Annotated in this window: 41 protein-coding genes; 17 read left to right on the forward strand and 24 right to left on the reverse strand. The window is 66.0% G+C overall.

The window, feature by feature from the left end; translation table 11 throughout:
- The 3 genes from VFC51_16740 to VFC51_16750 all read right to left on the reverse strand — a co-directional run.
- A partial coding sequence (locus VFC51_16740; GenBank protein ID HZT08672.1) for a Rieske 2Fe-2S domain-containing protein occupies positions 1 to 334 on the reverse strand: 334 nt, incomplete at its 3' end.
- 120 nt (positions 335 to 454) lie between these two features.
- On the reverse strand, positions 455 to 1,474 hold the full coding sequence (locus VFC51_16745) for a hypothetical protein (GenBank protein ID HZT08673.1): 1,020 nt from the start codon (positions 1,472 to 1,474) through the stop codon (positions 455 to 457).
- Between the two features lie 8 nt (positions 1,475 to 1,482).
- Positions 1,483 to 3,138 carry an ABC transporter substrate-binding protein gene (locus tag VFC51_16750; protein HZT08674.1) on the reverse strand — a complete coding sequence of 552 codons (1,656 nt, stop codon included), beginning with the start codon at positions 3,136 to 3,138 and terminating at the stop codon, positions 1,483 to 1,485.
- Positions 3,139 to 3,466: 328 nt separating this feature from the next.
- On the opposite strand from VFC51_16750, the gene VFC51_16755 reads away from it, so the two are divergent.
- Positions 3,467 to 4,309 carry a VOC family protein gene (locus VFC51_16755; GenBank protein ID HZT08675.1) on the forward strand — a complete coding sequence of 281 codons (843 nt, stop codon included), beginning with the start codon at positions 3,467 to 3,469 and terminating at the stop codon, positions 4,307 to 4,309.
- A 147-nt stretch (positions 4,310 to 4,456) separates the two neighbouring features.
- Entirely contained in the window at positions 4,457 to 5,515 is a 1,059-nt protein-coding gene (locus VFC51_16760) for an extradiol ring-cleavage dioxygenase (GenBank protein HZT08676.1), read from the forward strand.
- A gap of 75 nt (positions 5,516 to 5,590) precedes the next feature.
- On the opposite strand, the gene VFC51_16765 is transcribed toward VFC51_16760, so the two are convergent.
- Positions 5,591 to 6,352 carry a 3-oxoacyl-ACP reductase family protein gene (locus VFC51_16765; GenBank protein ID HZT08677.1) on the reverse strand — a complete coding sequence of 254 codons (762 nt, stop codon included), beginning with the start codon at positions 6,350 to 6,352 and terminating at the stop codon, positions 5,591 to 5,593.
- Positions 6,353 to 6,499: 147 nt separating this feature from the next.
- Here VFC51_16765 and VFC51_16770 point away from each other — a divergent pair, with 147 nt between their 5' ends.
- The 4 genes from VFC51_16770 (at position 6,500) to VFC51_16785 (ending at position 12,962) form a co-directional block, all read left to right on the forward strand.
- Entirely contained in the window at positions 6,500 to 7,405 is a 906-nt protein-coding gene (locus tag VFC51_16770; protein HZT08678.1) for a hypothetical protein, read from the forward strand.
- Positions 7,406 to 7,410: 5 nt separating this feature from the next.
- Complete coding sequence (locus tag VFC51_16775; protein HZT08679.1) at positions 7,411 to 8,385, forward strand: ABC transporter substrate-binding protein; 975 nt, start codon at positions 7,411 to 7,413, stop codon at positions 8,383 to 8,385.
- A gap of 207 nt (positions 8,386 to 8,592) precedes the next feature.
- Positions 8,593 to 12,633: a beta-propeller fold lactonase family protein gene (locus VFC51_16780; protein HZT08680.1), complete on the forward strand. Its 4,041-nt coding sequence runs from the start codon at positions 8,593 to 8,595 to the stop codon at positions 12,631 to 12,633.
- Positions 12,634 to 12,818: 185 nt separating this feature from the next.
- On the forward strand, positions 12,819 to 12,962 hold the full coding sequence (locus VFC51_16785; protein ID HZT08681.1) for a DUF5679 domain-containing protein: 144 nt from the start codon (positions 12,819 to 12,821) through the stop codon (positions 12,960 to 12,962).
- A gap of 4 nt (positions 12,963 to 12,966) precedes the next feature.
- On the opposite strand, the gene VFC51_16790 is transcribed toward VFC51_16785, so the two are convergent.
- The 6 genes from VFC51_16790 to VFC51_16815 form a co-directional block, all read right to left on the reverse strand.
- Complete coding sequence (locus tag VFC51_16790; GenBank protein ID HZT08682.1) at positions 12,967 to 13,935, reverse strand: amidohydrolase family protein; 969 nt, start codon at positions 13,933 to 13,935, stop codon at positions 12,967 to 12,969.
- 99 nt (positions 13,936 to 14,034) lie between these two features.
- On the reverse strand, positions 14,035 to 15,474 hold the full coding sequence (locus VFC51_16795; protein ID HZT08683.1) for a 4-hydroxyphenylacetate 3-hydroxylase N-terminal domain-containing protein: 1,440 nt from the start codon (positions 15,472 to 15,474) through the stop codon (positions 14,035 to 14,037).
- A 36-nt stretch (positions 15,475 to 15,510) separates the two neighbouring features.
- The gene (locus tag VFC51_16800) at positions 15,511 to 16,665 is read right to left on the reverse strand and encodes a DUF362 domain-containing protein (protein HZT08684.1); all 1,155 of its coding nucleotides are present in this window, start codon (positions 16,663 to 16,665) and stop codon (positions 15,511 to 15,513) included.
- Between the two features lie 196 nt (positions 16,666 to 16,861).
- Positions 16,862 to 17,884, reverse strand: a complete 1,023-nt coding sequence (locus VFC51_16805) for an amidohydrolase family protein (GenBank protein HZT08685.1) — start codon at positions 17,882 to 17,884, stop codon at positions 16,862 to 16,864.
- 341 nt (positions 17,885 to 18,225) lie between these two features.
- The gene (locus VFC51_16810; GenBank protein ID HZT08686.1) at positions 18,226 to 18,507 is read right to left on the reverse strand and encodes an adenylate cyclase; all 282 of its coding nucleotides are present in this window, start codon (positions 18,505 to 18,507) and stop codon (positions 18,226 to 18,228) included.
- Between the two features lie 272 nt (positions 18,508 to 18,779).
- Positions 18,780 to 19,970 (reverse strand): Rieske 2Fe-2S domain-containing protein, encoded by a 1,191-nt coding sequence (locus VFC51_16815; GenBank protein HZT08687.1) that lies wholly within the window; start codon positions 19,968 to 19,970, stop codon positions 18,780 to 18,782.
- 245 nt (positions 19,971 to 20,215) lie between these two features.
- On the opposite strand from VFC51_16815, the gene VFC51_16820 reads away from it, so the two are divergent.
- Positions 20,216 to 21,640 (forward strand): Rieske 2Fe-2S domain-containing protein, encoded by a 1,425-nt coding sequence (locus tag VFC51_16820; protein HZT08688.1) that lies wholly within the window; start codon positions 20,216 to 20,218, stop codon positions 21,638 to 21,640.
- A gap of 28 nt (positions 21,641 to 21,668) precedes the next feature.
- On the opposite strand, the gene VFC51_16825 is transcribed toward VFC51_16820, so the two are convergent.
- A complete protein-coding gene (locus tag VFC51_16825; protein HZT08689.1) occupies positions 21,669 to 23,387 on the reverse strand; it encodes a peptide ABC transporter substrate-binding protein in 1,719 nt (572 codons plus the stop codon).
- A gap of 182 nt (positions 23,388 to 23,569) precedes the next feature.
- Here VFC51_16825 and VFC51_16830 point away from each other — a divergent pair, with 182 nt between their 5' ends.
- Complete coding sequence (locus VFC51_16830; protein HZT08690.1) at positions 23,570 to 24,637, forward strand: amidohydrolase family protein; 1,068 nt, start codon at positions 23,570 to 23,572, stop codon at positions 24,635 to 24,637.
- Here VFC51_16830 and VFC51_16835 read toward each other — a convergent pair.
- The gene (locus tag VFC51_16835) at positions 24,627 to 26,348 is read right to left on the reverse strand and encodes an ABC transporter substrate-binding protein (protein HZT08691.1); all 1,722 of its coding nucleotides are present in this window, start codon (positions 26,346 to 26,348) and stop codon (positions 24,627 to 24,629) included. The two genes, VFC51_16830 and VFC51_16835, sit on opposite strands and share 11 nt — an antisense overlap.
- Positions 26,349 to 26,439: 91 nt before the next feature.
- Here VFC51_16835 and VFC51_16840 point away from each other — a divergent pair, with 91 nt between their 5' ends.
- Positions 26,440 to 27,951, forward strand: a complete 1,512-nt coding sequence (locus tag VFC51_16840) for a GMC family oxidoreductase (protein ID HZT08692.1) — start codon at positions 26,440 to 26,442, stop codon at positions 27,949 to 27,951.
- Between the two features lie 28 nt (positions 27,952 to 27,979).
- On the opposite strand, the gene VFC51_16845 is transcribed toward VFC51_16840, so the two are convergent.
- Positions 27,980 to 28,453 (reverse strand): DUF1003 domain-containing protein, encoded by a 474-nt coding sequence (locus tag VFC51_16845; GenBank protein HZT08693.1) that lies wholly within the window; start codon positions 28,451 to 28,453, stop codon positions 27,980 to 27,982.
- Between the two features lie 207 nt (positions 28,454 to 28,660).
- Between VFC51_16845 and VFC51_16850 the strand changes: the two genes are divergently transcribed.
- Positions 28,661 to 29,791, forward strand: a complete 1,131-nt coding sequence (locus tag VFC51_16850; protein ID HZT08694.1) for a mandelate racemase/muconate lactonizing enzyme family protein — start codon at positions 28,661 to 28,663, stop codon at positions 29,789 to 29,791.
- Here the strand turns inward: VFC51_16850 and VFC51_16855 are convergent.
- The 3 genes from VFC51_16855 to VFC51_16865 all read right to left on the reverse strand — a co-directional run bounded on the left by VFC51_16855 (position 29,759) and on the right by VFC51_16865 (position 33,049).
- The gene (locus VFC51_16855; GenBank protein HZT08695.1) at positions 29,759 to 30,841 is read right to left on the reverse strand and encodes a hypothetical protein; all 1,083 of its coding nucleotides are present in this window, start codon (positions 30,839 to 30,841) and stop codon (positions 29,759 to 29,761) included. The two genes, VFC51_16850 and VFC51_16855, sit on opposite strands and share 33 nt — an antisense overlap.
- A gap of 103 nt (positions 30,842 to 30,944) precedes the next feature.
- The gene (locus tag VFC51_16860; GenBank protein ID HZT08696.1) at positions 30,945 to 32,201 is read right to left on the reverse strand and encodes a Rieske 2Fe-2S domain-containing protein; all 1,257 of its coding nucleotides are present in this window, start codon (positions 32,199 to 32,201) and stop codon (positions 30,945 to 30,947) included.
- 131 nt (positions 32,202 to 32,332) lie between these two features.
- Positions 32,333 to 33,049, reverse strand: coding sequence for a hypothetical protein (locus VFC51_16865; protein ID HZT08697.1), 717 nt, complete (start codon positions 33,047 to 33,049; stop codon positions 32,333 to 32,335).
- A gap of 308 nt (positions 33,050 to 33,357) precedes the next feature.
- On the opposite strand from VFC51_16865, the gene VFC51_16870 reads away from it, so the two are divergent.
- From VFC51_16870 to arsM, 4 genes are all read left to right on the forward strand, one after another.
- The gene (locus tag VFC51_16870; GenBank protein ID HZT08698.1) at positions 33,358 to 34,506 is read left to right on the forward strand and encodes a cupin domain-containing protein; all 1,149 of its coding nucleotides are present in this window, start codon (positions 33,358 to 33,360) and stop codon (positions 34,504 to 34,506) included.
- A gap of 42 nt (positions 34,507 to 34,548) precedes the next feature.
- Positions 34,549 to 35,619: an LLM class flavin-dependent oxidoreductase gene (locus VFC51_16875; GenBank protein ID HZT08699.1), complete on the forward strand. Its 1,071-nt coding sequence runs from the start codon at positions 34,549 to 34,551 to the stop codon at positions 35,617 to 35,619.
- 74 nt (positions 35,620 to 35,693) lie between these two features.
- Positions 35,694 to 36,056 carry a metalloregulator ArsR/SmtB family transcription factor gene (locus VFC51_16880; protein HZT08700.1) on the forward strand — a complete coding sequence of 121 codons (363 nt, stop codon included), beginning with the start codon at positions 35,694 to 35,696 and terminating at the stop codon, positions 36,054 to 36,056.
- 71 nt (positions 36,057 to 36,127) lie between these two features.
- Positions 36,128 to 36,982, forward strand: a complete 855-nt coding sequence (gene arsM / locus VFC51_16885; protein HZT08701.1) for an arsenite methyltransferase — start codon at positions 36,128 to 36,130, stop codon at positions 36,980 to 36,982.
- A 35-nt stretch (positions 36,983 to 37,017) separates the two neighbouring features.
- On the opposite strand, the gene VFC51_16890 is transcribed toward arsM, so the two are convergent.
- Positions 37,018 to 37,464, reverse strand: a complete 447-nt coding sequence (locus VFC51_16890) for a hypothetical protein (protein HZT08702.1) — start codon at positions 37,462 to 37,464, stop codon at positions 37,018 to 37,020.
- A 225-nt stretch (positions 37,465 to 37,689) separates the two neighbouring features.
- Between VFC51_16890 and VFC51_16895 the strand changes: the two genes are divergently transcribed.
- Positions 37,690 to 39,003 (forward strand): aromatic ring-hydroxylating dioxygenase subunit alpha, encoded by a 1,314-nt coding sequence (locus VFC51_16895; GenBank protein ID HZT08703.1) that lies wholly within the window; start codon positions 37,690 to 37,692, stop codon positions 39,001 to 39,003.
- A 78-nt stretch (positions 39,004 to 39,081) separates the two neighbouring features.
- On the opposite strand, the gene VFC51_16900 is transcribed toward VFC51_16895, so the two are convergent.
- Positions 39,082 to 39,618: a cupin domain-containing protein gene (locus tag VFC51_16900; GenBank protein HZT08704.1), complete on the reverse strand. Its 537-nt coding sequence runs from the start codon at positions 39,616 to 39,618 to the stop codon at positions 39,082 to 39,084.
- Between the two features lie 675 nt (positions 39,619 to 40,293).
- Between VFC51_16900 and VFC51_16905 the strand changes: the two genes are divergently transcribed.
- Positions 40,294 to 41,505, forward strand: coding sequence for an aromatic ring-hydroxylating dioxygenase subunit alpha (locus tag VFC51_16905; GenBank protein HZT08705.1), 1,212 nt, complete (start codon positions 40,294 to 40,296; stop codon positions 41,503 to 41,505).
- A 9-nt stretch (positions 41,506 to 41,514) separates the two neighbouring features.
- Here VFC51_16905 and msrB read toward each other — a convergent pair whose 3' ends face one another.
- Positions 41,515 to 41,925: a peptide-methionine (R)-S-oxide reductase MsrB gene (gene msrB / locus VFC51_16910; protein ID HZT08706.1), complete on the reverse strand. Its 411-nt coding sequence runs from the start codon at positions 41,923 to 41,925 to the stop codon at positions 41,515 to 41,517.
- Between the two features lie 103 nt (positions 41,926 to 42,028).
- On the opposite strand from msrB, the gene VFC51_16915 reads away from it, so the two are divergent.
- Positions 42,029 to 43,804 carry a peptide ABC transporter substrate-binding protein gene (locus VFC51_16915; GenBank protein HZT08707.1) on the forward strand — a complete coding sequence of 592 codons (1,776 nt, stop codon included), beginning with the start codon at positions 42,029 to 42,031 and terminating at the stop codon, positions 43,802 to 43,804.
- Positions 43,805 to 43,810: 6 nt separating this feature from the next.
- On the opposite strand, the gene VFC51_16920 is transcribed toward VFC51_16915, so the two are convergent.
- The 5 genes from VFC51_16920 to VFC51_16940 all read right to left on the reverse strand — a co-directional run.
- Positions 43,811 to 44,347 (reverse strand): 3-phenylpropionate/cinnamic acid dioxygenase subunit beta, encoded by a 537-nt coding sequence (locus VFC51_16920; protein ID HZT08708.1) that lies wholly within the window; start codon positions 44,345 to 44,347, stop codon positions 43,811 to 43,813.
- 40 nt (positions 44,348 to 44,387) lie between these two features.
- The gene (locus VFC51_16925) at positions 44,388 to 45,713 is read right to left on the reverse strand and encodes a Rieske 2Fe-2S domain-containing protein (GenBank protein ID HZT08709.1); all 1,326 of its coding nucleotides are present in this window, start codon (positions 45,711 to 45,713) and stop codon (positions 44,388 to 44,390) included.
- 132 nt (positions 45,714 to 45,845) lie between these two features.
- Complete coding sequence (locus VFC51_16930; protein HZT08710.1) at positions 45,846 to 46,367, reverse strand: hypothetical protein; 522 nt, start codon at positions 46,365 to 46,367, stop codon at positions 45,846 to 45,848.
- Positions 46,368 to 46,458: 91 nt separating this feature from the next.
- Positions 46,459 to 47,586, reverse strand: a complete 1,128-nt coding sequence (locus VFC51_16935) for an amidohydrolase family protein (GenBank protein HZT08711.1) — start codon at positions 47,584 to 47,586, stop codon at positions 46,459 to 46,461.
- Between the two features lie 24 nt (positions 47,587 to 47,610).
- Positions 47,611 to 48,494 (reverse strand): amidohydrolase family protein (locus VFC51_16940; protein ID HZT08712.1); only part of this gene is annotated, 884 nt, incomplete at its 5' end.

Raw genomic sequence — 48,494 nt, forward strand, 5'->3', positions numbered from 1 at the left:
AGCCGGGCGGCTCGGCGGGGCACTCCAGGCAAACCCCGGCCGTGTCGTAAAGCCAGCCGTGGTAGGCGCAGGCGATACCCCGCTCCTCCACCCGGCCGTACAGCAGCGATGCTCCTCGGTGAGCGCAGCGGTCCTGGATCAGGCCGTAGCGGCCGCCTTTGTCCTTGAATAGGACGAGATCCTCGCCCAGCACGCGCACGAACCTGGTGGGCGACTCGTCCGTCAGCTCTTGCGCCGCGGCGATGGGAAGCCAGTACCGCCGAAGCAGCTCACCCCCAGGCGTCCCTGGCGCGACCCGGGTCAAGATTTCGTTCTCCTCGCGCGTAAGGACCATCGCTCCTGCTCCTCCGAGACGTCGACGCGCGTCGGCTTCGCGCCGAGTATAAGCTCAAGGGCTGCACCCGGCGCAGGCCCGCCTGCTCCGTTGGCCCACTTGGTGATCCCACCGCTGCCTTTAGAAATCGCGCACAGCGGGCGCGTACAGCGCCTCGACGGAGGGCTTCGTGCGGATGAAGCCCTGCTCAAAGGAGAAGTCGATGCAGGTCTGGATGTAGTCGCGGTTCGCCTTGACGCCGTACGGGTACGGGTCGTCGCCGAAGATCTTGCGGGTCTCTTGCAGATAGTACTGCCCGAAGATCAGGCCCGATGGAATGCTTCGCGGCAGGCGCCGCTGGTAGAGCTCCTTCGCCTCGACGAAGGCCTTGTAGAGGTTGAGCGCGACCCACGGATACTTCTCGTTGATGTCGCCGCGGATCACGTAGCCGTGGTTCGCGGGGTAGAAGCCGTGGGCTCGGTAGAAGCGGATCGCCTCCTCTCGCACATCCGGAAAGACGGGCTTGACCTTCTCCCAGGCGGCGGCGGGCGGTCGAATCTGGCTCGACCGGTCGATGAAGTTGCGCGCCTCCCCTCGGGCGCGTCCCGTGCCCATGGAGACATCGAGCTCGTGGTTCACGAGCATGGTGGCCAGGCTCTTCTCCGGCGGGACGCGGTGGAATTTAATGCCCTTTGGCGGCTGAAAACCGGTCCCATGGCCGTGGCTCAGCTCCTCCGTGCGCTCCATGTACCAGTCCAGGCTATATTGCGATACGCCGAAGTCGTGCTCCAGCACGCCGCGCACCCAGAGGGATGACGTCTGCTGATACTCGGGCACGCCGATGCGCTTACCGGCGATGTCGCTCGGCTCCGTAATGCTGGCGTCGACGTGCATCATCAGCTCGGTGTGGAACCAGCGCCGAGTCGGATACACGGGGATCATCACCATGTCCGCGCCTTGATCCTTTGCGATCAGATACGAGGACATCGACATCTCGGAGATCTCGAACTCCTGGAAATTAAGCTGACGCCAGAACGTCTCCGAGGCGTCCGACTTCGTGTGGATCAACTCGACGCCTTGGACCTCGACCTCACCGTTCAGAAGCGGCGCCACACGCTCGTTGGTACCACAAATGATGCTGAGCTCGAGCTTCTTCACCACGATCTGTCTCACTCCCTGTCAAAATCGAAAAAGAGCCACGTCCACTGGCCATTGCCGCGGTGGTCCTTGATTCCCTTCAGCTTGAGGACGGGGTTCGTCTCCCAGTAGAAGGGCATGAGCACGAGGTTCTCCATAACCTCTTGAACGAGCTGCTGCTGGATCGGGATACGCGCCTTCGGGTCGATGGTCGACGTGAGCTGATCGTAGAGGGCGTCGACCTTCGGATTCTCGTATCCACCCCTGTTGGGCGCAGTGTAGTGGTTCTCGGGTCCGGTCTTCGCCCGGGAATCCAGGCGGTTCACGAGGAACTGCTCGCGATTGATGTTCGTGACGAAGAGTCCGGGATAGCCCGACTCGTACTCGCGATTCCCCGCGAGCGCGGCCGGGATGGGGTCCACCGATGTCCGGACGCCGATTGCCTTCCAGTCGGAAGCGACGACGTTCGCCAGTTTGTCCCAGCCGGCCGGTACGTTGGCCCAGATCTCGACGTTAAAGGGCTCGCCCGACTGGTCGTTCACGAGGACGCCGTCCGGCCCTGGTCGCCAGCCGACGGTCTCCAGCAGCCCCGGGGCGGCGGACCGATCGAGCTTGTACGTGGGAATGTACGGCGCGAGTTCGGCGCGGATCGGGTCGGATGGGTCGTACCAACTATCAGCGAGAGGCCCGAAACCGCCGCTCATCAGATCCGCGAGGGCGACGCGGTCGACGGACTGGTACAGCGCCTTGCGGACCTGCAGCTCCCGCAGGCCATGGGCGGGCCGCGCGATCTCTGGGCGGTACTGCACCTCGAGCTGGATGATCCGCGTGGCGACGTCGGCGCGGACCTCGTTGCCGGTGCCCTCCCAGCGCCGCTTCACGTCGGCTGCCGCGTCGAGCTGGACGCCCGGCGGCAGGACGATGTCGACGTTTCCGGCGAGGATCGCCGAAACCAGCGCGTTCGCGTCTCCGATGACCTTCACGAAGACCTTGTCGAAAGGCGGCCGACCGAGATAGTACCCGTCGAAGCGCTCCATCTCCATGTCGGCGCCGGGCTCCCAGCTCACCAGCCGGTACGGTCCCGTCCCGATGTACTGGGTCGTGAAGTAGGGATTGTTGACGAAGGCGACCGGATCGTGCTGTTCGTAGGCCTCGCCGAGGATGTGGCGCGGCAGGACCTCGCCCAGATTCGTGATGGCGGCGTCGACGAACAGGCCCGACCAGGAGACGACGATGGTGCTCGGGTCGGGAGTCGTCACCTCGCGCATCAGCGCCAGGCCCGTCGTGTTGCGAGTCGTAACGAGGTCCTTGTCTTTGGAGACGGTGAATGAGAAGGCGAGGTCGTCGGTGCTGACCGGCGACCCGTCGTGCCAAAGGATGTTGGGCTTCAGGCGCCAGGTCGTCTCCATGGTTCCGTCGTCGGCGACGCGCCACGTCCCGTCCTCGATAGACGGGATCGCGACGGCCATCAGGGGATGGTGCACGCGCTCGTAGTCCTGGTAGGTGAGCTGATCCTGGACGATGGGGGTCACGTTGGTGGCGGACGTGGCGGTGGAGAGGCCGGTGAACCGTCCGAACTGGGGCAAGCCCCTCTGGAGCCCGATGGTGAGCGTCTTGAGCGCGTGCGGCCGCGACCCGGATTCGGAGCCGCGGCTCGATTCGCCAGTCCCGCACGCGGCGAGCAGCATCGTTGCCGCGCCCGCGCATGAAAGCAGCCGGATGATGGATCGCGGACTTATAGCTCGGGTCCTTCTTGAGGTGTCGACTGGGTGACTCGTCGCCGTCATCGCCAGTCCCTTCGAGCGAGTCGCTGGGGCCTGCCAGCGTTCAATGCGAATTTCGACGCAGTGCTCACCGGCGCCAGCGTATGCAAGGCGCGTGCGGAAATCAAGCACGCGCAGTGAGCGGGGGAGCCGGCGGACGATCGCGCTACGGGAATTTGGGACTTGAGGGACGACGCGCGCACGAGCCGACTGTGCGCGCTAGAATGGCGCAAAAGGTGGAAAGGGGGCTCCCATGACGCAGCTCAATTACCTCGCCATCATGTGTGAGGACCCGGCGCGCATGCGGGAGTGGTACGCGCGCTGGCTCGGCTTCGAGGAATACGACCGCACGGCAGCCGGCTCCATCTACATCACCGACGGCCACTTCTCCGTGGGGCTCCTCAAGGCGGGTGCCGCGCCAGGCGAAGAGACACAGCAACCCGGCCTGCACCATTTTGGGTTTCAGGTCGACGATATCCTGGAGATCGAACGCAACCTTGAGGACTTCGATCCATCGATTCGCATCGAGAAACGGCCACCCGAGGACCCCTATGCCGCCTATCGACTGCGAGATCCCGAGGGTATCATCGTCGACCTTTCCGAAAGGGGGTTCGGCGTCGCCGGCGAACCGCGCCTGCCTGGAATCCGCCATCTTGCCACCTTCAATCGCGACACGGCGCGGAAGTTCGCGTTCTACACTCAGGTCATGGGCATGCGCGACGCAACGCGCACCGATGCGGAGGTCTTCGAGCATCTGCTCATGACCAAGGGTGAGATCCCGCCAGGCTTCCAGCGCAGCCCCAACCCGTTCACCGGTGACGGATTTGTCAACCTCGCCCACCTCGACCGATCGGTGGACAGCCCAACTTCGGTCGGACGGAACCCCCTGGGCTTCAACCACTTCGGGGTGCTGGTGCGCGATCCGCACGAGCTCTACAGCCGGATTCACGCCGCGACGCCGGGCATGCCGGAGGACGTGCGGCCCCCCGAGCGACAGGTGGAATATGGGGTCCGCGACCCAGAGGGCAACTATCTGGACCTGTCCGGCAAGAAAGGTTGGAAAGTCGACGTCAACACGTGGGCCCGGGTGGGCTGAGGCGCGGGCCGGTTGAGGTCGTCGCTGGGATTCACGATTTCCATTGCCCGTCCCGTCCGGTAGGGCCGGGGGGCAGCCCGCCCCGATATTGACCGATCTCCACGGCCAGCATTATGCTGGGCCCAAGATTCGAGAGGAGTCACGGCCATGGGACAGATCTTGGGCCTCGGCATCACGCACTATCCCGGCCTCGCCTTCAAGGGCAATCTTGCCGGCCGAATCAACCTCATGCTGGGCGATCCGGCCCTTCCCGATCGTCTCCGGTCCGTGGAGAACTGGCCCGAGCCGATGCGCCGCCAATGGTCCGACGACGAGGGTCGCGCCCATTCCGATGCGCATCGCCAGGCCATGATCGAGGAGTTTCGCAAGGCGCGCGAGGAGCTAGACGCGTTCCACCCCGATTTTGTCGTGATTTGGGGCGACGACCAGTACGAAAACTTTCGAGAAGACTGCGTCCCGGCATTTTCGGTCCTCGCTTACGACACGGTGGAGCTGCAGCCGTGGCATTCCGAGCGGGTGCGCGGCGCCAACTCCTGGGACGAGCCCGCGGATGCGACGTTCGCGGTTTCGGGCCATCGAGATGGAGGCAAGTATCTCGCGACGTCGCTTCTGCGCGATGGATTCGACATCGCCTATGCCTACAAGCCCCTCCACGCGCGCGCATTCGGGCACGCCATCGCGAACTCGATCCTCTATCTGGACTGGGATCGCCGCGGCTTCGCGTATCCGGTGGTGCCCATCACCGTCAACAGCTACGGCCGCGCCCTCATCGCCCATCACGGTCGTCCGCTGACTCCGACCGAGGCGAAGGCGGCGGAGGGCGACGAGGACCCGCCCGGTCCGCAGCCGTGGCGCTGCTTCCAGCTCGGCGCCTCGGTGGCGCGCGCAGCGGCTCGGAGTCCGTGGCGTGTGGCGCTCATCGCCTCTTCGAGCTGGTCTCACTCGTTTCTCGTGCCGAAACACGCCGGCATGTATCCCGACGTCGAGTCCGACAAGCGGCTCTACGAGGCGTTTGTCGCTGGGGACTGGGACCTCTGGCGGAATACCACTATCGACGAGGCGGAAGACCGCGGCCACCAGGAGTTGCTGAACTGGTACTGCCTGGCCGGCGCCATGGCGGAGCTGGGGCGCAAGCCGGATTACTCTGTCTTTCAGGAGTCGTGGATCACCAACTCCGACAAGGTGTTCGCCGTCTTTCGCCCGTGAGTTCTCCGATACCGCGACGAAGTCTGATGACCACATCTGAATCCGCGGATTTGGCGGGCCGGACCGGGCACTGATTCAATTCAACGACGATCCGCCGTCGACGACGAGCGTCTGACCCGTGATGAAATCGCTGTCCGGCGAGCAGAGAAACGCGACCGCCCCCACGAGGTCCGACGGCTGCTCCAAGCGCTTGATGGCCCTGCTCTGCGCGCGATTCTCGTGGTACTGGATCAACGCGTCGTCATGAAGGTCCATGCTCTCGGTCAGGCCGGGCGCGATCGCGTTCACGGTAATGTTCCACTCCCCCAGCTCCTTCGCCAGCACACGCGTGAGCCCAATCACGCCCGCCTTCGAGGTGACGTAGTGGGCGAAGCGCGGTGTTCCGGAGAAGACCGTGCTGGAGCTGATGTTGACGATCTTGCCGCGCCGCTGCCGCTTCATCGACGGCACGACGGCCCGCGCGCAGAGGAAGACGCCGCGCAGATTCACGGCCATGACGCGATCCCACTCGTCGATGGGGATCTCCTCGAATGGCCCGCGCGTGACGGCCGGTCGCTGGTACATGCCGGCATTGTTGACGAGCGCGTCGATGCGGCCCCAGCGCTCGAGCACCGCGGTCGCCATCTCCTCGGTCGCGCGCGCGTCCGTGACGTCGGTGCGAACGGCGATCGCGTCGGCTTCGGCCCGGCGGAGCCCGTCGGCCACCTCCTCCGCGGCGCCCGCGTCGATGTCCACCACCGCGACGCGTGCGCCCTCCTGGCCGAGGCGCTCCGCATAGGCGCGGCCGATCCCGAGTCCGCCGCCGGTAACGATCACCACCTGATTCTCCAGGCGCATAGGGTACCCCCGCCTCGAAGCTTTTAGATCCGAAGATTCCGCGATGCGACCAGTATCGCAGGAAGGATTCGAGCCTTTCACGGCGCTGGCCGTATTGATGGCGACGTGGGATACTGCTGGGAGCGTTTTACGCTGAGGAGGTTCCCGTTGCTCATCCAGAGTCCTAGTACCGCAATGCGATTCGTGGCTGGCGCGCTCGCGGCGCTGGCCGCCATGGCGCCGGCCGGTCCCGCGCTGGCCCAATCGGCAGCCCAGGCTGCGGCGCAAGGGGTGGTCTACACCGGGACCCCCAGCGCAGGCCAGGGGATCACCAGCGCGACAACCCAGATCTCCCTCGACAGCCCATTGGACGCGTCGCAGGTCGCCATCGGGGCCCACGTCGACATCGGGGGTTGGGCGATCGATACGGAGGGACCGGATACGGGCGTCGACCTCGTGCAGGTCTACCTGGACGGCCCCATGGACGGTGGCGGGACCTTCGTGGGACCAGCCCACTATGGTCATGCACGTCCAGACGTCGCCGTGGCCCTCGGTTCGACCTCTTACACGAATAGCGGTTTCGATTACGTTTGGATTCCGTCGTCCCTCAGCTCGGGCATGCACACGCTGTACGTGTACGCCCACACGAAGGCAAACGGTTGGCAATACGTGACGGTGAGCATAATCGGGCCGAACGCACCCAACAGCGGGCAACCCCAGAACGTCGGGAACGCGCCCGCGCCCAATCAGCAGGGAGCTGGCGCCGGTGGGCAAACAAACGCGGGTTCCAGCGGCCAGACCGGCGGTTCCGCCGCCGCGCCGAACCAGGGCCAGAACGCCGGGCCCTACAGCGGTCCCTATCCGGGCCCCTACGCACCCGGGCCGTATGCGTTCACGCCTTACGGCGGCACGTATCTCAACAACTGGCAGACGTCCGGGCAGGGCTACGGCTCCTGTTTCGGGGTCAACGCCGGGCAGTGCGGCGGCGGATATGGATATGGCCAGATGCCGCCGTTCAGCGGGCCTCCGCCAATGAACCCATTGCAGCCCGGCGCTCCGTTCATGGGGTTCTGACAGAGATGCTGGGGAAGGGACCCATCTCCGGAATGGATCTCTTCCCCAGCAAAGCACGTGCGACGCCTGGCGGCATACATCTCTACTACCTGGATCCGGATCGCACGCCCTTTCTCTACACGGTCCGGGAGATGGCCGCCCGCCACGAGAGCCTGAACGTCACGGTCGATCAGATCGTGGGGATGGAGACGTTCGAGGAGCGCTTCCTCCGGGGCGAGCTGGACGTCATCTGCGAACACTCCCGCTTCCTTTATCCCGCTCGGTTGAAGGGCCATGACGTCCGCTGCCTCGCCGCCTGTCAGCGTCCCGAGAGCAAGCTGCTTGTCGCCCCGGACATTGGCGCCGTGACGGACTTGCGGGGGAAGACCATCGCGATTCGAGCGACCCCCCAGTCGCGGATCAGCGGAACCTATTGGATGCGTCGTCTGGGCCTCGATCGGGACAACCGGCTGCTCTACGTCGAAGACGCCGAGGTCGGGCGCTGGCAGCAGTGGCGGAAGGTCGCATCCGGTGACGCGCACGCGGTTATCGCGACGCCGCTCTACGAAGACGCGGCGTTGGCCGCCGGCCTCCACCAGCTGCACGTACCGCCCCTCCCCGAGGTCGGCCAGATCGTTTTCGCGGTCCTGGCCTCATTCGCCGCGGCCCATGACGACGCGCTCCACCGGCTGGTGCGCGCCGTGTATCGCGCGATCGATCTGATCCGCGGCGACGCCGAAGCCGCATTGGAGATCATGCGCGGGGAGCCCGCGCGCCTCATGCGGACCAAGATCGCGGGCGAGGCGGATCTCCGAACCCAGTACGCGCGGATCCGAGACTCCATCGGCCCGAGCGCGATCCCCACGCCCGAAGCCCTGCAGGTGGAGTTCGAGCTGCTGAACGAGGGCTACGTGCCATTGGACGACCTCAATCCCCTCAGCCTCTGGGACATGCACTACGCCATCGCTGCCGAGGAGGCCCGCCGGGCCCGCGCGCTATAGAGGCTTGTCCGCGGTATTTTGCGGTCAACAACGTTTCGATTCGCCATTGTTGACGCCACCCGTAACGAAACGGTAATCTCCGCGCACCATTTGAGCGGGTCGTGTCAGCGCGATATCGCACGTCCCGCTGGGTTCACCCAACCGGCCCGTGGCCGGGGGCTCGTGGCTCGGTCTACGGCAGGCACCAAGTGGTCCGGAGGTTGGTGGGTGGCGTCTCGTACGCGGTTGCTCATCGCGATCCCCGTTGTCGTCGTGCTTCTCGCCGGCGGCCTCGTCGTTTCCATCTCGCGATTTTCCCGATCGAGCACCGCGTTCGCCCTCGTCGACGAGTCAACCCTGACCGCGCTGCGCGGGCAGGTGGAGCTGATTCGTGCGGATGGCAGCCGCGCGCCCGTCGCCCTGCGAGCCAGCGTTCCCCTGCGTTTGGGCGACCAGGTTCGCACTGGCTCCGACGGCTACGCGGTCATCACGTTCTTTGACGGCTCGACCACCGAGCTGGAGCCTGGCACTTTTATCACTGTGCAGCGGCTCGAGAAGCTGTCCAGCGGCGGGCCCGACATCGCATTCCACCAGGAGGCGGGGCAGACCTGGAACCGGGTGGAGCGCCTGGTCGACGCAAATAGCCGATTTGAGACGAACACAGCTTCCGCCGTCGCCTTCGTACGAGGCACCGAATACAAGGTGTTCATCGACCCCAGTGGCGACACCATTGTTGAGGTGTACGAGGGCACGGTGACCGTTGAAGCGAATGGCGTGGTCGTCGAAGTGACGGCTGGGTTCCGGACCCGGGTCCGGCCGGGCGGCCCGCCCGGTCCGCCTGAACCCATTCCCCCCGCGCCCCTTGGCCTTCAGATCCAGGTCCAAGGCCCGGTCCATCCCTTCATCACCGACAACCTGAACCGGAGCGAGGGCTTCCAGCCCGACGTCGACATCTACGGGTCGCAGATTCCGGGCGCCGTGTACACAAACGACGCCGGTGTCCAGACCATCACGGTGCCCGATCCGGTGTCGGCGTACGAGCTGGTCTTGAGCGCGGACGCGAATGGCGGGCCGTACTCCTTGAGCGTCAGCGGACTCATCAGCGGGCAGCCCGTTGCCGTCCGCGCGGCAGGCCTCGCGCGCGCCCTGGACGCGGAAGAGCTGAGCGGGGTGCTGGGTGGCGGGCAGCATCTGCGGACCGGTTTCGAGTTCAGCGGCGGGCAAATCCTCAACTTCCGCCGACCGGGTAGCATTACTGGCGGCGCGCCCGAGGGCAGCTTTATGGTGTTCAGCCAGAGCTCGCGTCGCGGCGGGACGACAACCCCATCGACCGCGATCGCCCGGGGGACCGCCACGCCGTCCGGCGTCGCCATCGCTGCGGCCGACACCGCGACGCAGCCACGAGTCAGTGCTTCCCCTTCCCAGGTGACGGCCACCGCCGCCCTCCGCGCTACCGCACTCGCGAGCGCTACGGAGTCGCCGACCGCCGCATCGACGGAGCCGCTCGCGGGAACCACGCCCGAGCCCGGCCTGGCTTCGCCGACGCGTGGCGCCGCGAGCGCTACCGACACAGCGACGCCCGATGCCGCGAGCGCGTCGCCGACGGCAGCGCCCAGCGCGACCGATGGGCCGACGGGAACCGCGAGCCCGACGCCGACACCGACTGTCGTCCGCCCAACGCCCACCACGAGCGAACCCGTCGAGCCAACCGCGACGCCAACGCCGAGCGCGGAGCCCACGTTGGGGCCGCGCGCGACGGGAACGCCGTCGCGAGTGGCCGGGCCATCCTTCACCGGGCCATTGCCGCCGCCTTCGCCGACCCAACGGCCGACCGCGACCGAGTCCGTGCGGTTCGCCGCTGGCGGGGGCAGTCCCACGCCCATCGTCATGATTCCCTGGCACGGATTCGTCGGGGTGTTGGACGCGACGGTGACCCCCATTTTCCCGACTCCGACAGCCACGATCACTCAGACTCCGCCTACCACGCCCACCCCGACGATAACTGCGACGGTCGCCCCGTCCCCGGCCTTCACCGTGAGCCCGACGCCCTCTCCAACCGGGACTCCAACGGTGACGCCAACCCCGACCATCACGCCGACCGGTACGATTACGCCGCCGCCTACGGTCGCCCCAACTGATACACCCCTGTCGACCTTTACCGCGACGCCCTCGCCGTCCGTAAGCGCTTCGGCCACGCCGACAGGAACCGCGACGCCGACTCCAACGATCACCAGGTCGCCGACCATCACCCCTTCGCCCACGGTGACCGCGACGTTCACGCCGACGGCCACGCAGACGGTGAGCCCACTGGCGCGCCTCTTCACCGCGAACGTCGTCAGCGGCAATGAGTCGGTGTTCGATACGAGCACGGGCACCCCGAGCGGCGGCTTCAACGTGACCCCGCCAGCCGGGCTCAATTTCCCGACTCACCTCGCGGTCAATCCCGCCAAGACCCGCATGTACATCGCCGACAGTCGAGCCCGGCTCCTGGTGATGGACATCAGCGGGGCGACGCCCGTCGCGGGGCCCGTGATCGCGCTGCCAAATCAAGCGTCTGCGCTGCTCACCGTTTCGACGCCGGCAGGTCCGCGCTTGTACGTTGCCGATTCGATCGGCAACCAGGTGGTGGCGTTTGACATCAGCAGTGGGACACCGTCGAGCCCAACGACCGTGGGAATGCCGAGCGGCGCCAGCAGACCCGTTGCCCTGGCGGCCAACCCTGCCGGGACGCGCCTATACACCGCGAATGAATCGAGCGCGAACGTGTCCGTGTTCAACATCTCGAGCGGCACCCCCGCTAGCGGCGCAAACGTCGCGCTCCCGAGCGCCACGCTGCCTACGGCTCTCGCGGTGAACCCCGCAGGCACCCGACTCTTCGTGTCGGACATTGTGATCGACCAGCCGACGATCACGACCTTCGACATCAGCGGCGGCACACCGGCGAGCGGCGTCAACGTATCCATGCCAAGCGGCGCTGGTGAAAGCCAGGACCTTGTCGTCGATCCCGCCGGCACCCATCTGTACGGTGTCAGCGGGCACTTCGTGACCTCGTTTGACATCACGTCGGGAACCCCCAGCGGCGGTGTGAACGTCTCCACGCCGACGACGGGCGGATTCGCCATCGCGGTGGACGTCAACCCGGCCGGCACGAGGCTGTTCGTGGCGAGCGATTCGCCGGACTCCGTCGCCGTCTTCGACATCACCGGTGGCACGCCGACCGGCGGGGCCAACCTCTCATACTCGCTGAACACGCTGTTCCCATCCGATCTCCTGTCGGTCGGGAATAGCGTCTACGTACTGTTCGAGGACTCGGTGAATCTGACGCGGTACGACGCGACTCCGCGCGATATCTTCCTACGCACGACCTTCGACCTACCGCTCGCATCCGACGGTCCGTTTGCGCTGGTAACCAATGGCGCGGGAACCCGGCTCTACGTCGCGAATGGCGGGTCGAATTCCATCACCACCTGGGATATCAGCAGCGGCACCCCATCTGGAGCGGTGAACGTCGCGATTCCTTCTATCGGCGAGGCAATCGTCGACCTGGCCATCAATCCGGCTGGGACCCGCCTGTTCGCGCTCACGGTCCCCGACGGTTCCGGTGGCCACGTCGTCGCGTACGACGTGTCCGGCGGTCTCCCGGCCAGCCCGGTCGCCGTATCCGTACCGTCGGGAGCAGACGGACCTGAGCGGATGGCCGTGCATCCGGACGGAAGCCGTTTATACGTCACGAGCGGGTTCCCGGACGCCGTGGCCGTGTTCGACATATCGTCGGGCACACCGGTCCCCGGCGCCGTGGTTCCGCTCCCGGGCGGAGCGTCCAATCCGGGCAGCGTCGCGGTCAACCCCAGCGGCACGCGGCTGTATACGGGCAACTCCACCACCAGCAACATCTCAGTCTTCGACGTGAGCTCTGGAACGCCGTCGAGCGGTGCCAACGTCGCGCTCCCGAGCGGAGCGTCCGGACCCGTGAGCCTCGCGGTGAACCCCTCGGGCACCCGACTCTTTGTCGCGAACTCGTCCAACAACTTGACGATGTTCGACATCACGAGCGGGACGCCGACCGGCGGCGCGAACGTCGCTCTGCCTAGCGGCGCGACGGAGCCGCAATCGCTCGTGGTGAATCGTGCGGGCACGCGCCTGTACGTGACGAACTTCTCCAGCGACAACGTCTCGTCGTTCGACATCACGTCCGGCACGCCATCGGGCGGCGTCAACGTGGCGCTACCCTCGGGCGCGCTGCGCCCGGAGGGCGCCGCGATCAGGTAGCGGCGGGATGCCGGCGCGTTCCGCGACCCAAACCCCGCTGTAGCAAGGACCCGCGGGAAGCTCTGTGACGTACCTGTGAGCCGCTTGCCCAGCGATTCACGCGCAGCGTACGGTACGATGCCGGGCGTTATTCACGGTCACCTGGCCAGCCGGGTGGTCCGACCAACGTAATCGGGAGGAGTCCGGTGGAAGCCTACTGTGTGAAGTGCCGCCAGAAGCGAACCATGAACGACGTCCAGCAGGTTGTGTTGAAGAACGGGCGACCCGCGTCGAAGGGCGTGTGCGGGGTCTGCAAGACCGGCATGTTCAAGATCGGGAGCACCAAGTAGCGCACTACATCTTCAAGAGCTTCTTGGCATTGCCGTGGAGGATCTTGGCCTTATCTTCGGCCGAGATCTGAAGCTCTTCGACCCATTTCGTTGCCGGTCCGTTGGCGACAAATGGCCAGTCGACGCTGAAGAGAATGCGGTCCACGCCCATCTCCATCATGCAGCAGAGGAGCGCAGGCGTGGAGAAGTTGCCGCTCGTCGTGATGTAGAAGTGCTCACAAAATAGATCGCGGAAGGCAATCGAGCTGTTCCCCTCGCGCGACAGCGCCTGGTTGATGCGCCAGAGCGAGAAGGGGATCGACTCGCCCAGGTGGCCGAGGATGATCTTCACCCCTGGGTACTTCTCGAGGACGCCGCTCAGCACGATCCGGATCGCCTGCGTCGCCGTCTCGACCGTGAACCCCCAAGCGGCGGTGAGGAGCCCCGGGAAGCGGTCGATGTAGTCGCGATAGTAGGCGTCGATGACGGCCTCGTGCGGCGTGGCCGGGTGGACGTAGAGCGGAACGTCGAGGGCCTCCGCCCGCTCATAGATGGGCCAGAACCGGGGATCGTCGAAAAACACGCCGTTGGTCGCTCCGTGCACCATCGCGCCCTTGAAGCCGAGCTTGCTCGTCGTTCGCTCGAGCTCGTCGGCGGCCGCTTTCGGATCCGGCGTGGGCAACGTGGCAAACGCCGCGAACCGGTCCGGGTGCTCCTGGATGGTCTCGTACAAGCGATCGTTGGCCAGGTGGGCGAGGCGGACAGCCGTGTCCGCGTCGAGCCGCTGAGTCGCGGGCGCACCGTGGGAGAGGACCTGGACGTCGATCCCGGCTTCGTCCATCTCCTTGAGCCGAATTCCGCCCATCTCGTAGATGCGCTCGCGCACGCTCTTCGCGCCACGCATCGCATCCAGCTCGCCGAAGGTGGCGGCGATGTCCGGGTCCCAGTAGTGCTCCTCGATGGCGATGACCGGCGGGCGCGGCTTGGTCTGCATCAGCGTTCCTCTCGCGAGAATTTATCGGAGCAGCAAGGCCCCGTTGCGTCCACGATTCTCATCCGGCTCTGCCCGTTCAATTCAGGCTTGCTGAGTCCGTCACGATGAGAGTCGGTCGGGCGCGGAAATGCCTGCCAGCTCCTTGGCCAGGTGGACGAGCGGCGCGGTGTCGTAACTCGACGTGAATCGTGCGTGGTTGAGCGCCAGCGAGCCCGCGTTGTACATCTCAAAGAGCTGCTGGCGCCCGCCGAACGAATCCCCCGTGAGGTCCCATGCGAGCTTCAACAGGCGAAACCTCTCCGGCGCGCGATCGTCCTTCCCAACAAGATACCGATGAACGGCGGGCCCGATCTCCGGGCTGGCGATGTCCGCGGCAGAGGGCGACATGAGCAGGCCAGGACCGCACACCTCCCGAAGAAGCTGCAACATCCGCGGGTGGTTCTCCATCGCGTAGATGCGCCCAAGGATCGTGTAGGTCGGGAGCGGGACCGCGAGGCCCAGGGCCGAGAACTGGGGCTGGCGCTCGGCCGCGAAAATAAAGGCCCGCAGTGTCTCCAAGTAGCCCAGTAGCTCGGCGACCGCGTTCTGCATGAACGGTTCCTTGGAGGTCCCCAGGTATTCGCCCATGCCCACGCAGATGCCGGCGAGCACCTCTGCCTTCACGGCCTGTCGGATCAAGATGTGGTAGTAGGCCCAGGCGGACGGTACCGCGGCGAAGATCTGGGTGTTTAGATCGGGGCGATCGAGGAAGAAGACGCGATCCTCCGGCACGAACACGTCGTCGAACACGATCCAGGCGTCCATCTCGTCGAAGGCGGCGCTCAGCGGGTGGTCGCCCTTATCGGGGTTGGTGAAGGGCTCGCGGCAGACGATCCGCAGGCCGGGCGTGGCGACAGGGATCCCGAAGTACAGCACTTCCTCAGGTCGGAGGTCAGGGCGCGGCGCGGTCATGCCCACGTACTCATTCGCGAAAGGAGCGAGCGTCGCGACGGCCTTGACGCCGCGGATCACGATTCCCGTCGCTCGCCGCTCCACCACGTGAAGCGGCTCGAAGTCCTCGGACGGATGGCCGCGGCTGCGGGGCGGGTCCCCAAAGGCGTGCGTCAGGCAAAGGTCTTGCTCGCGGCAGTACTCGAAGTACTCAGCCACGCGCCGCGCATACGCCGGGTCGACGCCGCCGAGGATGTCGCTGGCGTTGTACAAGCCCATCAGGATCGTTGCCATGTACTCCGGTAGACGCCCCATGGCGCCGCCACTACGCCGGGCGAGCAGCTCGATCATGTTCCGCCGCTGAACGAGGTCATCCGTCGATCGGGGGAGGCGGTAGGCGAGGCTCACGGGCTCGCCAGTCGTTGGGGACGGCATCGTGAGCGCATCGCGATAGCGCGGGTCGCACTGCAGATCGTAGACGTCGGCGATGGCGCGCACGCACGGCGCGAGCGACGGATGCGTCAAAACGTCGACGCGCGTTCCCTCAAGCCAGACCTCGCGGTCGTCGCAGAGGCTTTTCAGAAATTCCGCGCCGGTGCGCAGAGCCATCCGGTCGTCCCTCTTCGCGCCCGAGGGGGCCGCGGGTCAGGTGCGGTCGCCAGTGGAGACGGCTGGGCGCGAGGAAGGGGCCAGCGCGCCCTGTCGCCGATACTCCAGGAAGAGCTTGCCCCAGGGGGTGGTGGCGGCCCAGTCTTCGAAGACGCGACGGTCGCGAACGGGCCACCGGTAGTAATCGTGATATGCCTCCGAGCCAAGGACGAAGACGTTGACGAGCGGCGTGCGCATGAAGATGTTCTGAACGCGCTTCAGCGGCCCGAACCAGATCACGTCGCCCACCCGGCTGGCGCCATTGTCGCCAACTTTGAAACCCCAGCGCTCGGCCGCGGCGTCCTCGTCGCCCACGATGCGGATCTGCGCCGGATCGCCGATGCCCAGGCCGGCTTCGTGGGCCAGCCGAATGTACGGCAGCGACATCGGATCGTGGCCCATCATGCGGGCCGCGACGGCGTCGATGGCCACCTGGTCGGCGGAGCCGAGGATGACGTTCTTGACCTCGGGGAACATGGTGCGGGGGCCGGGTCCATTGCCTGCGGTCGTCCCGTCCATGACGGCGAAAATGCCCGGATGGATCTCCTGCTGGATCGCTAGGAGATCGACCAGCGTCTCGTGGATCCAACTGTGGGTATAGTGGCGCCTCGTATTCAAGAGTCCGCCGAAGGCGTTCTTCATGGCGCCGGTCGTGGTGGTGTAGATGTGACACTTCACCGTGGGCAGGTGAACGATGTTCTTGCCGGCGAAATAGTCGGGGATCTGGATGCCCTCGGGGAAGATGCGGTCGAGGACCAGCATGCGGCGCTTTGGCTCATAGTGGATCCACCGCATGTCCTCGTCCTTGAAGTTGTAGAGAACGGGGATGTCATGGCGCTGAAAGATCGGGACGTAGCCGTTCAGGTCCTCGCCTTTGAAGGCGTCAGTCACCACGGTCTTGTTCTGGACGCACACGAGGTCGCCGTACCCCAGAGCGCGCAGGGCGAGAACCGTGCCCTCAAGCTGCCACGGGGTCGTGTTCGCCGCCGGAAAGGGGAAATGCCAGGAGATGTTGTCCTTGAGGATCGTCGTGGCGCTGGGCTGCAGGGAGTCAGCCGCGCCCGCCAGCTCGAACAAGCGACCGTAGTCGTCCAGAACGGATTCTGGTCTTGTGCGCAGGACGGCGACGATTCCCCGCCCGGGTTCTGCCATGGATGCCTCCCTCGTACAGCCACCCCGTACGCAGGGCAGACCGCACGCTCCAGATTATAGCTGCGGCCCGGCAGCCGTCTCTGGGAGAATCACCGATAGCGTCTTGGCGGGCGTACGAGCGAAGGCCAAATGGACGGACTTCGACTGATCGTCGACCTGGCCCTGGCCGTCGGACTTGCTTTTGCCGCCCTCGCGTCTACACCGCCAGCTTGTACAGCCCTCGCGCATTGTCCTCGAAGATCCGCTGGCGATCGACCTCAGTGAGCCAGTCGATCTCCTCGATCAATGGCTTGATGTCGTCCATCCACTTCCCGGTCTTTGGATCGATGGACGTGCCCGTGCCGGGCCGCTCGGTACCGAACAGGCAACGGTCTGGGCCGACCGCTTCGAAGAGGACCTCGAGCGCCTTCTTCGTGTAGAGCGCCGTGTCGAAGTAGAGCCGGCGAAGACTGGTGTCGAAATCCTCTTGCGCGTCGAGGACGCGCCGGCCGGGGCGATCGTAGAAGGAGCGGAAACGGCCGATCTGATACGGAATGGCGCCGCCGCCGTGGGAGACGACGAGCTTGAGGCTCGGGAAGTCGAGGAAGACCCGGGACTCGAGAAGGGAGATGATCGCCGTGCTTTCCTCGTTGATGAAGTGCAGCGTGTACGGCTCGCGCTCGTTGCCGCATCGCGTGGAGTGGATGAGGGCCGGCACGTCCAGATCGACCAGCGCTTCATAGAGCGGGTACCAGTACTCGCTCCCCAGGGGCGGTGGCGGCGGGCTGTAGCCTTCGTTGGGGTCGGGGTTCAGGAGGCATCCCACGAACCCCAGCTCCTTCACGCAGCGACGGAGCTCCTCGACGGAGTTGGCAGGGCTCACGCCCGCGTTTTGCGGCAGCCCGCACACGCCGCGAAACAGATCCGGGTGGAGGGCGCACTGACGCGCGATGATGTTGTTCTGCGCCTCGATGTACCAGTGCACGATCTTCTCGGGCTTGGCGCTGTGGCCCATGCTGATCGGTCGCGGCGACAGGAGCTGCACGTCCGTGCCGACCTCGCGAACCTGTTCGATGAGGGACTTGCCGCGAAAGACCGGCCGATTCAACGCGGCGTCGACCTCGTCATCGGAGACCTTGAAGGGCTCGTATCCGTGCGAGCCGCCGTTGGCAAGGAGGAGGGTGTAATACGCGTTGAGAGACGGGCCCGACAGGTTGTGGGCATGGGCGTCGATAATCACCAATCACTCCCGGCGCGACTTAGAGGGCGTCCGCTGGGCGGGTACCCGGCGGCCCGCGCGCTGCCCGAGCATATCAAATGCCGGCTCGGCGCAGACGCGCTCCATGGGCGCGCTGTCTTTGCCGATCGGCCGCGCTCCTCGGTCGCGCGGCGCGGCGAAGGAGCGAACAGGGGTCATCCTGAGGGCGGAGTGCGAAGGATCTCCGGGATGCTTCGCCGCCCTCAGGATGACCGGTTGACCACGCGGCCCGCGTCGGGCTGTGCCGCGACCCGGTCCGGCCTCGAGGACGGCGACGGACGCCGTGGCGGAGGAGGCGCGACCGGTCGTGTGGCGCGCGGTGATTAGTGCGTCGGTCGGTTGGCCGCCTGGAAGCACGCGACGTCGTACTGCGACACGCTCTTCGGGTTCTGCGAGTTCTGGGGCTGCGCGCCCGCGTATACGTTGGTGGCGTGCTCGAAGCCCTGGGTATTGAAGCCGCTCGGCGTCAGGGTTCCAGACGGAAAGATCTGCTCGCAGTCCTGGTTCGGCTGGCCTGGAACACCCGTGTTCACCGCCAGCGCGGACGATACGGGGATCACGCTCAGCGCGCTGACGATCAGGCCGATGACGACGATTCGCTTCATGCTGCCCTCCTTGGCTGGCGGGGCTGCGCCCACGCCCGCGTGCCACGGAGCCAGAGCTGGCTCCGCTCATAAGGCGTGACGAAACAAATCGATTGCCGGATCACGAGAGATCGTGGGGCCGCCCGCTCTTCGACGGGCCTGTCCTGAGCGCCCTTCGACAGGCTCGGGGCGAACGGGCCGGAAACCTGGTGCGAACTAGCCTCGCGCCCCGTCCGGGGTGAGCTTGTCGAACCACGAACGGCCCGGAAGCCCGGGGCGGACGGGCGGGGGCGTCAGCCCTTGGCGGTCACCGCCTGGCGGGCATCAAGGGTGTTGGGCTCGATGCCCCGCGTGATCATCTTCGCACTGTCCCGTTCACGCTCGACGTGGACGTACGGCGTGTTCTTCGCCTCGTCGCGAATGACGAACATCGGGTCCTCGCCGCGCTGCACCTTCTCCGCGTTCTCGATGAGCATGTTGTGATAGAGGATCACGCCTTTGTCCGAGGTCACCAGGTGCTCGCCGGTGCGGTCGCTCAGTGGGCCCTGCGCCACCCACGCTGCCTCGTCCTGCAGCGGGATGTCGGACCACTCGACTCGGCCCAGCTCATCATAGGGCAGCTCGAGGTGCCGAACCGGAACCTTCGCAGGGATCTCCTCGCCCGGGCGCACGGGTGATCCGCGGTAGCGCACGTGCAGGGTGTGCGTGTCATCGACCGGCACGCGGATCTGGTAGCCGTACGAGTCGCCAACCCCCTGGACCAGTGTGTGGGGAAAGAGGAACGGATGGCCGACGGTCCAATCGTCGGCGTCGTCCGGCTCCCCTTCGACGAGCCGCCGCTTGTAGATGCCGTACTCGAACACGTCGAAGGCGATCTTGAGGTGGCGCGCCGTCTGGACGCGGCGATTGATCCCGTGCTTCCGATTCCACCAGTCGGCCGCGTAGCCGTGCAGATGCTCGAAGTGCACCGGGTCGATGGAGTTGTCGTTGCACTGGACCCAGTTGCACGGGAGCGGCCGCATCGTAATACCGCGCGCCAGATCGTCGCGGACCAGCAGCTCGAGCCGCGGCAGCAGCGGCCGGGGCTCGGGGCCCATGTATGCCCAGATCAGGCCGCCCAGCTCCTCGGCGGCGTACGCGGTGATCTTTAGCGGCAGGCAGGCGGGCTCGAAGGGCATGTCGACGACGTGCCCGTCGCTGTCGTACGTCCAACCGTGATAGGCGCAGCGCAGCCCGTTCTCCTGCGGAATGCCGTAGGCGAGGGAGATGCCGCGATGGGCGCAGCGCTCGGCCACCAGGCCGAGCTTGCCCTTCTCGTCGCGGAAGAGAACGAGGTTCTCGCTGAGCAGCCGGACCGGTCGAACGGGATCATCGTCCAAGTCGACGGTCGCAGCGATCGGCCACCAGTAGCGTCGAAGCAGCTCTCCCATGAACGTGCCCGGGCCGGTCTGCGTCAGGCGAACGTTTTCTTCAGCGGTGATCATGCGCGGCCTCCTCCGGTGCGACCTGTGCAGATGTCTCGGTCAATCGCCTTTCCGTAGGTCAATCCTATCGATACCGGCCGCAAACGTCCAGCGAAATTCGGCACAGATCGCAATCGAAGGGACCGGATCAACGGCGCTGACGCGCGTGGGACTTGCTCGCTTCTGCCCCGACAATCGATTATGCTGCGGGTGCGTCTCGACGACGCACCGGTAGGCGCCGGCATCACCGTGAAGAGGGAAGCGCTGTGCTGAAGGAAGAGAACGAGCTGCTCACGCGCGTGGGCCCCGGCACCCCGTGCGGGAACCTCATGCGCCGGTACTGGCACCCAATCTGCGCCGAGGCGCAGCTTCGCGAGAATCCCGTCCGCCCCATCACGATCCTCGGTGAGGAGCTCGTGCTGTTTCGCGACCGCAGCGGGCAGCTCGGGCTGATCCATAACCGGTGCGCCCACCGGGCCATGCACCTGATGTTCGGCGTCCCCGAAGAGCACGGGCTGCGGTGCTGCTACCACGGGTGGCTGTACGGCCATGACGGCCGCATCCTCCAGACGCCCCTCGAGCCGGTCGAGAGCCACATCAAGGACCACGTCCGGCTCAAGGCGTATCCCGTTCAGGAGCTGGGAGGACTGATCTGGGCGTACTTGGGGCCGGAGCCCGCGCCGTTGCTTCCGCGCTGGGACCTGTTCGTTCGCGAGGGGGGCTTCCGCCAGATCGTCGCCCATCAGCTCCCGTGCAATTGGCTCCAAGTGATGGAGAACCGCGGCGACCTCGGCCACGCGATCTACCTTCACGGCCGCCTTCATCAATACGCCCTCGAGCGCCAGGGTCGCCTGACCGACGATCCGCTGGCTCGGTACAACTCCGCAATGCGGCAACAGAACGATCGGCTCCAGCGCGGCGTCTACACACAGTACCGACCCGTCTACAACGAGTTTGGCTTCACCAAGGGGACCCGCGAGTCGGGTGAACCGGACGACGTCCCATCGTGGGTCATCGGCACGAACCCAATCCTGTTCCCCTATCTCCTCGGGTTCGGCCCGGGCAACATGGGCATCCGCCAGTCGTACCAGCTCGGCGTCCCCATTGACGATACCCACACCTGGCATATGCAGTACTTCTGCTATACCTTCCCGCCCGGGATCGAGGTACCCCGTCAGGATCTTGTCCCGTACGTCGAGGTGCCCCTCACCGACGAGAAGGGCGACTACACGCTCGACTACGTGCTTGCCCAGGACATGGTCGCCTGGTACGCCCAGGGCGAGATCACCGATCGATCCGTGGAGCATCTCGGCGAGTCGGACCAGTGCGTCGTAGCGTACCGAAAGCTCCTGCGCGAGCAGATCGACATTGTGGGGAAGGGGGGCGAGCCGATCAACGTGTTTCGCGATCCGGACATGGCGGAGCGCCCCGAGATCCGGGTGCCGTCGCGACCAGGCTACCGTCCGTTCGTGCGTCCAGGCGAGCCATCGGCGGCCGGCTTCTACCGATCGAACTACCACAAGATCTCGAAGGGCGGATGGCCCTACATCGATGACGACGCGGATCGCTACTGCCCGGACCGCGACACCATCATCGAGCTGTACCGCCAGACGGAAGAGATGCTGGATCGGCAGGAGGCCGCGCGCGGCACGGCTCGCGCCGTCGACGGGGGCGGGCCGGGAAGGGCCTGACCTGAATGCGCGGCCAGCCCTCTCGGCGCTACCGTGCCCAGCGCCACTGCGCGATGTTGTCCCAGGCCGTGTCGCTCGCGTATCCGCCCACCATCCCCTCGAGGGTGGCAGTGTGGGCGGCGGCGAGCGAAAGGTAGTAGAGGGGCAGTACAGGCAGCTCGTCGCTTGCGATGCGGAACGCCTCGGCGGCCGCGTGGTTGCGCTCCGACCGGTCCAGCGAGGAGACAAAGACGTCGACGAGCCGGTCGTAGTCAGCGTTGACCCAGCCGCCACGATTGACGCCCGCCCAGCGGTTTTCCGCCGTCGCGACGGCTGATCCGGCGATCTTCAGGACTGGTACCGTGTCGGTGAGTCCGGTCTGCTCGATCCGCAGCGCGGGGTAGGCGGACACGGTCTCGAGATTCTGGGACTGGGCCGCGGGAATGATGGAGATGGGCGCGCTGAGCCCAACGGCGGACCATTGATTCGACAGGATGGCCGCCTCGCGCGGCCCGGGATCGGCGGAGAACGCGCGCAGCTCTAAGCTGAGCGGCTGCCCGGCGCGATCCGCGAATGCCCCGTCAGCCCCCTTCGCGAATCCCGCCTCCCCGAGAAGACGGCTCGCCTCGTCGGGATTGAACGGATATTTCGTGATGACGCGGTCTAGCTCGGCGAAGTACTCTTCGACGGGCCCGGTGAGCGTGTGGGCGACGGAGATCTGGCCGTCAAGAATCGCCGCCGACAGCGATTCCCGATCGGTCGCCTCCAGGATGGCTCGCCGAACGCGCACGTCGAGCAGCGCTTTGGGATTGACATAATCGAGTTTGAACTGCACCTGGAGGAAGCGGGACTTGTTGGGCGTTAGGATCACCGTGCCCGCCCCCGTGCTCTCCCACTGCTTCTTGAGCACGGCGCCCTGTTCGAACCCAATGGCGTCCTCCGCCGCCACGTGGACCTCGCCCGAGAGCAGGGATGCCACGGCCGCGCTCGGGTCCGGCAGGAACACGAGCTTGAGCTGCCCAATGGCTGGTCGGCCTTCGACGAAGCCGTCAAAGGCCGAGGCCTGGATGAAGGCGCCGGGCTCCCAGCGGTCGAGGCGATAGGGGCCCGACCCCACGAACTGGCTGGTCCAGTAGGGATCGTTCAGGAAGGCCTGAACGTCGCCGGCTCGGTACTTGGACTCGAGGATGTGGCGCGGCATGGGCGGCACACCGCCGTACCGGCTGGTGCTCAGCTCGCCGGCCTGGCCGTACGGCTGCTTCCATCGGATCACCACGGTCCGATCGTCGGGCGCCGAGATCTCCTGGATGAGCCGAATGGGAGGATCGGTTGGCACGCCCATCTCCGGATCGGTGAACACCTGCCAGCCGAACACCACGTCGCTGGCGGTGACGGGTGCGCCATCGTGCCACGTGAGTCCCGGCCGAAGGCGATAGGTGGTATCCATCGTCCCGTCGGGATAGACCTGCCAGTCGTCCGTGTTGAGCTGCGGGAGCTTCTCCGCGAGCTGCGGTCGGGGTTTGTTGTGGGCGTCGGCGACGACGAGCCACGCGCTGAAGATCATCGTCGGCGCGGCTGGCGTGATGCCGCTGGTCGTCGGCGGCCGCGGCGAGAGCGCCGTTGGCTCGACGTGCATGCCGATTACGAGGGTACGAACGGGCGGAGGCGCGGGAGCCGTCGCCTCGGACGGCGCCGACCTCGGCGCCGAAATGCACGCCGGCAGCACCGCGACGGACAGGAGGAGGACGGCACTCCTCAGGTTTCGCACTGCAGCGCCTCCAAACCTGGCTCCTGCGAGCATAGCGTCGCCACGCGACCACCGCAACTGGCTGGCGCCTGCTGGGTTGCACCAATGCGGCTCCTGTACTACGCTGAAGCCCAGCAGGTCCAGAGCCGTACTTCGCGCGAACGCGCGCAGCGCGACGAGAGTCCGAGCGAGGAGGAAACCTCATGCGCATCATCGATGCCGACGGCCACATCACCGAGGGGAAATACGCGGACGAAATCGCCAAGTTCATGCCCGGCGATCAGGGCCGAAGCATCTTCCCTCCGCTCGACCACTTCCATTCCTATTACCTGCGGGCCGATCGGGGCGTGTTCGGGAGCCCCGATGCGGAGGAGTGGCTGGGATTCCTGGACGATGTCGGGATTGATTGGACCGCGGTCTACCCCACATCGGGGCTGGCCGTCGGACGGATCGTGTCGGTGGATTGGGCCGTGGCGGCGTGTCGCGCCTATAACAACTGGGTCCACGAGCGGTACGTTAACGAAACGCCGCGCATCAAAGGGGTCGCCCTCCTCCCCCTTCAGGATCCGCAGGCGGCGGCCGAGGAGCTGCACCGCTCGGTGACCGAGCTGGGGATGTGCGCCGCGATGCTGCCGTCCAACGGCGAGGGCGTGAAGGCGCACCTCGGCGATCGCATCTACTGGCCCGTGTACGAGGAGGCCCAGAAGCTCGATTGCGCCCTGGCGGTCCACGGGGGGTGCCACCATCACTTTGGAATGGACGCTTTCAGCACCTACTACCCGGTCCACGCCCTCGGCCATCCTTTCGGCATCATGGTTCAGGCCGCGGCCATGCTCGCCCACGGCATTTTCGACCACTTCCCGGGGATCCGCGTCGGCTTCCTCGAGGGCGGGGCGACCTGGGTGCCCTTCTACCTCGATCGCATGCGGCGGTCGTACGAGGGCCACGTCCAGCAGACGGTGAACGGGGAGTACGTCGAGGGGCCGCACCCGAGCGAGGGCGCCATCGAGCATTTCAAGCGCCACGTGCGCGAGGGCCGCATCTTCGTCGGATTCGACTGCGACGATGAGGGCCTGGGGTACGCGATCCAGCGCGCGGGGCGCAGCCCCTTCCTGTTCGCCAGCGACTATCCCCACGAGAGCTTCAACGCGCAGACCTGTCGCCACGAGATCGACGAGCTGCTGGAGCGCGAGGACCTCTCCGCGGTGGACAAGGAGGCCGTGCTTGCCCAGAACGCGGAGCGGTTCTACGGGCGGCGCGCTACCGGCTGATCTCCCACTCGTACACATTCCACGTGTCGGAGTTCAGCCCCGAGTTGTCCGGGCCTTTCAGCGCGCTCACGTGCGCCGAGACGCTGAGGTTGTAGTAGAGCACCCACGAGGGCAGCTCGTCGCTCGCGAGCTTCAGCATCTGGACCACCTGCTGGCTGCGTGACTGCGGATCGAGCGTCGTATTGAAGGCATCCCAGAGCTGATCGTACTGTGGATTCGACCAGCTTCCGCGGTTCGAGCCGGCCCAATGGTTCTGGGCCGTGGGTATGCCGGACGATGCGAGGCTTTCGAGGCGTCCCGCCGACGTCGTGTGCAGGGCGGGGAACGACGATCGGAATTGGCCATCGCGCAGCCGTGCCGGTGGCACGAAAGAGGCGTGTGAGTCGATCCCGACGCTCTGCCAGGTGTCCGCCAGCACCGCCTGCTCCTTTTCATACTGCGGCCCGGCGTCAGCCCACACCTCCATGCTCAGCCGTTCGCCGTTCGCGCTCGTCTGGATCCCGTCCTGGCCCTTGTGGAATCCGGCCGATGCCAAGTAGTCCTCGGCGCGACGCGGGTCGAAGGGGTAATGGGTCATCGCCTTGTCGGCCTCGGCGAGGGTGCGGTCCATGTCGGGCACGTGGTCGTAGATGGCGTGCTTGGTCAGGAACATGTCCGACATCGACCCCCCGCCGTCGAAGAGGGCGTCGTTCAGGGCCTGCCGATCGATCGCCGAGACGATCCCCTTCCGTACCCGCAGGTCCAACAGGGCGGCAGGGTTCACCAGATCCGGGCGGAACTGGACCGACGTGTACCGCATGGTGTCGGGTGTGAGGAGCACAACGCCCTTGCCCGCCGCGCCCCATTCACGCTTCAGGACCGATGCGTGCTCGAAGCGAAGACTGCGGCCGGTGGCGTACTGCGCCTCCCCCGCGAGGAGGGTCGTGAGGGCTGTGTTTTCGTCGGGGATGAAGCGAATGTTGATGCGATCGAGCCTGGGTCGACCCAGGACGTGACCGTCGAAGGCGATCGCCTCGAGGCTCGCTCCCTGCTCCCAGTGCCCGACGCGGAAGGGCCCGGCCCCGACGTAGTCCACGGTCCAGAAAGAAGAGGTCGAGAAGGCGTCTGGATCCGCGCTCGAGAACGGCTCGGCGAGAATGTGCTGGGGGAGGGGCTGGAAATCAAACCGCAGTCCGCCCGCGTCCGGATACGGTTGCTTCCAGTGGATGACCACCGTGCGCGGGTCCGGCGCGGACACATCCTCGATGAGGTCGAGCACCCTGGAGGCGACGCCGAGCGACGGCTCGCGGTACACGCGCCACGCGAAGGAGAAGTCGTCTCCCGTCAGGGGAGCGCCGTCGTGCCAGGTGAGGTTCGGGTGCAAATGGTAGCTTGTCTCCATTCGGCCGTCCGGCAGCACGCGCCAGGTATCCGTGTTGAGCTGCGGTAGGGCCTCCGCGAGGTACGGTCGGATCGCACCTTCGCCGTCTTCGATGTCGAGCTGTGCGTTGAAAAGCCGCGTCGTGGAGCTGACGCCGGCGCCCGCCGTCCGGATGGGGAGCACCGCGAGCGACGGAGGCTCGTAGCGGACGACCATGGTGAGGACGCCTCCCGGACGCGCCGGCGCTCCCGACGTCGAGGCGCCGGTCGGCGATGGACCACGGGTCGACCCGCATCCGACGACCAGGAGCGCGAGTGCGCTAATGGCAAGTCCGCGGAACTGGCGCTTCATGGCAGTTGTCTCCACGCTTCGTGTGCTTCGCCCATAGTACCCTTTACCGATACTGGCGACTCGTCGAAGTATGAGCCATGGGGGGGAGAGGATGGAAGATCGATACGATGTCATCGTCGTCGGGGGCGGCTCCGCGGGCTGCGCGGCCGCGAGCCGGTTGTCTGAGGACCCGCATCGGCGTGTGCTGCTCCTCGAGGCCGGACCGGATCCGGACCCGATTCCGGAGATGGTCTCGGACGCGACTCAGCAGACGCGGCTGCTGCTCGAGTCACCCTACGTCGTGATGTACCCGACGGTGCGCCACGTGGACGGAAGCACCTTCTATTCGCTCGCCGGCCGCATCATGGGAGGCGGCTCGTCCGTCAACGTGATGGCAGCGCCGCGGCCGACGAAATACGACCTAGATGGATGGGCCGCGCGCGGCAACCCGGACTGGAGCTACGATCGCGTGCTGCCGGTGTTGAAACGGATGGAGTCCGACCAGGACTTTCCGGATAGCGCCATCCACGGTTCGTCCGGGCCCCTCTATATCAAGCGATCGATGCCCCTCGACCAGATGGTGTCCGGTCGATTCGGCGCGCTTCTCGATCGCGCCAAGGCGATGGGACTCCCCCTCTGTCCGGACTCCAACGTCCCCGAGCCGTATGGGATCTGCACGTCGCCCTTTACGATCAAGGACGGCGTGCGGCAGTCCACGAACGTCGCCTACCTCAATCTCGCGCGCGGGCGTCCGAACTTGACCATCATCGCCGAGGCGCCCGCCCTCTCTCTCGCGGTCGATGGACATCGGGTGAACGGCGTGCGCTTCGAAAAGGATGGCCACTCCTACACCGCGCTGGCGGACCGCGTCGTGCTTTCGGCCGGCGTCTACCATAGTCCCCAGATCCTCATGCTCTCCGGCATCGGACCCGCCGCGGAGCTCGAGCGGCTCGGCATCGGCGTCGTTCATCCCCTGGACGGCGTCGGCGAGAACTATCAGGACCATGCCGTCGTCTACATGACGTTTGAGGGTCCGTCGGATCTCGTGGAAGACTCGCTTGCTCCGCGCTTCCGGCTCATGATCAAGAGCGACCCCGCGCGGACCTGTCCCGACTTTCACATTCATATGCGCCCTCCAACCGAGGTCTCCGGGTTGAAGCGGATGATGCCGGTCTCGCTCCACTTGCTCGAACAGCGAAACCGTGGGCGCGTTTCCCTCCAAAGCGCCGATCCGCACGACCTGCCGGCGGTGGATGCGCGGCTTCTCGAGCATCCCGACGACATCGAAGCGGTGACGGCGGCGATGCAGTTCGTGAAGGAGCTGCTCGATCACGAATCAATGCGAGCCTATTATGGTCCGCTGATCCAGCCGGGACCGAAGGATAACTGGGCCCACTTCGCTCGGGCGACGCACAACAGCTACCACCACGGCGTCGGCACGTGCATGATGGGTCCGGCGAGCGATCCGATGGCGGTTGTCGATCAGACGCTACGGGTCCATGGAATGGACAACCTCTGGGTCGCGGACGCCTCGACCATGCCAACGGTGACGCATGCCAACACGAACTTGACGTGCATCATGATCGGCGAGCGCGTCGCCGACTTCGTCGCCGCGGCGAGCTGAGGAGCGCGGTCGTCGGCCGACGGACGGGTCACGAGGCGCCCGTGACCACCTGGCGGTGGATCTGCTCGGTGAGGTCGCGCACCTGTTGCGAGAGCTTGGCAACCTGCTCGGTGAGATCCGTGTTCTGTTGGAGAAGGGTCAGCGTGTTCTGCGCCAAATCCTCTCGATGCTTTGCGTCCGCGTCGGACCAGATCTTGTCACGCTCGGCCTGGCGCGTCTGCGCCAGCAGAATGAGTGGCGCGGCGTACGCGGCCTGCAGGCTGAATGCGAGGTTGAGGAGGATAAAGGGGTACGGGTCGAAGCTTACAAGGAGCGCGAACCCGTTGAAGACGATCCACACCACCACGATCACCGTCTGGCTGATGAGGTACTGCGGGGTTCCGAAGAAGCGCGCCACGCGCTCGGCGAAGGCGCCAAACGCACCCGCTCCGAACGTCGCCCCGAGATGCGCGTGAGGGGTATGGAAGCGCATGTGCTTTGCGGCATCCGCGGCTACTGCCATTGATTCCTCCTTCGAATCCGTTTTCTCCCCTGTGGCAAAGGCCCGTGGACGTTGCCATCGTGAGGGCGAGGCCGAAGGATCTCCCCCCGGGACGCTGGTTCGCTGCGTCCAGCATGACCTCTACGCCCCCATGGACAGGCGGACAAAAGCGTACACTGGATCACCGCGGCACGCCTGTCGCGAGTACGCACGGGCTGGGAGGAACCGATGCGCCTGGCCGAGTGGAGCACGTACCCAATCCATCTCCCCTACCCGCGGCACATCCAGTGGGGCTCGACCGACGAGCACGGCGCTGATTTTCTCCTCCTGCGGCTGACCGCTGACGACGGAACGGTCGGTTTGGCGGAGGGGGTCGCGAAGACCGCCTGGCACAGCGTCACCCTGCGCTCGCTGGCCGTCGCGATCGAGGAGTTGTTCATCCCGTTGATTCGGGACGTCGACCTCCTCGACGAGGCTACCGTGACACGGGCTTTAGGGAAGATTCGCGAGCATCGGCTGGCCCGGGCCATGATCGACATCGCCTGCTGGGACATGCGCTCCCAGGCCCGTGGCGCCCCGATGTGGCAGATCTGGGGCGGCGACCCAGACGTGGCCGTGTCGTGGACCGTGACGCGCCAGCGCCCGGAGCTGATGGCGGCTGAGGCGGCGACCATGGTGCAGCGGCACGGGTTTGGAACGCTGAAGGTCAAGGGCGGCCAAGGTCGCGACACGGATCGCGCCGCGTTGCGCGCGATCCGCGCGGCCGTCGGCCCGACGATCGAGATGTACGTCGACGCGAATAGCGCCTACCCCGAGGTGGAAGCGTCGGCCTACCTCGAGGATTTGGCGGAGCTGGGGGTGACCCTCGCCGAGGACCCCTGCCGCCTGTTGCCGAACCGCGCGTTCGAGCGGCTCCAGCGGGAGAGCCCGATTCCCATTCTCGTGGACAACGGCTGCCGCTCCATCCAGGACGCGGCGCTCTTCATCGAGCGGGGCGCCCGAGCGGTGAGCGTGAAGCTCAACGGGACGGGCGCGAGCGACGGCATGCGTCTCGCCCAGTTCGCCGAGGAGCATGGATGCGCCGCGCACGTGGGCTTCATGGGCGAGTCGTCCCTGGGGGCCATGGTCGCCCTGCAGCTTGCGAGCGCCCTGCCCGGGCGGCAACGGAACCTCCCGGCCGAGACGAGCTTCTTCCTCACCTTCGGCGAGGAATATGTGACGGAGCGCGTGCGCATCGCCGGCGGGCGCGCGCGACTCCTGGCCGAGCCCGGGCTGGCTCGCTGGGTCGATTGGGAACGCGTTCGCGCCTTCGAAGCCCGACCCTCGTCAGTCGATGGCGGCCCACAGCACGCGGTCTGACGGCAACTCGAGGGGGAGCGGGTCCCAGCTCTCGCCCCGATCGCGGCTGAGGAGGATCTGGCCCGGTGCGTCCGTGAGCGCGGCCGACGCGGGCGTGCTCGTGTCGATGGTTTGCCCGCGATTTGTCGCCCCGACGCCGGCGAACACCGCGTCCGGGTCGCTCGGATGGCGCGCTAGCGCCCAGACCATGTGATCCATCTCCTCGGGCAACCCGGCTGTGACGCGTTGCCAGGTGGCCGCGGCGTCCAAGCTGCGGAATATCGCCGCGCGGGCGCCCCGCTCCTCACGCCGCCAGAACCCTGGCGAGCCGTCCGCCGTAGCGATCAGCATCGTGGGCGGCTCACCCGCGCGCGTCGGGTCGAGGAACAGGAAGTCGTGCGAATAGTTGCGGTCCAGCCCATTTTCTGCGCGAACCCATCCGTCTGCCGGATCCTCGCTCGTGAAGAACCCGCGCGCCGATGACGTGAAGTACCGGCTCGTGCTATGCGGAAGCGTCTTCATCATGTGCATGTCGAGATAGTCGATGCCGCCGCTCACGTCCTCCCACGTGGCGCCCCGGTCGAAGCTGCGGAGGACGCCGCCGTGCTCGAGGCACACACCCAGGAAGCGCGGATCGTCCTGGTGGACAAAGACGTAGCGGATGTGGCCGGTGGCCGGTGGATACGGCGTCCACCAGTTCTGGCGCACGTCTTCCGGAACGTCGAGGAGGGAGGTCAGCTCCTCCCAGTGGTCGCCGCCATCTTCGCTTCGGTAGAGGTGTACCGGCTCGGCGCCGACGTACACGACCGAGTCGTCAGTCGGATCCACGGTGATCGCCCGAAACTCGCCCTCGATGATCCGCCGCCAGTGGCGGCCGGCGTCGTCCGTCCGATAGACCCCGTCCCAGGCGACGGCCGCGTAGACGCGCTCCGGCCGCGATGCGCAGCCCGCGATCGTGTCGAACACAGCGTCCGGAAATTCGTGGCCGACGTGCTCCCACGTGGCGTCGTGGCCGCGCCAGATGAGCAGTCCGTGCTGGGTTCCCGCGTAAAGGCGAATCGTATCCGTCACGTCGCGCTCCTCCCCGGCCGTGTCGAGCCCATGCGCGTGGCGCGCGGGCCGCGGCCCCTGTCGTCGCGGCAATCATAGGCCAAACCCGGCGAACGTGCGGCTGCTAGCGCGCGCCGCTTCCCACGGGCTGCGTGCTGCGCCCCTTCCAGTGGTCCTTCCAGTCCACCTCGGCGGGGAGGATGTCGTCTCGCGCGATGAGATCGGGCCACTGGTTCAGCGCCACGTCCCGAACGACGCCTCGCGGCTCGCGGCCGTTTTCGACGTCGCGGATGGCGTCGAGCATGATCTTGCGCATGTGGATGAGCCCGCGGTCTGTGTATCCGAGGTGCTCGATGGTCCGATCGTAGATCGGTCCCTCGCTCTCCGTCACGAAGCTGTCGTGCACGACAAAGTCCTTGCCCATCCCGAGGAACGTGGAGGTCTTCATCTCCTCGCGGTCCTGGAGGTAGCGGTTCGCCTTGTTGCGCTTTAGCCGGTAGTTTTCCGCCACGCTGGCCCGCGCCCGGGATCGCTCCGACGGATCGACGGGGCCCGTGCGGTCGAACCAGATCCCGTAGCGCCAATGGTGCTCGTCGTCAATCGGGACGTGCCAGTTCACGTTATAGCCGGCCTCCCCACGACTGCCGACACAGCCGGCCGACGGCATGATGAAGCTGCGCACCTTGACGAATCGCCGATTGCCCTCCGCTTTGCGGATGGCGTAGAGGTGCATGCCGAAACCGGTGTCCACAGGCTCGATCTGCGGCGCGGGGTCGGCGGCGTGGATCGCATTCCGAAAGTCCGCATCGTCCCGCGGCTTGAAGAACCGGTGCAAGAACGAGAGATGCTGCGGGTCGAAATTCCCTTCGTTCCCCTGGAGATAGTTGCATTCCTCGTAGTACTTCGTGGCGTAGGTGTGGTCGGGGGGCGCCAGCAGAAACTCGTACGCGGGGAAGAGCGGCGGCTCGCCAGGGCCCATGTAGGTGAAGATGATGCCCGCCTGCTCGTGACATGGATAAGCCGTGTGACGGATGCGCTCGTGGAAGGTGCTCCCGGTGGGCTCGCCCGGCTGCTCCAGGCAGCGCCCGGACCGGTCGAATAGCCACCCGTGGTAGATGCATCGAAGGCCGCCATCCTCGAGGCGCCCATAGCTCAGGTCCGCACCCCGATGGGAGCAGTGGATGCCGAGCAAGCCCGGATGGCCCGTCTCATCCCGAAAGAGGACGAGGTCCTCGCCGAGGAGTCGAACGGGAACGGGGGCGCCGCCTGGCGGTAGCTCTTCCGACAGCGCGGCCGGCTGCCAGTACCGGCGCATGAACTCGCCCCCCGGTGTCCCGGGGCCCACTCGCGTGAGGCGATCGTTTTCTTCCTGGGTCAGCATACGGCTACCTCCGTACAGAGCACTGGCTGGTCAATCGGCCGAAATCGATCATACCACCGGCCAAATTCCTGGCGCCCTCGGCCGCGCAGGCGGGGTGGGGGCGGCGTGGCGCGCGGAAAACGGCGCGGCGTCTAGCGGCCGGGGAAGAGGGTCCCGATGTCCAGGGAGAGGTAGTCGAGGCGGAGAAGGGCGAAGAAGACGATGACCCCCAATAGGACGATCGCCGTTTCTCGAGTCACGGTCCGGTGTCGAACGGCAGAGCGGACGACGACGACCAGAAAGAGGGACAGCCACGAGGCGACCGCCAGCATGTAGGCGGCATGCCAGGCGCCCAGAGCGTTCCAGTGCCACGGCTCCGGCATCGTCCAGTTCACGATGCCGTGCACCGCCTGGTCGATGTGGAACGCGGCGGTCACGGCGGCGCCGATGAAGAACGCGATTTGAACGGCGCCGGGCGTAACCAGCCGCTGATGGCGCAGGATCGCGGTCGCCGCCGCCATGTTGACGATGGGGAGCACGAGCCCATCGCCGAAGATGGCCGACTCATAGTTGAGGGACGACCGGAGCTCGCTTACCAGAGGATGGTGGATCGCGATCAGGACCGCGCTCAACAGCGCGCCGACGAAGAACCCGCAGATGAAGGTCGCGGCTCCCACCGCGAGCACGACGCGGCGCGCGTGCTCGGGGCCGACGATCAGATCGAAGCGCGGGGCGCCCCCGAGCGTGAGGCGCCGCGCGGCGTTTTCGCCGGCTCGGTCCCCGACGAGCGGCGCGTCGGTGGCGGGCGCGCCCGGAGCCGAGGCGACGGCGCTCGCGAGAGCGGAGATCCTGGTACGAATCCGGGACATGCTCCCTCCGCGATCCATTGTCAAGGGCCGGAAATGCCTGTGCGGTGTTGGTGGTGTGTCGGGGCGGGCGCGGCGCGCTCTGCGCCGACCATCAATAGTACATGAGTCGCTCACCGGTGACGTTGTGTCTGCACACCTTCACGCACAGGATCGCCCGCGCGACTGGGTCACAATCGCATCTCAGCCCCTGCCCCGTGGCGCGTGGCGCACCCGCGGCCGAGGTGAGTCCATTCGCCGTTGCCCGCGCCTATCGCGATGGTTAGACTGACGCGGACGCGCGAACGTGCGACCGGGGGGAGATGGCGACCATGACCGAAGCGACCGTGCGGCCTCAGCACGACGAAGCGACAACCGTGAGTTGGAGCGTGCCCTCCGCCTACGAGCAGTGGGTGGAGTCGATAGGCGTTCCCATCCATCGGGGCTTCTACGTTCCAGATCTGCGAACCGTGGAGCTTGGCCCCTGGGACGAACGCGAGTGCAACGCTGCCTTTCTCTTGCTGGCCGGTCAGGAGGGTGTGAGCGAGGCGCGTGTGACGGAAGTGCCGCCGGGGGCGACGCTGCCGCCCCTGACCATGGCGGTCGACGAGGTCGTGTACGTGGTCGAAGGGCGCGGACTCACGACCGTCTGGACGGATGACGCGGGCCCCAGGCGAACCTTCGAATGGCAAAAGCACAGCATGTTCTGCATTCCGCGCTTCCATCGCTATCAGCTCGGCAACGCGCATGGTTCGGCGCCCGCGCGTCTGCTCCACTGCAACTATCTCCCGCTCACGCTGCAGGCTATACCAGACCCGAGCTATTTCGTGAACGTGTCGGGAGCGGGCAGGGCGGGGTTGGACGGGCCGGACGCCACGCTCTTTTCGGAGGCGAAAGCGATCGAACAGACGGAAGCCGGGTCCGGGCCGCGCGGAGGCGTATTCTGGTTCGGGAACTTCTTTCCCAACATGCGCGCGTGGGACCACGTCGTTCCGTTCAAGGGACGGGGCGCAGGCGGCCACGTTGTCTGGGTGCGGTTCCCGGACTCGCCGGTGACCGCGCACATGTCGGTGTTCCCGTCGCGGACCTACAAGAAGGCGCATCGCCACGGCCCGGGTTTTGTCATCGTCATACCGGCTGGGGAAGGTTTCTCCGTGATGTGGCCGGAGGGACAGGAGAAGGTGGTCATCCCGTGGCAGGAGGCGAGCGTGTTCGTGCCGCCGAACCGCTGGTTCCATCAGCACTTCAACCTCGGGCCGGCGCCTGCGCGGTACCTAGCGCTGCACCCGCCGCGCGCCCTCAGTGGGACCGGCGAGCGCGTGCAGGACCCCCAGCGGGATACGATTCAGTACCCCGACGAGGAGCCGTGGATCCGCGCAAAATTCGAGGAGGAGCTGAGCAAGCGCGGCCTCACGAGCCAGATGCCCGAGGAGGCTTATCGCGACCGGGACTACGAATGGGACTACGGCGGCGGCTCGTAGGGCCGGTGGCGTCGCCGAAATCTACAGCCCGTGGGAGGAGCCGTGCGCTTTCACATGCATCTGCTTCCAACCTACTTTCCAGATCTGGACCCGCCCTTTGACATCTTCTACCAGCAGATCCTGGAGCAGATCTGCCTCGCCGAAGAGCTGGGCTGGGAGTGTTTCTGGTTCACGGAGCACCATTTCGCTCTGTATGGCGGCCCAGAGCCCAACCCCGCGGTCTTTCTCGGCGCCGCGGCCGCGCGCACGTCGAGGATTCATCTGGGGTCCGCCGTATCGATCCTGCCGCTGCACCACCCGATCCAGATCGCCGAGGACTACGCCATGGTCGACGTCCTCTCCCGGGGACGGCTGGAGTTCGGGATTGGGCTCGGCAACACGCCGAGCGACTTCCTCGTGTACGGGGTGCCGCGCGAGGAGGCGCGCCCGCGATTCGAGGAGGAGGGCGAGATCATTGCGCGGGCGTGGGCCCAGGACCGGTTCTCGTATGCAGGGAGGTTCTGGGACTTCAAAGACGTCTGTATTTATCCGCGCCCCGTTCAGCAGCCGAGCCCGCGCATCTGGGTCGCCGGCCACTCCCCCGAATCGTTGGGGTGGGCCGGTCGCCACGGGTTCAACATCATGATCACGGCCCACCCGTATCCGCCCGAGCACTATCCGCGCGCCATCGATGCGTGGCGGGACGGGTTGGGCGCAGCCGGGCTGACGCCCAAAGACCGCAACTGCAAGGTCCACCTGCGCGTGTGGGTCGACGAGAATGCCGAGCGCGCCCGCGAGGTCGCACAGGCTGCGATCCTGCGCTACGACGAGCTCGCCGCGATCGGCCGGGGCCGGACGGATTTCGATCCATCGACGTACGACTTCTCCGGGATGCTCGCCACCGGGCGCAATGTCTACGGCAACCCGGACCAATGCATCGCGGGCATCCGAAACGCGATGGCGCACTATGAGTTCGACATCTTCAGCACGACCTTCAACTTCGGCGGCATCCCGCATGCCGACATCATGCGGGCAATGCGCTTGTTCGCGCGGGAGGTCATGCCCGCCTTCAAGGGCGTCGAGCGCACGATGGAGCCGCGTGATCGGGCGACGCGCGTTGGCCCGACGGGGTAGCGGGATGCTGAAGCGGCGTTGGATGTATGGATATTGCATAGACAATTATCTATCTAAAGTGCTATGATCACGCTATGCGAAGCAAGACGCGGCCCCCGGACTGCTGCGTGCCGCCGACGTCGAACGAGCCACTCCCTGAGCCGGAGCGAGCGTCGGTCGCGGCGGTCTTTCACGCGCTCGGCGATTCGACGCGGCTCGAGATCTTCCGTCTGATCGCCGCACAATCCGCGCCGATCTGCGTTTGCGACATCACCAGCCGCTTCGACGTCACGCAGCCCACCGTTTCCCATCACCTGAAAATCTTGCGGGAGGCCCGGCTCGTGACGGTCGCCCGTCGCGGGGTCTGGGCCTACTACGCCGCGGACGCGCGAGGGATTGCCACGCTGCGCGATGCCCTGGGCGCGCTCCGGCTGAGCTCGGGGGTTGCCATCGGGTAGGCGTTATTTTTTGCCGCTTTCCATAGACAATTATCGATTCCATATTCGTCAATATTCGAAAGGGGAAAACCGTGGAGCCGACAGCCCGTCCTACCGAATTGCGCGAGAGCGTCCGCCAGAAGTACGCGCAGCGAGCCCTGCAGTTGATCGCCGAGCATCCCGCCGAAGGAGGCTGCTGCAGCGGCTCCGCGTGCGACCCGATTTCGAGCCAGATTTACTCGCCCGAGGAAGCCCAGCTCGTGCCGGAGGGTGCGCTCAGGGCCTCTCTCGGCTGTGGCAACCCGACCGCCCTGGCCACGCTCCAGCCGGGTGAGATCGTTCTGGATCTGGGAAGTGGCGGCGGGATCGACGTTCTGCTCGCCGCCAAGCGGGTGGGGCCCGCCGGATTCGTGTACGGCCTCGACATGACCGACGAGATGCTGGAGATGGCCGAGCGCAACAAGGCCAACCAGGGCGCAACCAACGTCGCGTTCGTCAAGGGCACGATCGAAGAAATCCCGCTCCCGGACAACACGGTTGACGTCGTCATCTCCAACTGCGTCATCAATCTCTCGACGGATAAGGCGCAGGTGCTGCGCGAGGCTTTTCGCGTGCTCAAGCCTGGCGGTCGATTCGCCGTCGCGGACGTAGTGGTCCAGGGCCGCCTGCCCGCCGACCTGCGCCGAGACGTGGAATCCTGGGTTGGATGTGTAGCGGGCGCCCTCGAAGAGGCCGAATACGGCCGCCTGCTCTCCGCCGCTGGCTTCGAGGCGATCGAATTCGACGTGACGCGGGTGTATGACGCGGAGCAGTTGGCCGGCATCCAGGATGTTAGCTGTTGCGGCAGTGCCGGCGCGGCCGCGTCGGCAGGGGAGGACGGCAGAATCGTCAGCGCCTTCGTACGCGCGCAAAAGCCGAGCGGGGAGTCATCACCTCAGCGACGATGACCGACGGTCGGACGCGCTCTACGAAATCAGGGAGCTCACGCGCCTGTCTCGTCGTCGAACAGGTGAATGTAGGAGTCATACCGGAAGCGGCGGTGGCGGGCCTGGCCGGTGAACTCGAGCAGGACGCCGAGATCGGTCAGGCGCTGAACCATCTGATTGGCCGCGGCGTACGTTGTGCCGGTGATCCGCATGACGTCGTTCACGCTCAAGATAGGGTGCTCGTAGAGATGCTCGAGCACACGATGCCCATTGCCCGCCGCGCGGCCGAGCTGTTCGGTGATGCGGCGACGGTGATCCTCGCGGAGCTGGAGGATGCGCCGCGCCGTCTCGGCTGCCTGGACGCTCGCCTTCGCGACGCCGCGGAGGAAGAAGACGAGCCATCCTTCCCAGTCACCGGACTCCCGCACAGCCTGTAGCCGCTCGTCGTACTCCTGGCGGTAGCGCTTGAAGTAATGGGACACTCCATCGATCTGTCCTCTCACCCCATGCGCAGCGTATCGCGTCCGTTTCACCCGCTGGCGCCCGACCAGGATAACGGGTTACCGTCCTGGCCGCAATCGTCGCTCCGGGCGGATGCCTCCGTCGCGTCGGCCGTGGGTCGGTCAATTGACCCTCTTTTGGCCGCGGGCTACACTCGCGGTGACGACGCGACTATCATGGCCGAGGGGTCGTCTCCTCGCGCACGCGCGCGGGTTCAGGGAGGATCGATGCTCACGAGCGAGATGAACGAGCGGCTGACCAGAGTCGGGCCGGGGACCCCAGCGGGCGAGCTGTTGCGCCGCTACTGGCACGTCGTGGCGCCCGCGGCCGAGCTGACGCCGGACCGGCCAAAGAAGCGGGTACGCCTGCTCGCCGAGGATCTCGTGCTCTATCGTGAGCCCGACGGCAGCTATGGGCTCGTGGCCGAGCGGTGCGCGCACCGCGGCTGCTCCCTCTACTACGGTTTTCTCGAAGATGGGGGCCTGCGCTGTCCGTATCATGGGTGGCTCTGGGGTCGCGACGGCAGGTGCCTCGAGCAGCCGTTCGAGCCGGCTGAGTCGATGATGAAGCGCGTGGTGCGCCAGGCCGCGTACCCGGTCCAGCGAATCGCCGGCCTCCTTTTCGCGTATCTGGGACCGGCGCCCGCGCCCCTGCTCCCCCGGTGGGACGTCGTCGCCCGCGAGGACGGCACCCGGCTGATCGAAGTCCAGCCGGTCATCGACTGCAATTGGCTCCAGGCGGAGGAGAACTCCCTTGACCCAACCCACGTCTACTATCTCCACGGCCACACCCTATTCAAGAAAGGCATCCGGCCACGAAACAACTACCGAAAGATCACGGCGTATGACTTCGAGCGCTTCGCGCACGGCATTCGCAAGAAGCGCATCTTCGGCGGCGACGGGCTCGATTCCTACGAGGAGCCGGGCCACCCGGCGGTGTTTCCCAACATCCTTCGCCACCACGTGGAGGGGCGGGATGGAAACAATCCCTATGACGGGACCATGCCGATCGATATGCACTTCCGCGTCCCGATCGACGACACCCACACGCAGGTCATTTGGCTGGGCTTCACGCCGTCGGTGGACGGAAGCTGGACCGATCCGTATGAGGAGGAGCCCGAGCTGGTCTATGTGGATTCGCTGAAGGACGAGTCCGGCGACTTCCACATGCGCACGTACCCGAGTCACGACAGCATGGCGTGGGTGACGCAAGGGCCCATCTTCGACCGAAGCGCGGAACACCTGGGCGCGTCGGACCGCGGCATCGCCATGTGGCGCGAGCTGCTGGAGGAGCAGATCGCCATCGTCGAGGCCGGCGGCGACCCCATCAACGTGTTCCGAGACCCGGCGCAAAACGCGCTCATCGAGTTCTCGCCGACGCGCGTGCGCGCGGGCGACCGGTACGTCCCACGCGACTCAGAAGAGGCGCGCAACTGGAAGGAGTACCGCCCCGGCTCGCGCGACGAGGCGCTGGCGGGCATGAAGCGCCGCCAGATGGAGAAGGCGGTAGCCGGGGAGGCCGCCTTCTATGGAAACGCGTAGCGGCGCCTCCTCTCCCGCCAGGCGGTCAGCCCGCGGAAAGGAACAGCGCTCGGGTGAACGGGTGACCCCGGCTCCTGGCTACGGGTGGTTCGTCAGCGGCTCCGCGTCGATGAGGACGAACAACATTCGCGCCGGCCGGTCGCTGCGGTTCGACCAGGCGTGGAAGGTGCCGCGCTGGACCAGCACGTCGCCCGGGCGCATCAGCGTTTCATCGTCGTCCAGCACGGCCCAGATCTCTCCCTCGAGACACACCGCGTAGTCGACGGTGTCGGTGGCGTGGAACGCCGGGTCCTTCGCGGAGCGCTCCGGCGTCGTGCGGCAGCCGCGCCGCTTCAAGTCCTCCGGGTCGTATGGGTGGGTCTTGGATGGAAGGATGTCGACGACGCGGATCACCGTTCCGCCTCGGTCCGGCGGCGGGGTGCGCAGGATGATCCCGTCGGGAACCGGATCGGTGGGATCGGTATTGGAGGCGGGCGACCCGTGGGTGATCCAGAGGCCCGCGCGAACCGGATCCGATGGCCCGAGGTCCCCGGTTGGGAGGAGCTTATCGGACACGATGTAGGACCGACCGGCCGCGTTGACCCCCGTCACGATACGTCGCACTTTCCCGGGCATGCCATCCCTCCCTATCTTCCTAAGCCAGGCCACGAGGCCCGACGTGTCTCCCCCAAGACGCGGGGGAACCTTACCGATTCGGTGCGATGAGGGCAAGCTCGCTCGGTCGTCGCGCCGTCCTGGCTCATCCACCCGCCGGCGCGGTGACCGCCGCATGCCCGCTGCCACGCGAGGGCTGGACCGCGCAACCGCTGGCGCGGTACATATTGCGCAGCGGGCTCGTAGCGGTGACCTCACGCGGAGGCGGCGCCATGCTGAGCAAAGAGGACAATGCGCTGATCACGCGTGTGGGCCCCGGCGCGCCGATGGGCAACCTCATGCGCCAGTACCGGATCCCAGCGCTCCGCTCGACGGAGCTGCCCGGGCCGGACTGCGCGCCCATCCGCCTGAAGCTGCCCGGCGAACAGCTCGTGGCGTTCCGCGATGCGGCCGGCCGGGTGGGTGTCGTCGCCAACGCCTCCCGCATCGCGGTGCCTCGCTGTTCTTCGGCCGCAACGATGAGCACGGCATTCGCTGCGTGTACTACGGCGGGAAGATCGACGCTATGGGCGCCTGCGTCGACACGCCGAACGAGCCGCTGGAGAGCAATTTCAAGGCCAAGGTGCATGCCACCGCGTATCCCGTGCCGGCGCGAATTCCTGACACATCATCGCTGAGTCGGTTGGAGGAGAAACGATGCTTACGAAGGAAGAGAACGAGCTGATAACCCGCGTCGGGCCGGGAACGCCCGCCGGTGAGCTGCTGCGGCGCTACTGGCATCCGGTCGCGGCGGCGCAGGAGTTGTCGCCCGAACAGCCGACTCGCTTTGTGCGGATTCTGGGCGAGGACCTCGTCCTGTTCCGCGACAAGAGCGGAAAGATTGGGCTGATCCAGGACCATTGCGCCCATCGGGGTGCGTCGATGCTCTACGGGCGCGTGGAGGAGCGCGGTATCGCCTGTGCGTACCACGGATGGCTCTACGACATTCAAGGGAACTGCCTGGAGACCCCAGCGGAGCCGGCGGACAGTAAGTTCCACCTCACCGTCAAGATGCGCGCCTACCCCGTCCAGGAGTTGGCCGGTCTCCTGTGGACCTACATGGGCCCGCACCCCGCGCCGGTGCTCCCGAAATACGACGTGTGGTCGCGCGACGACGCGGTCCACAAGATCGATCTCTACCCGCGGCTCGACTGCAACTGGCTCCAAGCCATGGAGAACTCCATGGACCCGGCCCACCTGCAAATCCTCCACCAGGACTCCAATGGACGGCGCGCGGCCAACACGACCCGCGGCATGACCGACAGCGTGCAGGCCTTCGAGTTCTACGAGGTGCCCTACGGCGTCATCAAGAAGCGCACGTATCGGGACGGGCGCGTGGACGAACACCCGGTAATTTTCCCGAACATCCTGCGTGTCGGGAACGTGGCGCAGATCCGCGTCCCCATGGACGACACGCATACGCAGATCTTCTTTGTGCGCCACGTTCCGCGTGAGCTGGTGGGCGAGGATGGCGCCGAGGACGCCGTCCCGATGGTTCGATCCATCGAATCGTTCAAGACCCCGGCTGGCGCCCTGCACCCCTTCACCCACTTCCGAATGGACCTCACCCTCGGGCAGGACCACATGGCCTGGGAAACGCAAGGGCCGATCGCCGATCGCGAGCACGAACGACTGGCCACGTCCGATCGTGGGATCATGATGTGGCGCGAGATCTTGCGGCGGGAGATCGAGCGCGTGCGTGAGGGACAGGACCCGCTCGGAGTCATCCGCGATCCGGACCACCCGATGATCGACACGCACCTGGCGGAGGCAATGGACGAGATGCGCGCCCGGGACTACGAGGGCCTGGTGGAGCTGCTCCCGGAGGCGTTGAACGGTCGCAAAAAGAAGGCGGCCGTCGCGCGCTGACCGTCCACGTTAGGCCGAGCGCTCTTTGGCCGATGGCTCAAAGGTGAGCGATGCCGAGTTGAGGCAGTAGCGCAGCCCGGTTGGCGGCGGCCCGTCCTCGAAGACGTGCCCGAGATGCGCGTCGCATCGCGCGCACTCGATCTCTGTTCGCCGCATCCCGTAGCTGAGGTCCTCGTGCATTTCGATGTGGGACTCGTCCACGGGTTGAAAGAAGCTGGGCCACCCGGTGCCCGATTCGAATTTCGCGTCCGAGCTGAACAGCGGGAGCCCGCAACACACGCAGGAGTACGTGCCCGGCGCGTGGTTGTCGTAATAGATCCCACAGAACGCGGGCTCCGTTCCTTTCCCCCGGGTGATCTGGTACTGCTCTGGCGTGAGCTGGGCGCGCCACTCGGAATCCGATTTGCGTATCTTTTCCATCGTCGGCTCCTCCGCGCTCGTGCGTTGAGCGCTCCATGGGAACTGTGTACACTGGCCGAGACCGAGCGGTCAACCGCTGTGGTTGGCGAGCAGGAGGCAGGTCATGTTCGGATTTGTGCGCGCGCGGCGCGCGATGGCGGCACAACGCGGAGGTCGGTCCCTGGCCCGATCGAGCTTCGTGGTGGCCGCGGCGCTGTGCGTGTTCGCGTGCGCCTCCCCCCAACCCAGCGGCGCGCCGCGAAACGCGGGCCCGTCCGCGGCGTCCACCGGCAGTCCGTCGAGCCGCGTCCTCCGAATCGGCATCCAGCGCGAGCCGCCCACCGTGGCGCTGCGACCGTTTCAAGAGACCTTCGCCTCACAATACGTCGCCACGCGCACCTTCAATGCGGACATCTCCATCGTCGACGACAACGCGCAGCCACATCCATATTTGGTCGATGCGCTCCCGCAGCTCAATACGGATTCGTGGCAGGTCTTCCCCGACGGCCGCATGGACACGACCTACCACCTTCGCCCGAACCTGACGTGGCACGATGGGACCCACCTCACGGCTGAGGACTTCGTGTTTGGGTGGAAGGTGTACACCGCGCCCAATATGGCGCAGTCCCACGGGCCCCCCTACGCCGCGATCGCGGACGTCACCGCTCCCGACGACCGGACGTTCGTGATCCATTGGAGCACACCGTACCCGGATGCGGGCCATCTGTCCGGCAGAGACCAGCAGTTTCCGGCGCTGCCGCGGCACCTGCTCCAGCGCGAGTTCGAGAGCGACGCCACCGATGCCTTCTTCGCCCTCAGCTACTGGACCCGCGATTACGTGGGCCTCGGCCCCTACAAGATGATCAACTGGGAGCCCGGCGCCTATATCGAGGCGTCGGCGTTCGCGGGCCACTCGGGCGGCCCGCCCAAGGTCTCAAAGGTTCGCATCACGTTCATCGGCGATCGCAACACGGCGCTGGCCAACGCGCTGGGGGGAGACGTCGACATCCTGGCGGACAACGTCATCCAATTCGGTGATGCCCTCACGCTACGCCGCGAGTGGGAGCCCCGGCAGGGCGGGACCGTCGTGTGGACGTTCGGCACCTGGCGCGGGATCGACATTCAGCACCGTCCGACATTTGTCCGTCCCCAGGCGCTGCTCGACCTGCAGGTGCGCAAGGCCTTGATTCAAGCCGTGGACCGTCAGGGCATCAACGACGCCATCTATGAGGGGGTCGCGCTAATGGCGGACTACGTCGTTCCGCCCCTCGGGCAATTCGGAGACGCCGCCAAGAACGGGTCGGTGAAGTATCCCTTTGATCCGCGCCAGTCCGAGCAGCTCATGAACGCGGCCGGGTACGTGAAGGGTCCGGACGGCTTCTTCACCAGCCCCGCGGGCGGCCGATTTACCGTTGAGATGAAGACGAGCTCGGGACCGGACAATGAGCAGGAGCTTGCCGCGATAGCCGACGCATGGCGGAACACGGGATTCGACATCACCCAGGCGGTGGTGCCCGTCGCGCAGACGCAGAACCTCGAGGTCCGCGCCGGTTACTCCGGCATGTACCTGCTGAGCACGCCGGGCGGCGACCGGACCGCCGCAAGCTATACGGCGGATAACGTTCCGCTTCCGGAGAACAACTGGCGCGGATCGAACCGGAGCGGGTGGTCCAACGACGAATACACCCAGCTGGCGAAGCAGTTCCAGTCGACGCTGGACGTGCGCGAACGGTTACAGCAGCTCACCCAGATGGCGCGGATCTTCACCGAGGACGTCGCGTCGATCTCGCTTTACTTTCGACCGCAGGTCTGGGCTTTCACGTCCGACGTGCGCGGGGGAGGGACGGCGCCGCCGGAAACCGATCCCGCGTGGAACATGCCAGACTGGGAGATTCGGTAGTCCGGATCAGAAGAACGTCGTGAGGTTCTTGGCCAGCAGGACGTTCTGGTCGAGGATGATCTCTCGGCGCGCGATCTTCCAGCCGTCCTGAGCCCGCCTGAGAGTGTCGATTCGCCGTCCGACGAAGAAGCTGACCTCGTCCTCGAGCCGGTTCCGGTACACCAAGAAGCGGCTGTGAACCGTGACGTCCGTCGGTCCGACTTCAGCGATGCGCACGTTGGTCACCATGTGGGTCACGCGCGAAAGGGGCTCCTCGCACCAGTGGGCGCCCGTTTGGATCTGCTTCACCCGCTGCGCTAGAGTGGGCTTCCCCTCGTCGAACCAGGACATCTCGGATCTCGGCTGGGTGTTCTCCCGGTCTTGCTGTCCATAGGGGACGTTTCGCCGAATGGGCATGAAGTACCGGACGTCGTCCGTCAGCAGGTCGAGCCACTCCTCGAATCGTCGCTCGTCGAGGAGATCGGCCTCGTAGTACAGGAAATCTTCGATCTCGATTCGCAGATCGCGCAGCTCGCGCGCCGTAGCAGGGGCCGTCGCTGTCACACCATCACCTCAGTCGTCGTGTCTCGGGGAATCGATACCGTCACTTCACTGGCGTGAGACGAAGGTCGTCCCAGCTCCGCGCGCTCATCATTTCGGCCCACCGCTGGTAGTAGACGCGGTGGTTTTCGTCGCTGAGGATGTTCGTGAAGTTGCCGGGCAGGTCGAAAGTCGACGGCCCGTGCAGTGGCTGCTCGTCCAGGAACAGGGTGTAGTTGTATGGCAGCCGCTTGGAGATCGTCCCCTTGCTCGCTTCGGTCGACCAGTGCCAGTTCTCCATATCGTCCTGTTGGGTCATGCCTGCTGGCCCGGTGTAGCGGCTGTAATAGTCTTTGATCGTCTCCTTGACTTCCTGGGGCGCGTTGCGATCGACGAAGAAATACGTCCAGATCTCGGTCATCGTGGGCCCCTGTGGGTGCATGATGCGGATGATCCACGGTTGGCCGTACTGGGTGCCCATATTGGGGAAGATGGCCGGTGACGATTCGATGCTGGCCAATCGCCCCAGCCGCTTCTTGCGCTCCTGATACGCGTGCTCGAGGTACTCGCGAACGATGGGCGTCTGCGCCCACGAGCCTTTGTACGGCTCCGCGTCCTCCTTGGGCAGACTCATGCTCATAGTGTGTCCGTGGGGGAAGTTCACCGTATACATCTTGCCGCGGTCGCGCGTGTCCCGGCGCCCTTCGCCGCTCGGTCCGATGCGCACTTCCATGACCGATTTGTGGGTGATCCATCCGTGGGTGCGATCGGTATCGGGGCAGGGAACCTTCCAGTTGGATGGAAACCGCCACTTCTGAACTCCGCCCAGCACTTCGGCGCCGCCGGGCGTGCCGTCCACTGAGGCGAGAAACCCGCTCAGGTACAGCTCGCAGCCGCCCAAGTAGTCGATGAAGTCCGGCGCGTCATCGTCCCAGCAGGCCCAGATCGAACCCTCGAACACGGCGCAGCGAGCCTCGTGCAGCCCCCACTCCTCTTTGGGCATCGCCGCGTATCCGCCGTCGTGAAACGGCAGCGCGGTGATCTTGCCCTCCAAGTTGTAGGTCCACCCGTGGAACGTGCACGTGAAGGCGCTCGTGTTTCCCCAGTCGTAGCGACACACGCGATTGCCGCGGTGTCGGCACGAGTTGAGGAAGACGTGGACGCGCCGATTCTGATCGCGCGTGACGATGACCGCCTCCTCACCCATGCGGGAGAGGAAATAGTCGCCCGGCTGCTGAATCTGGCTCTCATGACCGACGAAGAGCCAGGAGCGAGCGAAGATTTGCTCCAGCTCTTGCTGATAGATCTCTTCGCTGAGGAAGATATCCCGGCTGACGAGGCCCCGTTCTTTGTCGACGAGGCCACGCATCGATTCCGTCTGTAGCACCATCTTTGTCCACATCTCCCCGGCGGCGTTCAGTACGCGCATCTTATCACGGGGCGCTGGAGAACGCGCGAACTGCGGGCAGCCCTTCGACGTGCTCAGGGCGGGCGGGCCGGGATCCGATGCAGGCGCCTGTTGCTACAAGAGCTGGAGGCGGCGACGGAGGGGCGACGTTCGATTGTCGTTCAATGCCACCGCCAGGGCAACCGGCCGCGGCGTATCGCGAGGGGTCGTCGCTGGCATCGGGGTGCGATAGGTCGGGGGCGTACGATGGACGAAGGGTGACAGGTTCATTCCGCCAAGCTCGGGATAGCCGAATCGAAGGGTGAGGTACCTTCCGCTGCTGGAGCCGGTCACCAGGAAGCCGTCCATCTCGACGGCGATTCGCGCGACGTCGATGTCGATGTTGTCGAGTCCGCGACCGAGCGCTGCGAGGAGCGGAGCCCAGCGACCGCTCGCCTCCTGGCGCCCCGGAACTTGCCAAATCTGCTCGATCTCGACGTCGCGGAAGCAGCATTGTTGACGCGAGCTGCCAGGCTGCTCCCAGACGACCGTGCAGAAGAGGTCTTCGTCGATGATCTCGAAGTGGCTAGCGTTCTGGGAGTCGAGAAATGTGCCGAGCCGACCGAGCATCGTCTCGCGCGTGGGGCGCTGCGTCATGGCTGGTCCTCCGCCAACAGAGATTGGCGGTAGGATGCATCGCCTCGTCGAGTGACCGCTATAGCCGGATGGTCCTGTCGGCGAAAATCCGCTAGAGCTTGTAGAGCGCGGCGGCGTTGCCCCAGAGCACCTGATCGCGCTCGCGCGGGCCTGCCCCGTCCATGCAGCGGCTCAGCGTCTCGCGCGTCCGGGGCCACGTCGAGGTGGGGAGCGGGAAGTTCGTCGCCCAGAGGATGCGATCGTATCCGTAGTGGGCCGCGTACGGGGCCACCTCGTCGAACCACGACGTGAAGAAGCACTGTCGCTTGAACATCTCGGACGGCTTCATCTCGTATCCCTCGCGCGGCAGGCCGTCGTGCTCGAACTGGTGGTCCGCCCACTCCATGTACAGCATGCCCCAGCTCAGGGCGCTCTCACCGAGAACGACCCGAAGGCGCGGATGGCGAATCAGCGTCCGGGAGAATGAGAAGTGCGTGATCATGTACACGCTGGACACCGGTCGAGTGGCCGCATCGAGGGCATCCGCGAGGGCCGGAGAGAGCCCGTCTCGGGACATGTATTGAAGCCGTTTCGACGCTCCGGCATGGAGGCAGAGGGGGACGTCCAGCTCCTCGCAGGCCGACCAGATGGGGTCGTATTCAGGGCCGTTGATGTGGGGCACGTCCCGGAGATGCATCGGCACGCCCGGATAGATGACCCCTCGATGCCCGCGCGCGACGGCCCGATGGATCTCCTTGACCGCGGCCTCGGCTGGCCACAGCGGCACGACACACTGGGGCACGAAGCGGTCGCTGGCGGCCGCCCACTCGTCGATGAGCCAATCGTTGTACGCCTGGACGCACGCTAGCTCCAGATCCGGGTCGGTGATCCGACCGAACGTCTCGCCTGCGCAGCCGGCGACGGTCGGGTACAGCACAGAGTAGTCGACGCCGTCGGAATCCATCGCCTTCAACCTGTCCGAGGGATCGTAGGCCGCGGACGGAACGTGCTCCCAGCGGCGGGGCTCGCGGGCTCGGTCCGGTATCAAGGCGCCTGCTTGCGCCACGGCCCCATCCATCACGACCGCGCCGTCCACCACCCAGCGCTGGGATCCGTCCTCGGCCTCCTCCAGGTGGGGGATTCGTTCACCCCATTTCGCTTTCGAGAGCCGATCTGACCACACCGTTGGTGTCTCCAGGACGTGGTCGTCCACGCTCACGAGCCCGTATTTCAACTGCACCGATTCACTTCTCCCTTGGCGCGCCTACACGCTGGCCGGGACCTTTGCCTCGATGTTGTAGACGCGGATGGCGTTCTCGTAGAGGAGCTTTCGCCGGTCCTCCGCGGGGATGCCCTCCAGCACCCGCTCCACGTGCTCCCAGGAGCGCGGGTAGTAGGAAGCAACGTGGGGAAAGTCTGATTCCCACATGATGTTGTCGATCCCGATGTTGTGGCGAAGCTTGATGCCGCCCGACTCGAACCAGAAGTTGACGAAGATCTGTCGCCGCACCAGCTCGCTCGGACGCGTGGCCAGCCCCTCGGTCCACAGGTGGCGGGTCTCCCATTCGTGGTCGCATACGGCGATGACGTAGTTGAGCCCGCCGATTCCGGCTTCCGCGAAGACGACCTTCAGCCGTGGGAAGCGCTCAAGCACGCCCGCGAAGATGAGGTTCGGCACCACCTGACCCGGTGTCACTGACGAGGGCGTCGTCGAGGATGAGTGGAGCGCGCGCTGGGAGTAGCCCTTCCAGCGGGGGAGCGACGCGGATGGCTTCAGGCCAGCGGAGCCATGGATGTGAATGGGGACGCCGAGGGACTGGCAGACGTCCCACACGGGGTACCAGTGAGGATCGGTCAGCCGTGGTAGAAAGTCCGGGTTCTGGCCGAGGAGGTTGACGCCCCGATGTCCCATTTCGACGGCCCGCTCGATCTCGGCCACGATCTCCACCGGTTCGCTCAGGTAGGGGATCATCGCTAGCGGCACGTAGCGATCGCTCGCCTGCCGCCACTCCCCGACGGCGTCGTTGAAGGCCCGAACCGCGTCGCGCTCGAATTCGGGGTCCCTCGGGCCGAGGAAATTGGGGGCCGGGTTGTTGGGGAAGAGCACTTCCCCGTCCACGCCGTCGATGTCGAGGGCTTTCAGCCGCT

This window comes from Chloroflexota bacterium (assembly GCA_035652535.1).
Lineage (GTDB): Bacteria > Chloroflexota > UBA6077 > UBA6077 > SHYK01 > DASRDP01.

Excerpts from the sequence above, each read along its gene's own strand:
- VFC51_16750 (HZT08674.1), bottom strand. The coding sequence starts at position 3,138 with ATGCTGCTCGCCGCGTGCGGGACTGGCGAATCGAGCCGCGGCTCCGAA.
- VFC51_16755 (HZT08675.1), top strand. The coding sequence starts at position 3,467 with ATGACGCAGCTCAATTACCTCGCCATCATGTGTGAGGACCCGGCGCGC.
- VFC51_16760 (HZT08676.1), top strand. The coding sequence starts at position 4,457 with ATGGGACAGATCTTGGGCCTCGGCATCACGCACTATCCCGGCCTCGCC.
- VFC51_16765 (HZT08677.1), bottom strand. The coding sequence starts at position 6,352 with ATGCGCCTGGAGAATCAGGTGGTGATCGTTACCGGCGGCGGACTCGGG.
- VFC51_16775 (HZT08679.1), top strand. The coding sequence starts at position 7,411 with ATGCTGGGGAAGGGACCCATCTCCGGAATGGATCTCTTCCCCAGCAAA.
- VFC51_16790 (HZT08682.1), bottom strand. The coding sequence starts at position 13,935 with ATGCAGACCAAGCCGCGCCCGCCGGTCATCGCCATCGAGGAGCACTAC.
- VFC51_16795 (HZT08683.1), bottom strand. The coding sequence starts at position 15,474 with ATGGCTCTGCGCACCGGCGCGGAATTTCTGAAAAGCCTCTGCGACGAC.
- VFC51_16800 (HZT08684.1), bottom strand. The coding sequence starts at position 16,665 with ATGGCAGAACCCGGGCGGGGAATCGTCGCCGTCCTGCGCACAAGACCA.
- VFC51_16810 (HZT08686.1), bottom strand. The coding sequence starts at position 18,507 with ATGAAGCGAATCGTCGTCATCGGCCTGATCGTCAGCGCGCTGAGCGTG.
- VFC51_16815 (HZT08687.1), bottom strand. The coding sequence starts at position 19,970 with ATGATCACCGCTGAAGAAAACGTTCGCCTGACGCAGACCGGCCCGGGC.
- VFC51_16830 (HZT08690.1), top strand. The coding sequence starts at position 23,570 with ATGCGCATCATCGATGCCGACGGCCACATCACCGAGGGGAAATACGCG.
- VFC51_16835 (HZT08691.1), bottom strand. The coding sequence starts at position 26,348 with ATGAAGCGCCAGTTCCGCGGACTTGCCATTAGCGCACTCGCGCTCCTG.
- VFC51_16840 (HZT08692.1), top strand. The coding sequence starts at position 26,440 with ATGGAAGATCGATACGATGTCATCGTCGTCGGGGGCGGCTCCGCGGGC.
- VFC51_16845 (HZT08693.1), bottom strand. The coding sequence starts at position 28,453 with ATGGCAGTAGCCGCGGATGCCGCAAAGCACATGCGCTTCCATACCCCT.
- VFC51_16850 (HZT08694.1), top strand. The coding sequence starts at position 28,661 with ATGCGCCTGGCCGAGTGGAGCACGTACCCAATCCATCTCCCCTACCCG.
- VFC51_16860 (HZT08696.1), bottom strand. The coding sequence starts at position 32,201 with ATGCTGACCCAGGAAGAAAACGATCGCCTCACGCGAGTGGGCCCCGGG.
- VFC51_16865 (HZT08697.1), bottom strand. The coding sequence starts at position 33,049 with ATGTCCCGGATTCGTACCAGGATCTCCGCTCTCGCGAGCGCCGTCGCC.
- VFC51_16870 (HZT08698.1), top strand. The coding sequence starts at position 33,358 with ATGACCGAAGCGACCGTGCGGCCTCAGCACGACGAAGCGACAACCGTG.
- VFC51_16880 (HZT08700.1), top strand. The coding sequence starts at position 35,694 with ATGCGAAGCAAGACGCGGCCCCCGGACTGCTGCGTGCCGCCGACGTCG.
- VFC51_16895 (HZT08703.1), top strand. The coding sequence starts at position 37,690 with ATGCTCACGAGCGAGATGAACGAGCGGCTGACCAGAGTCGGGCCGGGG.
- VFC51_16900 (HZT08704.1), bottom strand. The coding sequence starts at position 39,618 with ATGCCCGGGAAAGTGCGACGTATCGTGACGGGGGTCAACGCGGCCGGT.
- VFC51_16905 (HZT08705.1), top strand. The coding sequence starts at position 40,294 with ATGCTTACGAAGGAAGAGAACGAGCTGATAACCCGCGTCGGGCCGGGA.
- msrB (HZT08706.1), bottom strand. The coding sequence starts at position 41,925 with ATGGAAAAGATACGCAAATCGGATTCCGAGTGGCGCGCCCAGCTCACG.
- VFC51_16915 (HZT08707.1), top strand. The coding sequence starts at position 42,029 with ATGTTCGGATTTGTGCGCGCGCGGCGCGCGATGGCGGCACAACGCGGA.
- VFC51_16925 (HZT08709.1), bottom strand. The coding sequence starts at position 45,713 with ATGGTGCTACAGACGGAATCGATGCGTGGCCTCGTCGACAAAGAACGG.
- VFC51_16930 (HZT08710.1), bottom strand. The coding sequence starts at position 46,367 with ATGACGCAGCGCCCCACGCGCGAGACGATGCTCGGTCGGCTCGGCACA.